Source organism: Corallococcus sp. CA049B, from assembly GCF_003611685.1.
Taxonomy (GTDB): Bacteria; Myxococcota; Myxococcia; order Myxococcales; family Myxococcaceae; genus Corallococcus; species Corallococcus coralloides.
This window is the reverse complement of sequence record NZ_RAWC01000057.1, coordinates 1-43,105: the sequence shown is the minus strand read 5'-3', so window position 1 is coordinate 43,105 and position 43,105 is coordinate 1. Positions and strand designations below refer to the sequence as shown.

The window sequence follows — 43,105 nt, the reverse complement described above, 5'->3', positions numbered from 1 at the left end:
AGATGTGTATAAGAGACAGGGGCGGGTGGGCATCTCGCGGCTCAAGATGCTGGGCGACGGGCCAGCCCAGATGGTCCCGCTCAGCAGCCATCAAGGGGATGCGTACTTCGGCTACGCGCCGTCGGGAACGCATCCCGATGCGGGACTGCTCGCGGTTCGTGACAAGGAGCTCATCTGGAGGTTGTTCCTCGACCCGGTCACGGCCCTCGTGCTCATGCCTGATGGCTACCGTGTGTTGGGCGTAGTTCAGCCTCCCGCTCCGTCTCCGCCGGGGTTGGTCGCGTTGGATTCGGATCAGCGAAGCTTCCTCTTCTTCTCGCAACACTCCCCCCAGCCCCCCCCGCCCCGGAAGCTCGCGGTGGCCAGTGGCCCCGTGGTGCAGGCCGCGGCGAGCCACGCGCAGCCGGTCTTGGGATGGCTGACGCGGGCGGGGGAGTTCGTGTTGTGGGACCTGATGGAGCAGGCGGTGTTGTACCGCTCCGTCCCGGAGGCCACGCCGTGAGCACCGCGTCCGGAGCCGTGCGTCCTCGCGCCCAGGTGCACCGGGGCACCGTGGTGGCGGCGGCCTGGTGGTTCCATCCAGGACTGCTGGGGGAGGCCGAGGCGCGCCGCCGCGTGCTGGCGGCCTGGAGGCCCGGCGCCACGGTCTGGGCGCTGGCGGGAGGCCCTCTGCTGAAGCTGGCGGCACCGTGCAAGAGCGCGGTGGAGGCCGCGCCCGGACTGCCGCTGGTGCTCGAGTCCGGAGTGCTCACCAGCGCGCCGCTGAGCCCGAAGGAGCGCGAGCGATTGGCGCCTCCGCCGGGAGCCGTCGTGCTGGTGCACGAGGGCATCGCACGAATGTACGGGCCCGGAGCGCTGCGCCAGGTGGATCCGGGGACGTGGCTGGACGTCTCGGAGTGGCGGCGCGTGCGGGTGAAGGGATTGGGCGCGCCGCCTCCGCCCCTGAAGAGCGCGCTGGAGCCGCTACCTCCACCCACGCGCGCGACGTTCGGACCGAAGGTGCCCGCGCTCGCGCCCGAAGCGGAGCGCATGCTGGCGCGCATGGCGGGGCGGGAGGTCCCGGTGGTGCGCGAGGGCCTCTTCGCGCGGTTGCGCCGTGTCTTCCGCACAGAGCCGCAAGGCACATCGGGCAGCACGTTGAACACACGTCGCGCGGGATGGCTCGACCGTCTGCGGAGCGCCTTCTCCTCGGACACGGCTCACGCCTCCACCACGGGCACTGGGGGACGGCCCGGTTGGTTCTCACGGCTCCTCGCCGGAATGCGCGGAGGTGACGCCGCCAAAGCCTCACAGGGCTCCAGTGCCCCCACGCGTCCCGCCGAACCCGAAGGCCCGGGCGCGCTCGAACAGCTCAAGGAGTGGATGCTCCGGAACACGCTCCTCGGGCAGCTCGTGGGACGGCGCAAGGGCGATTACCTGCGCCACCTCTTCGAACTCTTCGAACAAGGCAACCTCGACGAAGCCCTGCGCCACGCCATCCCCCTGGGCAAGGACCTGGACGCACGCGCGAAGCTCGCGCTCGGAGTTCCCGGCCCGCGCGAGGAGCTGCGCATCCAACCCCAAGGCCGGAGCGGTGCCGCGCAGTCTTTCGGCGGAGGCCCCGCCGTGTTCGAAGCGCTGCGCGAGCGCTACCGCGAGACCTTCCGCCGCCTGGAGCGCGAAGGCCGCATCGACGAGGCCGCCTTCGTCCTCGCGGAGCTGCTGGACGCGGCCGAAGAGGCCGTGTCCTTCCTGGAGCGCCACGGCCGCTTCCAGCTCGCGGCGGAGCTCGCGGAGGGGCGCGACCTCCCCCCGGGCCTCGTGGTGCGCCAGTGGTTCCTCGCGAAGGACGTGGAGCGCGCGGTGTCCATCGCACGGCGCTCGGGCGTGTTCGCGGACGCCGTGCTGCGCCTGGAGAAGACCCACGCCGCCGAAGCGCAGGCCCTGCGCCTCTTGTGGGCGGAGTCGCTCGCGGAGGCCGGAGACTGGTCGCGCGCGGTGGACGTCGTGTGGCCCGTGTCGTCCGCGCGCCACCTCGCGCGCGCCTGGGTGGAGCGGGGCATCCAGGCAGGGGGCACGGGCAGCGCGAAGCTCCTGGCGCGCCTGGCGCTCGCGTTCCCGGACGGCTTCGGCGCCGCGCGCGACGACATCCAGACCCTGCTGTCGGACGAAACCCCGACACGCGCTCCGGAACGTCTGGCCTTCGCCACGGAGCTGCTGCGCGCGGAGGCCTCTGATGCCCGGAGCGCGCTCCTCGTCCCCACCGTGCGCTCGTTGCTGCGCGACGAGGTGATGGAAGAGCTCCCCTCCAACGCCAGGCTCATCCAACAGCTGCACGCCCTGAAGGACCCAGCGTTGGACGCGCTGCGCACGGACCTGCCGACGCCGCGAGCCTCCCAACGGAGCCCCTGGTCCGAAACGCACGACCTGCCGCACGTGCGCGTGTGGATGGACCGGAGCCACGCGGGCGCCCACGCCGTGCATGACGCCGTGGTGCTGCCGGGCCGGCGCGTGCTGCTCGCGCTGGGGGAGGCGGGCGCGCGGCTGGTGGGCCCGGACGGACGCACGCTCGCGGGCTTCGACGTGCCGGCGTTCTCACTGGTCCTGTCCGCGCAGGGGGACCGCGCCCTCGCGCTGGCGCGCCGGGGTGACCTGTGGCGCGTGTCGCGGCTGGACCTGGTGGAGCGCCGGGCCACGCGCTGGTGCGACCTGGAGCTGGACGCGTGGGCCCCCACCTACGATGGGGAGCGGTGGTTCACCGCCATGCGTGGCACCGTGAGCATGGTGGACACGCTCGCCGCGGAGCCGCGCTCGCTGTGGCGCGTGTCGGAGAAGGGCGGCGTCGTGACGAGGCTGGCCGTGGACGCGAAGCACCTGTCCTTCCTCGTCCTGCACCTCACCCCGGAGCAGGACTTCGAATACCTGGATCGCTGGTGCTACGAATTGCCGGGCGGCCCCACCTTGCGCGGGCGCTCGAACCTGCCGGCTCCGTGGGGGACGCCGGACGTCCTGGCGCTCACGCCCGACGGCGAGGCGATGGCCGGGCGCATCGCGGTGCCCGCGGGCGAGGAGCCCGGAGCGTGGACCTACGTGGCCCCCATCCTCTCGCGGCGCTTCCACCGCCCTGCCCAGCGGGCCGAGGAGCGCGCGGGCGAGGTGCTCGCGCACTCCTGGCGCGTGACGCGCTTCCAGAAGGGCGAGCTGCACACGGCCGTCCTGCGCACCGTCGCCGACCACGCCCGCGCGACGGTGGAGTTCTCCGGCACTCCGCCCCAGGTCGTGCGCCTCACGGAGGACTGGTGCGCCGTGCACGACCTGCTCGGCCGCGTGGTGTGGCTGGACCTGCACACCGGCGAGGTCCACCGCGTGCCGGTGGTGTGAACCTCGGCGTCAGGCGCAGCGCAGGTGGCTGGGCACGAGGACCATGCTCGCCGTCAGCGCGCAGCCGGCGTCGTCCACCTCCAGCACCACGCGCACGCCCTCCACCGTCACCAGCAGCGAGGGCAGCTCGCTGTGCAGCGCCATCAGCCACGACGACGCCAGGGGCAGCTCCGAGGCCGCCAGCTCCGCGGCCCGCAGCAGGTGCACGCGCACCGCGTGACGGACCGGGGCCGGCAGGGCGTGCAGTGTGTAGAGCGACTCGTCCGTCAGCCGCAGCGCGTACGGCACGCGCGGGGGCTCCTTCGGACGCCCGGGCAGCTCGCGCAGCCGCTCGGCCAGGGCCCGCACCAGCGCCTCCGGCTGGGACGACTTGTGCAGGAAGCCCAGCACCCCGTTCAGCGGCACGTCCGGCGTACCGCTCGCCGAGGACATCAGCATCACCGTCAGGTGCCGCAGCCGCACGTCCGTGCGCAGCTGGCCGTACACCTCCCATCCATCCAACCGGGGCAACACCAGGTCCAGCAGGATGAGGTCCGGGTGCTGCGCGCGCGGACGATGACGCAGCCAGTCCAATGCCTCCGCGCCGTCCGCCACGCACGACACCACGAAGCCCGCTTCACGCGCCGCGCGGCCCACACCCTCTCGCCAGGTCAGATCGTCCTCGACGAGCAGCAGGTGGTGGACGCCCAGGGCCATCCCCCGATTCGACCTGCTTTTCCTCGGGTTCTTGAAGCGCACCCGGGTCCGACGGGAGCCCCAGCGTCACCTGCCCGACAGTGTGCCCCGGCCACTGTTCCCCCCAGACGCCCGGCGTCCGACAGCGCGTATCACCGTGTCACTGTCATCTTGCAGTTGGGCTGTAGATGCACACCCTTGGCGGCGCTCATGGCCTACCGCTGCCAGCTGGAACCCCCGGTGGTGCGCACGCTCACGGCGTGTACGCCCGCGGTGCGCGAGCGGCTCCAGGCGGAGCTGGGGGCGCTCGCCAGCCGGATGCCGGGGCTGCCGGTGCCGTCGGCGGGGCGGGAGGGGGCGACGGTGCTCGCCTGCGGCTTCCAGGTCCGCTACCGCGTGGAGCCGGGCGCGGGGCTCCTGCGGTTGACCGCCCTGTGGCCGCTGGGCCTGGTCCGTTCGCCTTCCTCCTGACACGTCGTCAGACGGTCCTTGTCGCATGGAAAGCGGGGGCCTAAGTCGGAGGGGACATCCTCTTCTCCCGGATGCACCCCAGGCCCCCTCCGCCCCGCGAGCCTCGCACCGTGTCCCTGCCCCTGGCCGACTTCCTCTTCCTGTCCCGTGACGTCCTGCAGGACGCGTGGCTCCACGAAGCCCCGGGCTCTGGCGACACCTTCACGCACGGCCTCTCCGCGGTGGCGGCCCGGATGTCCAACCCGGACGCGCGCGTCTCCGACCCACTGGCGCGCGAGCTGTCGCTGCTGGTGCAGGGCTCCAACGGGCACCCCACGACGACGAACTTCCGGCGCCTGCGCGACACGGTGCTGCGGCTGTGGCGCGAGCGGGGCGGCGGAGGCCCGGGCGACGAAGAACAGGTGGAGCGCTTCCACGACGCCGTGGACGCGGTGGAGGCCTCGGCGCTGGAGGCCCACGTCCAGGCGCGGATGCTCGCGTCGCGTGAGGCCGCGGAGGCAGCGCGCGAGCAGGGCGCTCCGGACGCGTCCGGACCCCGGCGCTGGGAGGACATCTTCACGCACCTGGGCGTGGGCGTGGCGGTGATGGCCGCGGAGGACAGCGCGTTCGTGGCGGCGAACCCCGCGCTCGCGCGCATGCACGGGCAGCCCGTGGAGGCGCTCAAGGGCCTGCGGCTGGAGGACCTGGTCGCGCCCGAGTCGCGCGGCGCGCTGCCCCGGCACATGGCCGCCGCCAGCTCCAAGCCGTTCCACGAATACGAAGCGCTGCACCTGCGCCGCGACGGCAGCCGCTTCCCCGCGTTCGTGCACGTGACGTCCTTGAGGGACGCCACGGGCCGCCGCGTGGGCCGCGCCGCCACGGTGCTGGACATCACCCAGCGCCGTCACGCGGAAGCGGAGCGGCAGCGCCTCCTGGCCACCATCGAGGCGGAGCGCGCGCGCCTGGCGGCGGTGTTGGATCAGCTCCCCGCGGGCGTGCTCATCGCGGAGGCGCCCAGCGGGCGGCTGCTCTTGGGCAACCGCGCGCTGGAGTCGCTGCTGGGGCAGCCGTTCCGGCCCTCGGCTAGCCTGGCGGACTACGAGTCGTCCCACCAGATGTTCACCGCGGACAACCAGCCGCTGGCGGACGACGCGTGGCCCATGGCCCGCGCGCTGCGCACCGGTGAGACGCGCCAGGCGGAGCCGCTCCAGGTGCGCCGGCCGGACGGCACCACCGCGCACCTGCTGGGCTCCAGCGCGCCCGTGCGCGACCGGGACGACCACATCGTCGCGGGCGTCGTCACGCTGGTGGACGTCACCGAGCGCCGCCGCGCGGAAGAGGCGGCGCGGGAAGCGGCGCAGTTCGGCGAGCGGCTCATCGCCATCGTCAGCCACGACCTGCGAAATCCCCTCAACGCCATCCAGCTGTCCGTCACCAAGCTGCTGCACGGCGACGCGCTCCAGGAGCGCGACCGCAAGGCGGTGTCCCGCATCGCGCGCTCCAGCGAGCGCATGGCGCGGATGATTTCGGAGCTGCTCGACTTCACCCGCAGCCGGCTGGGCGGCGGCATCCCGATTGAGCGGGTGCCCGGCGACGTGCGCGCGGTGGTGCGCCAGGCGGTGGAGGAGCTGGAGGCCGCGTGGCCGGAGCGCTCGCTGACGTTGAACGTGGGCCCGGGCCGCTACGACGGCTCCTGGGACTCGGACCGGCTGCTCCAGGTGGTGAGCAACCTGGGCGGCAACGCGCTCCAGTACAGCCCGCCGGACTCACCCGTGCGCCTCACGCTGTCGGACGCGGACGCGCACGTGGTGCTGGAGGTGCAGAACGGCGGAGACCCCATCCCGCCGGACATGCTGCCGCGTCTGTTCGACCCCTTCCGGCGCGGCGCGGGCGGCAACACGCACGGCGGCCTGGGGCTGGGGCTCTACATCGTCGAACAGGTGGTGAAGGGCCACGGGGGCCGCATCGAGGTGCGCTCGCGCGCGTCGGAGGGCACCGTCTTCCGCGTGCTCCTGCCGCGTGAGCCGGCGCAGCTCGCTCCGGCTCAGTAGGCGGCGGCTAACTGCGACTGCGTGGAGGAGCGGAACGGCTCCAGCGCGCGCATCAGGTCGTCCAGGTCCAGCGGCTTGGGGATGGACGCCCGGATGCCCTGGGGCACGGGGCGGGTGGCGCCCGCTCCCGACACGACGATGACGGGCAGGTTCGCCAGGCGCGGCTCCTTCTGCACGCGCTCCATCAGCTCCCAGCCGCTCATCACCGGCATCATCAAATCCAGCAGCATCACGTCCGGCGTGGGGCCGCGCCTCAGGCGCTCCCAGGCGTGCAGGCCGTTGCCGGCGACCTCCACGGCGAACCCTTCCAGCGTGAGGAACTCCTCCAGCATCTCACGGCTGTCGACATGGTCTTCCACGAGGAGGATGAGGCTTCGCATGGCTCCGGGAGCCTCCCCCCGTCCGGCTCCGTCCGATAGACCCCGTGTCCAGGGAACGTCCAGCCCTGGACGATAGGCCATGGGCAATGTGCGGCCCGCGCCACTCCGGGTGCCTTGGAGGGCAGGCGCCTGGCTCCATGCCCGCGAAAAGCGGATGGGGCCTCCCCCTTCCAGGCGCCAGGAGCGCGGAAGGCGAAGGCCCCACCGGGGACTTCAGGCTACAGGCCTGTTCAGCCCTGGTACTGGTGCACGGACATGATGGGGTAGTTCATGGACGTGAGGCTGATGCGCTGCGAGCCGTCCGAGTTGATGTTGTTGGAGCCGATGAACTGGGCCTTGCCGTCCTTCCAGCCCGCGAACATCACCACGTGCTGGCCGCTGCCCACCTTCATGGAGACGACGTCGCCGGGCTTCGCGTCCTTCAGGTCCACGCGCTTGAAGTTCGGGTCGCGGTCCAGGTTCGCCTGGAGCGTCATCACGGACGCGCTGTGCTGGCTGTCCTTGATCTGCCCGGCCTGCTCCAGGCACGCGGAGACGAAGTTGGCGCAGTTGACGTTGTTGGGGACCCAGTCCTCCATGTCCGCGCCCACGCCGCTGCCCTCGAGCTTCAGCGAGCCGGCGTTCTTGCCCATGTGCGACATCGCGATGTCGAACGGGCTGCCGCCGGGGCCGCGCGTGCCAGGGCCCGCGCCGCCCGGAGGCGCCGTCACGTTGCCCGCGCCGCTGGAGCCGCCCGAGCCGCCACCGCGCACACCCTGCGTGCCGGGCTCGAAGCTGTCACGCGAGCCGGGGATGTTCAGCGTCTTGCCCGCGTAGATGAGGTCCTTGTTCTGGATGTCCGGGTTGGCCTTCATCAGCGAGTCCACGGAGGTGCCGTAGCGCTTCGCCAGACCAGACAGGGTGTCGCCAGATTGGATGCGGTAGCTCATGGGGGGCTCCTGAGGAGCAGTGACCCGGAGGTGGTCACCGGCTGCGATTGTTTCCATTCTCGCCGTTCAAGAACCGGTGTTGCGTCCCCCACCTGCTTTTCACTCCAGGCGCGCACATCCAGGCAAATGGGCGTACCCGGAGCGGAATCCTGGGCCTGGGAGGGGCGCGCAGCCGCGACAGGGCACCCGGGGGGCCGCCCGGGGAGGCCTTGTCGCGGTGCGCAATTTCCGGGGATTCAGCGGCTCTGGGCGTCGTGCTTCTGGCGGGCGATGCGGCGGCTGAGGGCGTCCTGCTTCGCGTCGATGCGGGCGCGCTCGGCGGCGTCCAGGTGGCCGTCGTCCCGGCGGTCGCGGCGGATCTCGCGCTGGAGCGAGCGGTGCTGGCGCTCCAGGCGCACGGCCTCGCGGCCCGTGAGCTCGCCGCTCTTCACGCCTTCGTTGATGCGCTGCTGCTGGTTCACCTGGCGCCGGTCGGCCTCCGCGGCCACGGCCGGCAGCGCCACCGTCAGACCCAGCACCGCCGCGAGCATCCCCAGTCCGTTGCGCTTCATGGTGACTCCTCCTCGATGGGCGCGGGCCTCGGTGCCAGCGCGTCGTCCTTGAAGGCTTGAACCCGGGATTCGCGCGGCGGTTGCGGGGCGCCGTTCTTGACGGGGTGCGTCCAGGTGGGTGGCCCTTATGAAAGGGGAAACAATCCGAGGGGATGGCGACGTGCGGCACCCTTGAATGGGTGGGAGCGCCCGCGCATGGTGGCGGGGTGACGACCATTGCTCATCCCGACTTCACGGCGGCGCGGTTCAGCGGTTTCCCGGACGCGCGCTTCACCCCGGCTCCGGCGGACGGCGTGCTGCCGGAGGGCTTCTTCACCACGACGAACCTGCCCACGTACGTGCGGGTGGACGGGCGGTGGCGGATGCCGCGCGAGCCGCGCATGGACGGCGCGCTGGTGCTGGACGCGCAGGGCGAGCTCTGGGTGCGCGAGGGCCGCCGGGTGCGCGCGGGCGAGCAGGTGGTGGTGGGGAAGGCGGAGGACGGCAGCGAGGGCGTCTACGTGAACATGGCCTACCTGGCGGAGGGCGGGGAGGGCGAGTTCAAGTTCATGACGAGCGAGGTGTCGCGCGAGAAGCCCATCGACTACGGGCACATGGCGCGGCTCCTGGTGGAGGAGCGCGAGCGGGGCGGCTATCCCATCTGGGTGACGGGGCCGGCGCTGGTGCACTCGCGGGCGCGCGCGGACATGACGTGGTTCGTGGAGAACGGCTTCGTGGGGGCGCTGCTCGCGGGCAACGCGGTGGCGGTGCACGACATCGAGGCGTCCATCTACGGCACGACGCTGGGGATGAGCGGCGCGGGCGAGGCGACGTCGGGCGGGCACGGGCTGCACATGCGCGCCATCAACCGGGTGCGGCAGGCGGGCTCCATCGCGAAGGCGGTGGAGGCGGGCGTCATCACCAACGGCATCATGCACGCGTGCGTGAAGCACGGGGTGCCGTTCGTGCTGACGGGCTCCATCCGGGATGACGGGCCGCTGCCGGACGTGGTGACGGACAACCTGGCGGCGCAGGACGCGATGCGACGGCACGCGGTGAAGGCGACGATGGCGGTGCTCGTGGCCACGGCGCTGCACGCCATCGCGACGGGGAACATGCTGCCCGCGTTCGTGACGGAGAAGGACGGCTCCTTGCGGGAGCTGCCCACCATCTGCGTGGACTCGTCCGAGTTCGTGGTGAGCAAGCTGAAGGACCGGGGCACGCACCAGGCCTTCGGCGTGGTGACGAACGCGCAGGACTTCATGCACATCCTGCGGCTGTACGTGGAGCGCGAGCTGGCCGCGCGAGGCACGGCGCAGAAGCCTCAGCGCTGACTGAGGGCTGGAGCCGAGACGGCCTTCCAGGCCGCGCTCGACAGTCCGCCCTCGGTGCCGAAGAGGGCGGAGTCTCCGTCGGGGAGCACGGCATAGACGCGCGGATCCGCCAGCTTCGGCAGGGCCCGCGTCTGTCCCGTGGCCGCGTCGAAGTGCGACGCGCCGAGCAGCGTGCCCACCAGCGCACCGCCGGGCACGAGCGCGGCGGAGACGATGGCGGAGGAGGGCAGGCCAGGCGCGGCGCGCACGCGCGTCCACTTCGCGCCGTCGAAGTAGCTGAAGCCATCCTGGCAGGTGCCCGCGACGGCACGTCCCTGCGCGTCGGTGGACAGCGCGGTGATCCAGTTGTCGGTGAGGTCGCGGCCGTCATGGAAGCGCTGCCACTTCGCGCCGTCCCAGCGCAGCAGGCCCCGGTCCTCGCTGCCCATCCACAGGAAGCGGCCCGAGGCTTCACCCACGGAAGGGTGCTTGCTCCACTCCTTCGGCAGCGGCAGCCGCTTCACGAGCGACAGGGGCGCGGTGCCGGGAGTGACCAGGGACACGCCGCGGCCGTCCACCAGCGCGACGCCGTCATCCATCTGGGACACGTTGAGCACGGACAGCTTCCCCAGCTTCACGGGGTTGCGAGCCCCGTACGCGACTTGCGTCCACGTCTTCCCGTCATGGAAGCCCAGTCCATACGTGGTGGCGACGTAGAGGTTCGGTCCGTCGCTGCTGATGCCCAGCACCTGGTCGCTGGGAAGTGAGGGCGCGCGGACGGTCTGCCACTTGCCGTCCTCGCGCTGGATGCATGCGCCCCGGTCGAACGTGCCCACCACCAGCCGCCCCTGATGCCGGGCGAGCGCGGTGATGTGATTGCCGCAGAGCTGCCCGGTGGGCGTGACGCGGCGCCACCCCTTCGGTCCGAGCTTGAACACGCCGGAGGTCCGCGTGCCCGCCCATTCCGTGTTCAACACGGTGGCGCCCTTGGGAACGCTCACGGCCTGAAGCGGCACGGACTCCGTCTCCCACGCGTGCACCTCACCGTGACTGCCCACGATGCGCACGCCCTGCTCCGTCACGGTGAAGGACAGCGGACCGGTGGGCACGTCGCGCAGCGCGGAGAGCCGGCCGCTGGCGCTGATGGAGAACGCGCCCTCGGTGGTGCCCACGTCCACGCCGTCGCGCGTGTCGGAGATGAAGCGCACCGGCCCCGGCAGGGACCACGCGCGCTGGGTGCCCAGCTCGAACAGCCGCCCCTCCGCCGTGCCCGCGAAGCGCGGTGAGAACGCCGTGTACGTGGCATTTGGCGTCAGCACCGAGGCCAGTGACTCCAGCCGGCTCACGTAGTCCGGCGTGCTCGCGTCCTCGGCGGGAGGCAGGGCCTGCCAGCGCACGTCCAGCACGGGCGTCACCTGGAAGCGGGCGTCCAGCGACACCAGTCCTTCATCCGTGGCGACGAAGAGCCTGTCACCCGTGGACTCCAGCGCGCGGCAGGAGTGGCTGGGAAGCCCGTCCTCCACCGTGAGCACGCGCACCGGACGGCCCGCGGGCGTGAACAGCTCCAGGCCGCCTTCGGTGCACGCGACGACGTGGCCGCCGAACGGCTCCAGGTCGTGCACGGTCTCGGTGTTGGTGACGGTGGCGGCCAGGGTCAGCGCGGTGAGGGCGGAGAGCATCATGCTCCACCCCTATTGCGAACCCCGGGCCAGCCCGGTGTGTGTCCCCCGGGCCGCACCCGAGGCCCCGGGTCAAGCGGACCCGTTGACCCTGTCGCCCTTCACGAACGATGGTCGCGCGGGGGGGATTGGGGCCGGGCCTCCGTGGGAGTCCACGACATGCTGCGTTCTGTTTCTTCCCTGGCGATGGCGCTCGCGCTCGCCCTTCTCTGCGCCTGTGATTCCGACCCGTGCGAGGACGCCGACTGCGCTCCGGTGCGGAACGTGCGCGAGGGGGATGACCACGGGGACTCCCTCGAGGCCGCGACTCCCTTGGAGCCCATGGAGCCCTTCCACTGGGTGGATGCGAACCTGGACAACCCCGAGGACGTGGACCTGTTCTCGTTCCATGTCACGGCCGGACGCATCTACCGATTCGGCTGCCATGGCTTTGGTTCTGGCTACAGGCCGAGCTGCCGTGTCGAGCTCCTCGGCGCGGACGGGCTCACGTTGCCGGGCTCGATGGCGACGGTGGGGGTCACAAACCATCAGTCGTCCGTACTCGCCACGCAGGAGGGCACCGTTTACGCCCGCGTGAAGAGCTTCTCCCCCGAATCCGGTTTCGTTCGCTACTATGAATACTCGCTGCTCGACCGGGGGCCGGACGAACTCGCGAACACTCTCACGGAAGCCACTCCGGTGTCCGTTGGCACCACCGTCTCGGGGACCATTGAGCCCGCCGGCGAAGCCGACATCGCCGCGCTGGACGCCGTCGCGGGCCGAACCTATCGGTTGAGTTGCAGCGGTTTCGCCAACTCCCACAACTGCGGCATGCGCGTGCGCAGCCCTGAGGGCGAGCTGCTGTACGAGTCGAAGTTCAACAGCAGAGATACGATCGAAACGTTCGACCTCCAGGTGCCGCAGGATGGCCGTTATACGGTCGAGCTGTTCATCAGCGGGGTGAGCTCCCTCTACAGCGGCGTGGGTAACTACGTCCTCTCGGTCGCCGACCTGGAACCCTGAGCGCGCGGCTAGCGGGCAGTGCCCACGGGGACCCCGAGGCGCTGCTCATAGGCCTCCAGCGTCCGCTTCCAGGCGGGCCGCGCCTCACAGCGCTCGCGATAGGCGCAGACGCGGGGGAAGCCTTCGAGCACGCTCGCGTTGCGCACCTCGCGCAGCACCGTGGTCATCAGGATGTCCGCCACGGTGAACGCCTCGCCGGCGACATACGGACGCTCCCGGAGCCAGTCCTCGAGCGCGGCCAGATGGTGCTCGGCGTACTTCACCAGGCCGGGACGCCGCTGCGCTCCGGTGGGGTCGGCGTCGCCGAGCAGGTCGATCATGATGATCTGCGACAGCGGCAGCTCCACCGTGGTGAGCGCGGCGAAGCACCAGCGCGTCACCTGGGCGCGGCCCTGGAGGTCCGTGGGCATCAACTGGCCCGTCTTCTCCGCCAGGTACAGCAGGATGGCGCCCGTCTCGGTGAGCACGAAGCCGTCGTCATCGAGCACCGGCACCTGACGGAACGGGTTCAGTCGCTGGTACGCCTCTCCCCGGGTTTCCCCCGCGGGATGATCCACACCGTGCACCCGGTAGGGCAGTTCCAGTTCTTCAAGGGCCCACAGGACGCGCAAGTCGCGCGTGAGCCCCACGACCTTCGAATTGACGCGGCCAAAGCCATACAGGGTGATCATCCCGGCATTGTCGATGCGGTGCCGAGCACTGTCGAGGCCGGCGGGGGGCGACGCACTCCGTGACGACACGACTGTCAGGGCGGACCCGTTGACCCTGTCACCCCTGCTCAAACTATGGTCGCGCGGGGGATTGGGGCCGGGCCTCCGTGGGAGTCCACGACATGCTGCGTTCTGTTTCTTCTTTGGCGATGGCGCTCGCGCTCGCCATCCTCTGCGCTTGTGATTCCGACCCGTGCGAGGACACCGACTGCGGTCCGGGCCAGTGCGTGACGTCCTCCGGAGAGGCCGCGTGCGACTGCCCCCAGGGCTACGTCCCGGCGGACCTGTCCTGCAGGCGGGACGTGCGCGAGGGGGATGACCATGGGGACTACCTCGAGGCCGCGACCCCCGTGGAGTTCATGGACCCCTCCTCTGAATGGGTGGACGCGAACCTGGACAACCTTGAGGACGTGGACCTGTTCTCGTTCCACGTCACGGCCGGTCGCATCTACCGATTCAGCTGCACTGGATTTTCGTCTGGCTACGACCCGAGCTGCAGTGTCGAACTCCTCGGCGCGGACGGGCTCACGTTGCCGGGCTCGAAGGGCACGGGGGGGATCTCGACCTACCAGTCGGCCGTGCTCGCTACGCAGGATGGTCCCGTGTACGCCCGCGTGGAGCGCAACCGCAAATTCACCTCCACTTTCAATCTTTCCTACAAATACTCGCTGCTGGACCGGGGGCCGGACGACTTCGCGAACACCCTCACGGAAGCCACCCCGGTGCCCATCGGCACCCCCGTCTCGGGGTACGTCGAGCCCGCTGGCGATGTCGACGTCGTCGCGCTGGACGCCGTCGCGGGCCGCGCCTACCGGTTGACGTGCCGGGGTGAATACTCCTCCCACAACTGCGGCATGCGAGTGCGTGGCCCCGGGGGCGAGGTGCTGTTCGAGTCGAATACGTTCGATTACAGGCCGAGGAGCGAAACGTTCGACCTCCAGGTGATGCAGCAAGGCCGTCATACGGTCGAGCTGTTCATCTTCTTGGGGGGCATCTCCTTCAACGCCGTGGGTGACTACGCCTTCTCTGCCGTTGACCTGGAGCCCTGATCGCACGACTGGCACTCACCGGTCCGAAGGCCCGAAGGACATGTCGCTACCGTCCTTCGGGCCCCATCCGGCGGATGGCTAGAACGACTCTTCCGGCAGGGCCATCAGGTCCAGGTTGCCGTTCTCCACCATGCGCGCGGCGTGCGCGATGCCGGGCAGCACCTCATGGCAGTACCAGCGGGCGCTGGCCACCTTGCCGGCGTAGAACGCCTTGTCGCCCGGGTTGGTCTTCGTGCGCTCCAGCGCCACGGCCGCGTGCCGCACCAGCAGCCAGCCGATGATGACCTCCGCCACGGCGAACAGCACGCGGTTGCCCTGGAAACCCACGTGGTAGACGGACTCGCCCAGCTTGCCCATCAGCGTCCCGAGCAGCGTCTGCAGCTGGCCCACCGCCTCGCCCAGCGCGGCGCGCTCGGTCTTCAGCTCGGGGCCGCCCTCGTCGCCATCCGCCGTCGCGCGGACGCGCTCCAGCAGCCCCATCAGCGTCGCGCCGCCGTCGCGCGCCACCTTGCGCATCAGCAGGTCCAGCGCCTGGATGTGCGTGGTGCCCTCGTAGAGCGAGTCGATCTTCTGGTCGCGGATGTACTGCTCGACGGGGTAATCCGTGAGGAAGCCCGAACCGCCGTGCACCTGGAGCGACAGGGACAAGAGCTCGTAGGCCTTCTCCGAGCTGTACCCCTTCACCAGCGGCAGCAGCATGTCGTTGAGCACGTCCGCCTCGCCCGCGGCGGTGGAGCGGTGGCCGCCCTGGAGCTCCACCTGGTCCTGCACGGACGCGGTGAACAGGGCCAGCGCGCGCAGGCCTTCCGCGTGCGCCTTCTGCGCCATCAGCATGCGGCGCACGTCCGGGTGCTGGAGGATGTTCACGCGCGGCGCCGTCTTGTCGCGCGCCTTGCCCAGGTCGCTGCCCTGCACGCGGTCCTTCGCGAACGACAGCGCGCGGAAGTAGCCCGCGGACAGCGCGGCCATGGACTTGAGGCCCACCGCCATGCGCGCGTTCTCGATGATGTGGAACATCTGCCGGATGCCGTCGTGCACGTCACCCAGCAACAGGCCGCGCGTGGGCTTGCCGTCGCCGAACGTCAGCTCGCACGTGACGGACCCCTTCAGGCCCATCTTCTTCTCCAGCTTGGTGCACACGACGTTGTTGTGCTCGCCCAGGCTGCCGTCCTCGTTCACCCAGAACTTGGGCACCACGAACAGCGACAGGCCCTTGGTGCCCGGCGCCGCGCCTTCCGGACGCGCGAGCACCATGTGGATGATGTTCTCCGCGATGTCCGACTCGCCGTTGGTGATGAAGCGCTTGACGCCTTCAATCTCCCAGACGTCGCCGTCCACCTGACGGGCCTTGGTGCGCGCGGCGCCCACGTCGCTGCCCGCGTCCGGCTCCGTCAGCACCATGGAGCCGCTCCATCTCTTGTCCAGGATGTGCGGCAGGAAGCGCTGCTTCTGCGACTCCGTGCCCAGCTTGTCGATGACGCGCGCGAGCAGGTTGCCCAGCGTGAAGAACGCCAGCGCGGGGTTGGAGCCCAGCAGCAGCTCGAACGCGGCCCAGCCCAGCGACGGCGGCGCGCCCAGGCCGCCCAGGTGCGGGGGCGTCTCCAGCAGGTGCATGCCCGCGTCGTAGTAGGCGCCCATCGCGGCCTTGAGGCCGGGGGGCAGCTTCACCTCGCCGTTCTCCAGCTTCGGAGGGTTGTGCTCGGACTCGTCGAAGCTCTTCGCCAGCTCCTGCGTGCACAGCTGCGCGAACGTCTGCAGCGTCTGCCGGGCCGCCGTCTCGTCCAGGTCCCCGAAGGGCGCCTTGCCCAGCGACGTGTGGCCGATGTCCAGGAACTCGAAGAGGTTGAACTCAATATCGCGGAGGTTGGGCGTGTAGTGCAGGGACGACGACATCGAAGGACTCCTCGCGGCCGGGTGCGAAAGCAACCAGCCCCGCGCCAGTGAAGGCGCGGGGCCGAAACGGACCGCCAGGGTAGCCGAGATTGATTCGTGGGTCAGTCGCGCCGAGCGTGGATGACGCGCAGCGTCTCGCGGCGCTCGAAGCGGTTGCCGGCGGCGTCGCGGGCGACGAACACCAGCTCGTAGGAACCAGCGGGCGTGCCCTCGGGGATGACCAGCGACTGGGTGAAGCGCAGGCCGTCCGTTGAGTCGAGCAGCTGCTGGTCCTCGCCGAAGAGCTCGCCGTACACGCTGACCTCCTGCGTGGCCTCCACCGCGTCCACGTCCAGCGTCAGCGTGTCACCGGGAGAGAGCTCCTTGTGGGAGAGGACGACGTCGAAGTCGTTGCCCTGGGAGTCCAGGCGGTAGCGCACCTCGCTGCGCTCCACGCGGCCGTCCGCCAGCTCCGCGATGATGAACACGGTGTAGTAGCCATCCGAGACACCCAGCGGCACGAGGAACCGGCCGCGCCACGAACGGGTGAGGTTGTCGAACGTGAGCGGCTTCACCAGGCCGAAGGGGAAGTAGGCGGTGACGCGGCGGGCGTTGCGCGGGGCGCGCACGGAGATGATGGGGTCACCGGGGGGAATCTCCTCGCGGCTGAGCGCGCCGGAGACCATGCCGTCGGGGAGCTGCACGGGGACCATCTCGCGGACCGACTCGCCGTTGGGGGCCGTGCGGGCCACCTGCTCCACCGCGACGAAGGACGTGTAGCGGCTCATCAGGTGGTACTGGAGCGCGGTGTCGGTGATGCCCTGGACGACTTCGGGCGTCTCGCCGCGGTAGCCCTCCACGGTGAGCTCCTCGATGCGCTGACGGGCCCAGAGGCTCTTGAGGGAGTCGTGCTCCGGGGCGACTTCGGGGAAGTGCACGGGCACGTCGAAGTGACGGACCTGGCCACGCACGCGGCCGGAGATGCGGAGGACGCCGTCACCGGTGCCGGTGAACTTGCCCACGAGGAACAGCGGCTGGCCGGCGAAGAGGTCCGGCACGGACTTCGGGTACACGTCGCTGACGGGCAGGCCGTCCGTGTCCACCACGACCGAGGTGAGGACGGGGCCGCGCATGCGCTGCTCGAACTCGCGGGCGACGTCCTCCTCCGGGCGGTTGAGGTTGACGAGGGTGGAGGCGCCGCGGCCGAGCTCGCCCATCTTGGTGATGAGGTAGCGGTTGGTGCTGGAGCCCACGCCGGCGGAGAAGATGCGCGTCTCTTCACGCAGGTTCTCCTGAAGCGTCTTGAGCACCCACTCGTCACCGCCGATGAGGCCGTCCGTCATGAAGAGCACCATGCGCAGGCGGGCGGGGTCGTTCGGGGGGACCATGGCCTCCTGGGCGGCGATGCGCACGTCGGTGCCGCCACCGCCCCAGAAGTTGGCGACGTAGGGCAGGGCGCTCTGGATGTTCTCCGGCGTGGCGGGGACGGCGGTGGGCGCGAACTTGGTCACGCTCGTGTCGAAGTTGAGGACCTGGAAGGTGTCCTCGGGCATCAGGTGGTTGAGCACCTCCTTCGTGATGGCCTTGGACTTCTCGATGGCCAGGCCGGACTGCGAGCAGGACGTGTCGAGCACCATGTAGAGCTCGCGCGGGACGATCTCCCGCTGGGTGGGAGACAGCTGCGGGTTGAGCATCACCAGGAAGTAGCCGTGGTCCGCGCCGGGCTCGCGGTGCATGAGGACGGCGGGGCGGATGAGCGCGTCGGCGACGACGTACTCCAGGATGAAGTCCTTGTTGGGGATGCGGTCATCGCGGCCCAGGCTCACGGTGGCGCGGGACTGGCTGTCGCGCTTCACGTCCACGCGGTGGGTGGTGGAGCGCAGCGACTGGACCGGGAGGCCCGCGTCCAGGCGCACGGTGAGCTGGATGTCATGTCCGCTGCGCGTGTCGGCGAGCACCGGAGGCGTGATGCGGCTCGCGTCGGGGACGGAGGTGGTGTCGGGCTCCACGCCTTCGCCCTGGCGCGTGGGCAGCGGCTCGCCGCCGATGAAGCGGGGGGCGACGACCATGGGGAAGCTGAAGCGGTAGGTGCCGGCGTCGTAGGTGAGGCGCTCCACGTAGTGGATGCGCACGCGGATGGTCTCGCCGGGGAGGATGTTGGCGACGGACTGGGTGAAGATGTTGGGGCGTTCCTGGTCGAGCAGCGCGGCCGTCTTGCCCTCGGCCTTGGCGCGCTCGTAGGTGTCGCGAGCCTGCTCACGGGTCTGGATGACGCCCGTGATGACGCGCTCGCCGATGTGCATCTCCATGCCATCCACGGCGGCCAGCTCCGGCAGCGGGAAGACGTAGAGCGCTTCCAGGGGAGCGGAGTAGGGGTTCTCGAACACCTGCGTGACGGTGACGGAAGCGAGGAATCCACTGACCTCCGCGTCCACCTCCGTGTGCTTGAGGCTGAAGGTGCGCGGCTCGGTGTCGGGGCACTCGGTGGCCTCTGCCTGCTGAGGCTGCGCACGGAAGCGAGCCACCAGGGTGCCCTGGGCGACGCCCGCGGTGGGCGAAGCGGCCGGAGAGCAGGGTTGCTGAGCGGAGGCCGGGGCGGCCAGAAGGCAGACGAAGAGCGCGGCGAGCAGGACTCGCATGGTCGGGAACCTTGGTTTCAGGGTGTGCCCGGGGACATTGCAGCCCCCGGGCCAACCCCGGTTCCCCTCTGAGAGGGCAGGCCGTGTGGCTGTGAAGCCACACAGCCGTGTGTCAGCCGCCCTTGAGCTGGAGCGTGGGCACCGCGCCCTCGCCCAGCACCAGGTGCACCTGGCCCACCTTCGCGGCCAGGTCCTTGTACGCCTCCAGCTCCTTGAGCCGCACGAGCAGCGGGTTCTCCGCGAGCACCTTCGCCGTCTGCGCCATGGAGCGCGTGGCCGCCGTCTCCTCGCGCCGCAGGATGACGTTGGCCTCCGCTTCCTTCTGCGCCTGGATGACCCGGTTGAGCAGGTCCTTCATCTCCTTCGGCAGCACCACGTCCTTGATGCCGAAGCGCAACAGCTCCAGGCCCACGCCCTCCGCCCCCGACTTCACCTGCGCGTACAGCTCCGAGGACACCGCCTCGCGCGCGGCCAGCAGCTCATCCAGCGTGCGCGTGGACACGGCCTCGCGCGCCGCGAGCTGCATGGCCAGGTAGAGGATTTCATCCGGCGCCCGCGCCACCACCGCCAGCCGCCGCGCGTCCACCACCCGGTACGCCGCGGACAGGTTGAGCCGCAGCGTCACGCGGTCCTTCGTCATCACCTCCTGGCCGGTGACGTGGAGCAACTTCTCGCGCAGGTCGATGACAGCGAACTGCACCTTGTGTGCGACCGTCCACGCCGCGTGACGGCCCGGCGGCAGCACCGCGTCCAGCACGCCGTTCACGTAGCGCAGCGCCACCGTGCCCTCCGTGGCCGTGGTCTCCACGTAGTCGCTGGCCGGAATCAGCGCGCGCACCTCGTCCCGCGGGGGCTCCGTCGCCACCCCGGACACGTCCACGCGCTCCACTCGCACGGTGGGCGTCTCGGGCCGACCGGTTCGACCGGGCAGCCGCTGCGCCGTCCACACCTGGTGCTGACCCCGACCCAGCCACCGCACCGGCTGGCCGTGATGGAAGACCACCGCGCGCTCGTCCGCGCCCAGCTCCAGCACCTGGAGGTCCTTCTCCGGCACCAACGCGAGCTTCGCTTCATCCAGCCGGGTGACCGGTGGCTCCAGCGGCACGCGCTCGACGCGGACGTTCTGGAACGGACGCACCACCCAGTGCCGGCCCGGCCCCAGGTACTGCTCCGCCTTCCCGTTCACCACGACGAACAGCCGCTCGTTCTGCGCCACTTCCACCCGACCGATACCCATGACACGTCACCTCGACGACAAGAAAAGAGTGCAGCCCGGCTGCTGGAGAAAAAGACCCCGCCGCCCCACGGGCGCGTCGCGCGAACAGACCGTCCGGATCCGCGTTCACCCTCCCGAGTAGCCGCACCGGATGCTGGTCACGGACGGCGACCGGAGCGTTCCGCGTGAAGCACGGAAGCCTCCGGAGGCCCTGGCGACCGGCCAGTGTGCGGCGTGGGGAGGAGGACGCGGTGGACTCGCGTTGACACCAGCGGAAACGACGGGGTCCCGATGAACGAAGGAATCGAACCTTCAAATGCGAGAGTGTCCGTCTCGTGCTCTACCGTTGAGCTAGTTCAAGTGAATGCCCAGCCAAGGGCCTCGATGCGCGCCTCACGGTGGCGCGCGACCGGTACGGCCTTCGATAGCGGCAGGAACACCCGGGTGTGATGGCCGTGAGGAACGTCCGAGTCTCATGCACCGGCGCAAAGCGCCCCCGCATGGAACCGGACGCCTCGGGACAACCCCGTGCGCCCCCTGAAGTTCGCCGACGGGGCCACCGGACGCGAGCGTGCGGAAATCCTGACGGCGCATGTCCCAGGCCCTGGGGCTCACGTGTCCAAGAGCCGCGCGTTCGATGCGCCACCTTGGAGGATCCATGAAGCGAGCCGTGTGGGTCGTGATGCTGGGAATGAGCTGTGCGCTGCTCGGGGCCTGTGGGGGGGGAAGCGCCGGAGGCAGGGCCGCCGGAGGCGAAGAGGCCGGGGGTAAGGACGCGGGAGGCGAAGACGTCGGCTGGAGCAGGGGCTCCCTGGAGGTGCATCTCTCCATGGAAGAGGGCTCCTGCGCCGTGGCGGCGGCGACGGTGACCCTGAGGTCGGGTGATCCGAGCCGTCCCGCGTACCCGGAAGTTGGGCCCCTGCCACTCAACGTGAGGGATGGCGTCATCGAGGGGAGGACCCTCAGCGACGGCATCTACGAGGGGCTGGCCTGGTTGGTGGAGGTGGAGGGGTACGACAGCAATGGTGTCCCCGTGTACTCGGGGAACGACACCGTGGCTGTGTATGGCGGCGGAGTCGTGTCAAGCGCGTACATCAAGGTGCGGCCGCTCGCGAACTGTCTTTAGGGGGATGCGCCTCAGCCGCGCGTCACGTCCCACCAGCCGAACCACATCACGCGCTCCTCGGCCATCAGCTCCCAGCCCGGCCCGTGCGCGTAGTCGCGGACCCGCAGCCCCGCCGCCTCCACGGCGCGCGCCGTCTCCTCCGCGCTCCACAGGTGCAGCGTCACGTCCGTGTCCGCCGTGCGCACCCGTCGCGTGGACGCTTCGTGCGCCTCCACCCCGGGCCTGCGCTCCAGCACCGTGAACAACATCCGCGCGCCCGGCTTCATCACGCGGCCCAGGTGCCCCAGCACGCGCGGCAGGTCGTCACAGAAGTCCAGGCACCCAATCACCAGCACGACATCGAACGTGCCCAGGTCCTCCGGCACCGGCTCCAGATAGCTGTGCACGCGCCACGTGCCGGACGGCCGCGAACGCTTCGCCAGCTCCAGCATCTCCGGCGCCAGGTCCAGGCCCACCACGTCCACGGACGCATCCAGTCCGCGCGTGTGCAGCGCCGGGCCACAGCCCACGTCCAGCACGCGCATCCCTGGCTTCATCACGTCCGCGAGGAATCGCTCCACCCGGTCGCCGTAGCGGTGCAACGCGGGGTAGAGCACCTCGTAGGCGGAGGCGATCTCCCCGTACACCCGCGCGACGGCGGCCTCTTCACCCCTGCCGCCGTCCCCTTCGTCCGCCATGCCGTGCGCTCCTGATCAACAGCGCGGGCACCGTATCACGGCGTGTTGTTGCTTCCCGGCTTGCGGAACACCGCGAGCGACCGCCCGGCCATCTCGAACTTCCCGGGCTTCATCTCTTCATCGCCGCGCTGGTCGTCCGCCGTGTACAGCTCCAGCCGCCACGCGCCGCCTTCGCCCGGCGGCGGCACCGTGAAGGGCACCGGCTCATGGTGCGCGTTGAGCAGCACCAGCAGCGAATCACCGCTGACGCGCTGGCCCCGCTCGTCCGGCGTGGGGATGGCGTCACCGCCCAGCAGGAACGCCAGCGAGCGCACGAAGGGCTTCTGCCAGTCCTCCGCTCCCATCTCCGTGCCGTCCGGCCGGAACCACGCCAGGTCCTTGTGCTCGGACTCCCACAGGTGCTCGCCCTGGAAGAAGCGGCGGCGCTGGAGCACCGGCTGCCCGTGGCGGAACTGGATGAGCTTGCGCGTGAACTCCACGAGGTCCTGGCGCGTCGTGTCCAGGTTCCAGTCCACCCACGACAGCTCGTTGTCCTGGCAGTAGGCGTTGTTGTTGCCCTGCTGCGTGCGGCCCATCTCGTCGCCCGCGACAATCATCGGCACGCCCGTGGACAGGAACAGCGACGCCAGCAGGTTGCGCTTCTGCCGCTCGCGCAGGGAGATGATGTCGGTGTCGTCCGTCTCTCCCTCCACGCCGCAGTTCCACGCCTGGTTGTCATCCGCGCCGTCGCGGTTGTGCTCGCCGTTGGCCTCGTTGTGCTTGCTGCTGTACGTGACCAGGTCGTGCAGCGTGAAGCCGTCGTGCGCGGTGACGAAGTTGATGGACGCCTGCGGACGCCGGCGCGCCGCCGCGAACAGGTCCGCGCTGCCCGTGAGCCGGTAGCCCACCTCCGCGGCCTGGTTCTCGTCACCCTTCCAGTACTTGCGCAGCGCGTCCCGGTACTTGCCGTTCCACTCGTGCCACGGCGACGGGAAGCCGCCCACCTGGTAGCCGCCCAGGCCCACGTCCCACGGCTCCGCGATGAGCTTCACGCGGCCCAGCACCGGGTCCTGGTTGATGATCTGGAAGATGGGCGCGTTCGGGTCGTAGCCCCCCTTGCCGCCGCGGCCCAGCACCGTGGCCAGGTCGAAGCGGAACCCGTCCACGTGCATCTCCTCCACCCAGTAGCGCAGGCTGTCCACGATGAAGCGCGCCGTCTGCGGGTTGGACGCGTTGAGGCTGTTGCCGCACCCCGTGAAGTCCAGGTAGTGCCGCGCCTCCGGCATGGTCCAGTAGTACGACGCGCTGTCGATGCCCTTGAACGACAGCGTGGGCCCCAGGTGGTTGCCCTCGCACGTGTGGTTGTACACGACGTCGAGGATGACCTCGATGCCCGCCGCGTGCAGCGACTTCACCATCGACTTGAACTCCGCCACCGCGCCGCCCGGCGTCTTGCGGCTGGCGTAGCGCTGCTCCGGGGAGAAGTAGTTCAGCGTGCTGTAGCCCCAGTAGTTCGACAGGCCCTTGTCGTTGAGGAACGAGTCGTCCGCGAACGCCTGCACCGGCAACAGCTCCACCGCGGTGATGCCCAGCTTCTGCAGGTGCTCGATGATGGCCGGCGAGCCCAGGCCCGCGTACGTGCCGCGCTGGTGCTCCGGCACGCCCGGGTGGCGCATGGTGAGGCCGCGCACGTGGGCTTCGTAGATGACCGTCTTGCGCCACGGGATGTCCAGGCGCCGGTCATTGCCCCAGTCGAAGAAGTCGCTCACCACCACGCCCTTGGGCATGCCGGCCGCGCTGTCGCGCTCGTCGCGCATCAGGTCCTTCTTCGGATGCTCCAGGGGGTAGCCGAACACCGGCTGCTTCCAGTCCACCTCGCCGTACAGCGCCTTGGCGTAGGGGTCCACGAGCAGCTTGTGCGGGTTGCAGCGGTGCCCCTTCTCCGGCTCGTAGGGCCCGTGCACGCGCAGGCCGTACAACGTCCCGGGCTCCAGGTCCGGCACGTAGCCGTGCCAGACGAACTCGGTGCTCATCGGCAGGTCGAAGCGTTCAATCTCCTTCGTCGGGTCCGCCCGGTCGAAGAGGCACACCTCCACGCGTGTGGCCACCTGCGAATACACCGCGAAGTTGGTGCCCGAGCCGTCGAAGGTCGCGCCGCGCGGCCAGGGCTTGCCCGGCCAGATCTCCCGCTTGCTGCTCATGCGTCTCGCTCGATTCCGTGGGGAAACTGCCGCCGGAATGTGGGTGCGGCTGCGCGATGCGGCAAGACGTCCGGGTGCGCTGACTGTCCACCGGCCAGCGCTTCGGCAAGTGGTCGGTGCTGAAACGAAGTGCCCCGTCAGGCGGCGACAGCGTGGTCCAGCGAACGCCAGGTGCCCAGGGCCCAGTCCTGCTCGTCCGGATCATCGAAGCTGACCACGCAGAGCGCCCGGCGGTTGCCGGAGCGGCACAGGGCCGTCAGCCGGCACTCGCCGGGGCCCACGTGCAGGGACGCGCGGCCGCTGACGCGGGCGCCGCGGTGCTCCAGCTCCAGGGCCTTTCGCTCCGGGCTGGTGGGCGCCAGCTGCTCCTCCGCGGAGTCCTCCAGGGGCACCACGCGCACGGTGCGGCGGTGGTCTCGGGCCACCCAGCTGCCGTCCTGCAAGCGCGTCTCCGCCAGGGAGCCGGGGATGCGAATCTCCCAGCCCTCGGGGAGCGCCACCTGCACGGAGCCCCGCCGGTAGCCCATGGACGGCCCCACGCCGGGCGACTCCAGGGCGCGGCGGTGCACCTCCTCCGCCACCGTCCCGCCCATGCCCAGATAGCCGAGCACCTCCTGCCACTCGCGCCACGGATAGGGGAGCGTGGGGTCCTCGCGCCAGGCCTGCTCCAGGAGCCGGGCCACGTCGCGCAGGCGCTGGCGCTCCTCGTCCAGGAGCGGCGGGCGCCAGACGACGTCCGTCCACAGCCGGCACAGGGCGCGATTGAAGCGCTCGCGCGCGTCCACGCCGGGGTTCCACCAGGGGAACACGTCCATGCCCAGCCGCGGGTCTTCATGCACGGTGCGCAGCCAGCGCTCGTCGCGAGGCCCCATGGGCGTGAGCAGCGCGCCCGGGTGCTGGAAGGTGTGGCCGAAGCGCATGGACAGCGCGAAGCCGGAGTTGCCCAGCTCGCGCATGCGCAGCACCTGCCCCACCGAGTGCTGGAGCCAGCCCAGGAAGTGCTTCTCCACCAGGTCCACGTCCCCGCCGTGGAAGTAGCCCGTGGCGTCGCCCACGCCCACGTCCTCGTCGGGCGGGGCCCAGGAGATGCCGTGCAGGTCGCCCAGCCCCTTGAGCAGGTCCACCAGGTAGCGGTGGTAGCCGGGCCCCGCGGCGCTGGTCTCCGCGGACACGACGATGCGCTCCTGGGTCGTGGCGAGCAGCGCGACCTCCGCGGCGGCCGGGTGCAGGCGCAGGCGCAGCACGGGCGCGCCCTGGGGGCCCTCCTCGATGCGGGAGCCCTCCAGCACGCCTTCGGCCACCTGCTGGAACCAGGCCTCCACGCGCTGGAGCCAGGACAGGGACGCCTCCGGGGGGGCGAACAGCGGATCGCTTGCTCCTCGTCGGCCTGCCAGCAACAGCTTCATGCGTTGGACGCTTTCGGTGGTGTGGGTGCGCGCTGCCTGGACCTCTTTGGATAAGCCCCCGCCCGCTCCCTGTCATCCAAGAGAGACGCATTCCGGAGGCCGGGGGGCATGCGGGCAGGGGGGCGCCCGGTGGCGCGAAGTCCCCGCCCACCCCAACCTGAGAGGGGAAAGGAGGCGTTCGTCATGAGCAAGAACAAGAAAGACGTGCTGCACATCCCCTTGGAGGACCTGCCTCCAACGCGCGAAGCCGGAACGGAAGAGGAGCGGCGTGAGCGCAGCGTGCCGTCCACCTTCGACCCGGGTGGCGGTCCCGGCAACGGGCCGGGTGACAACGGCAGCCCGCGCATCATCGAACCGGTGGGCCAGCCCTTCTCGCCGGGCGTCAAGGTGACCTGAGCCTCCAGGTCCCGCTGTCTCCATGACCCCGCTGACGCCTCTCGCGCGTCGGCGGGGTCTTGTTGTTCGCGCGCAAAGCCCGGCCGCTGGAAACGGCGAAGCGCCCGCGACCGGTGAAGGTCACGGGCGCCTGGCATGTCCACCCAGGAGGGGGACCTAGCGCGTGGTGCCGTTGTTGGGCGCCATCGTGCCGGTGGAGTCCGGCACCGGCGTGGTCATGTTGCCCTTGGCGCCGGAGTTGTTCGGGTCGAGCGTGGAGTCATTGGGCAGGCTGCTGTCGTCCGGGATGTCGCTGTCGTCCGGCTCCATGCCGGAGCCGCCCGTGCCCGGCTCGGTCATCTCGCCGTCGTGCACGCCGGGCTCGGCCTCACCGGTGCCCGCGCCGCCGGTGCCCGGGTCCAGGGTGCCGTCGTTCGTGGCGGGCGGCAGCGTGGAGTCATCCGTCGTGCCGGAGCCGCCGGTGTCCATGTCCGACGGAGGCGTCGTCGAGTCCTGCGACGTACTGCCTGTGTCGTAGCCGGAGCCGCCGCTGCTGGGAGGCGGCGTGGTGGTGGTGCCGGAGCCGGACGTGTCCGTGCCCATGCCGCTGGAGTCCGTGGGCATGGTGGAGTCGGAGGCCGGCGCCGGCTCGGTGCCGCGCGTCGCGGACTGGTCCGACTTACAGCCCGTGCCGAGCGCGAGCGCGCCCGCGAGAACCGCCGCCACCGTCAGCTGCGTCTTCAGGAAGTTCTTCATGTGGATTCCCCCGATAGGTGTCTGACTGCTTGAAAGGTCCTGGCTGCCTGCAGGACCGAAGGTGAGCAGGCCCCCCGGTGTGTGCAGGGGTGGCTCATCCGCCTGCCTGCTCGGGGGACGGCGTGGGCGGACGGAGGGGGAGGGTTGCGCGGGACGAGGATGTCCTCCGCGCGCCACGCCCGCTGGCCCGGAGTGCGAGCCAGCGAGCGGGACCCGTGCGACTCAAGGGCTCGGGGGCTGGGTCACGTTGCCGCCACCGAGCGGCGTCACGGAGTTGCTGGACGTGTTGCTGTCCGGGGTCAGCGTGTTGCCGCCCGGTGACAGCGTGGTGGGCTGCGAGCCCGTGATGCCCGGCGGCGTCATGCCCGTGGCCGGTGGCAGCACCGCGCCCGTGCTGGACAGGGTGCCCGTCGGAGTCCCCGGCGTGACGGTGCTGGTGGAGGCGCCCGGCGCCATGGTGCCGGGCGTCGTCGTGGCGGGCGGCATCAGCGCGCCCGTGGTGGCGGTGGAGCCCGTGGAGCCCGCAACGGTGGTGCTGGTGCCGGGGGCCAGCACCGCGCCGGTGCCCGTCACGGTGGTGGCCGAACCGGGCGCCACCACGGTGCCCGCGCCCGTCACGGTGGTGGCGTTGCCGGGGCTCGGCGGCAGGGCGCTGTACGGCTGCGGAATCACCGCGCCCATGGACGTGCCGGTGCCGCCGGTGCCCGTGTTCGCGCCGGTGAGGTCGCCAATGGGCTGCGTCGTCGGGCTGGCCGACACGCCATTGATGGGGTTGGGGGTGCCCGGCGCCGCGCCCGGGTTCGGCTGGCTGGTGGTGATGGCGCCCGCGGAGTTCGGATCCACCTGCGCGTGCGCGGAGCCCAGCGCCAGGGTGCCCGCCGCCACGCTCATCCAGATCCATTGCTGAGACATCGCTTTCGCTCCTTGCCGGTGGAGGGCCGGGCGGTCGACGCCTCGGCCTGGTGGGAGGGCGTGGGCCGCGAAAGGACCCTCAGCCATCCCTCATGAGTTGCTCACCCAGGCGCCTCGGGGGAACCGCACGGTGGCGCCGCTTGCGCTCGGAGAGCACCAGCAGCAACGCCGGGAAGGTCACCAGCATGATGAGCAGGTTCATCCCGAACCCCACGTTGGCCAGGGCGCCAATCGAGTTGAGGCCCGGGTGGTCCGCGAGCAGCAGCGCGCCGAAGCCCACCGCGCTCGTGAGCAGGCCGCCGCAGATGGCCTTGCCCGTCTCCGAATACACGCGCACGAAGTCGCTGCGCGGCGACGCGAGCCGGGTGATGAGGTGCACGCCCGCGTCCACCGTCGTCCCGATGAGCACCGGGATGACCAGGATGTTGAGGTAGTTGAACTCCATGTCCAGCAGCGGCATCAGCCCCAGCACCGCGAACAGCGACACCACCGTGGGCATCAGGCACAGCAGCGCGGCGCGCAGGCCGCCCAGCGTCACCCACATGGCCAGCAGCACCGTGAGCGTGGAGCCCAGCAGGATGAACGGCGCCTCGTGCGACACCAGGTTCACGATGTCCGCCTGCACCATCGCCTCACCGGCCACCACCGCAGGCCGGCCATCCGGCAGCACCATCCCGCGGACCTCCTTCGCCATCCGGCGCATGGCCTGACCGTTGGATTGATCCGCGGACGGATACACCAGCACGAAGCCGGTCCCGTGACCGCCGCGTCCCTCGAACTGCTGGCGCACGCTGGAGGGCAGGTCCGCCTCGGTGAAGGGCTTCGCTTGCACCTGCCTGCGCAGCTCCTCCAGCTGCCCGCGCTGCTCCGGGGTGAGCCGCCCTTCGGGCACGTCCTCCACCAGCTTCCCGATGTCCTTCAGGATGGCCTGCTTCTCCGCCTGCCGCTGCGGCACCAGGTTCGCGAGCGCCGCGACGAAGTCCACCGTGGAGTTTCCGCCCTGCTGGCGCTTGCGCGCCTGGAGCTCCCGGACGACCGCGGCCTCCTCCTCGCGGGAGTTCGTCAGCACCACCAGCGGGACCTGCGAATAGCCGATGAGCTGGTTGACGGCGCGGTCCAGCACGAACGAGTCCAGGCGCTGGTCCTGCAGCGAGCCGATGTCGTAGTCGAACCGCAGGCGCGGCAGCTGCGTGAGCAGGCCCGCGACCACGAGCGCGGACACGACGGTGAGCAGCCCGCTCCGGTGGGTGATGACGCGGCCCAGCGGCGCCTCCGTCGTCTCCGTGGCGTTCGCGCGAGGCCTCCAGCCCCAGCGCGCCCCCAGCCCCAGCACCGCCGGCAGCACCAGCACGTACGCGAGGATGAGCACCAGCATGCCCACGCCCGCGATGACGCCGAACTCGCGGAACGCCGTGAGCTTGGAGGTGCCCAGCACGAAGAAGGTGAGCGCCGCCACCAGCGCGGACACCAGGGCCGCGCCGCCCGTGTGCGTGAAGGACTCGCGCGTGGCCTGTTCAGAGGAGCATCCCTCTCCGCGCAGCGTGAGGTAGCGGCCCAGCAGGTGGATGCCGTGCTCCACGCCCAGGCCGCCCAGGATGGCGCCCAGGAAGGCCGTGAGCAGGTTCACGCGGCCGTACGCCACGGCCACCAGACCGTAGGTCCACGCCAGGCCCGCGCCCACCGGCGCCAGCACCATCCCCACCGCGAGCACGCTGCGGAAGTGCAGGAACAGGTACAGCAGCACCAGCACCGTGGCCACCGTGGAGGACACCGCCACGTCGCGGGTGATCTGCGCCTGTTGATCCATCTTCTTCTGGAACGAGCCGGTGATGGCCGTGTGGAAGCCCGGCCCGTACTTCGACAGGTCCTGCTGCCGCAGGACGCCCCGCACCTCCTCGACGATCTTCGTGGAGAAGGTGAGGTCCGCGGACGACACCTCCGGCTTGGCCAGCACCACCACGCGGCGCGCGGCCGGGTCCAGGTAGTAGTCGCTGGGGTGGCTGGACAGGCGCGTCACCGCGCCGCTGGCGTACTTCTCCTCCAGGTCGGAGAAGTCCAGCGGCGGGGGCGGGGCGTCATCCAGCGAGACATAGAGCGGGTTGGCCTGCTCCTTCTCCCAGGTGAGGCGCGCGTCGATGCGGCGCTCCACCTCCTTCAAGTCCTCGGGTGACAGGAAGTAGAGCGCGTGGCTGCGGAAGAAGCTGCTGGGGCGGGTGATCTCCACGTAGCGGATGCCCGGCAGCGCCTCCAGCTTCGGCGCCACGTCCTCCGCGAACTTCTGGAGCTGCGCCGGGTCCCCGTCCTCGCCCACCACCACCACCCACCCCTGGGCGCCGAAGCGCTGCTCCAGGGTGTGGATGGCCTGCACGCTTTCGAAGGACCGGGGCAGCAGGTCCACCAGGTTCGCGTTGAGGGCCAGGTGCCGCGCGGACAGCAGCCCCACGACGGACAGCACGAGCGCGCAGACAAGCGCCGTGAAGGGGCGGCGGTGGTTGTGCGCGGCCAGCGCACCCATCGTGCGCTCCACCCGGTGCCTCCACGTGCGCTCCGCGGCTGAAGACGGATTCGAGGCCATGGACCCTGCCCCCCAAGCGGCGCCTGCTTCCCGGCAGGGCCCGTTTCGAAGCGAAAGCTGGCCATGCCTCGGTCCTCCGCCACGGTGGCGCGAGGGGTCGCTCCGCCCGTCCGCCGACACCGAAGGGGTGGGGCAAAATGCCTCAACGCTCAGAGGAGAAGCCGATCCCCTGGCGTGACGCGCGCAGGGGCGGCATACATGGCGCGGCCGGGCCTTGTTGTCTTTGTTCCCGGGCCAGGCATGCGGCCGGTGGAGGCCCCGGGTCGATGCCTGGACGCACGGTGGCTCGGGGCATATACGCGAGAGCAGCCCGGTTCGTTCGGGCTCAAGGTTGTCCCCGGCCGTCACGGCGCGGGCTTTCAGCAGGAAATCACATCCATGAGTGAGACGCGGTGGTCCGGACGGTTCGAGGCGGCGATGGGCTCCCTGGCGGCCCGCAGCCACCGGAGGCCCTGGGTGGCGCTGTTCGTGATGCTGGTGCTCACGGGTCTGGGCGCCTTCTTCGCGCGTGACCTGCGCCTCAACGCGGACCTGGCCAACCTGCTGCCCAAGTCGTTCCCGTCCGTCCAGGACCTGGAGAAGCTGCGCACGCGCTTCGGCGGTCAGGGCAACGTGGTGGTGGCCGGCATCGGCGCGGAGCCGGAGCAGCTCAAGCAGTTCGTGGATGACATGGCGCCGAAGCTGGCGACGCTGTCGGAGATCCGCTTCGTCAACGCGCAGCGGCCCAGCCAGTTCTTCGACGAGCGCGGCCTCTACTACGTGGACCTGCCGGACCTGAAGACCATCGAGCAGCGCATCGACGCGCGCTTCGCGTGGGAGAAGGAGCAGGCCAACCCGCTCTTCGTGCGCCTGGAGGAGGAGCCGGCCCCGTCGCTGGACTTCAGCGACATCCAGAAGAAGTACACCGGCGGCGCGAACATGCGGCTCGCGGGGCAGGGGAGCACGTACTACCTGGATCCGCAGGAGCGCATGGTGGTGATGCTCCTCAAGGCCAGGGGCTCCTCCGCGGACCTGGGCTACTCCAAGCAGGTCATCACCCAGGTGGAGGACTACCTGGCGAAGCAGGACCTGTCGAAGTACGGCCCCGGTTTCCGCACGGAGATTACCGGCACGTTCAAGAAGAAGATCGACCAGCAGGCGGTCATCACCGGCGACCTGGCGCGCGCGTCCTCGCTGGCGCTGGTGCTGCTGCTGGCCTACCTCATCTTCCACTTCCGCAGCGGGCTGTCCGTGGGCCTCACCATGGTGCCGGTGATCGCGGGCCTGTCGTGGACCTACGGCTTCGTGGGCATCGCTTACGGGCAGGTGAACCTGCTCACGGGCTTCCTCGCGGCGGTGCTGGGCGGCCTGGGCGTGGAGCACGGCATCCACCTGCTGGGGCGGTGGGGCACGCTGCGCTCGGAGGGCATGACATCGGAAGAGGCGGTGCGCGAGACGTTCAAGCACACGGGCTTCTCCGCGCTCATCTCCGCGCTGGTGGCGGCGCTCACGTTCCTCTCCCTGTCGTGGTCGGAGTTCAGGGCGTTCCACGAGTTCGGCGTCATCGCGGCGGTGGGCATGATGGTGAGCGTGGCGTCGTACCTGCTCATCCTGCCGGCGCTCTTGGGGCTGGTGTCGCGCTGGGGCTGGGTGCCGCGCGAGCACCAGTCGCAGTCCGGGCCCATGGCGATGCTGGCGCGCTTCCTGCCGCGCCGCTACCGCGCGGTGGCCATCGTCATTGGCGTGGCGCTGGTGGGGCTCATCAGCCAGGCGTACCGGGTGAGCTTCAACTACGACTCCACGAAGCTGGATGACGTGTCGCTGCCGAGCGTTCGGTTGGACAAGCGCATCGACCACATCCTGGGCTACTCGGCGACGCCGGTGGTGGTGCTGACGGACTCGGAGCCGATGGAGCGCGAGGTGGTGAAGCAGCTCCAGGCGCGCAAGGAGAAGTTCGGCAAGGACTCCACCATCGACTTCGTGGGCGCGCTGGAGGACCTGGTGCCGCGGCAGCAGGAGGAGAAGCACGCGCTGCTCCAGTCCATCCACAAGAAGCTCCAGCGCATCGACCCGGAGCGCGTGGACAAGGCCCAGCGCGACGACCTGCTGCGCGCGGTGAAGATGACGGCCGCGAAGCCCTTCGTGCGCGAGGACTTGCCGGTGAGCCTGCGCCGCCAGTTCGAGCCGGCGGCCGGCCAGAAGGGCGGCGTGGTGCTCGTCTACGCGAACGTGAGCCTGTCGGACGGCGTGGGCACGCGGCGCTTCACCAAGGAGGTCCGCAACCTCCAGATGCCGGACGGCAGCCAGGTGTCCGCGGCGGGCGAGGCGCTCATCCTGGCGGACATCCTGGACATGGTGGCCTCCGAGGGCCCGCGCATCCTGGTGGCCGCGGTGGTCAGCGTCTTCCTGGCCATGTGGCTGACGCTGGGCAGCTTGCGCAACGCGGTCATCTGCATGCTGCCCACGCTCTTGTCCATCGCGGCGCTGGTGGGCCTGATGTCCCTCATGGGCCTGCAGTTCAACTACCTGAACATCGTCGTCATCCCGGTGCTCATCGGGACGACGGTGGACGCGGGCGTGCACCTGATTGAGCGCCTGGGCGAGCCGGGCGCGGACTTCGTCACCGTCTACGCGGAGACGGGCCGGGCCATCACGGGCGGCCTGCTGACGAGCGCCATCGGCTTCCTGGCGCTGGTGTTCGCCAAGCACCCGGGCCTCAACTCCATTGGCGACCTGGCCAACCTGGGCTTCGCGGTGAACATGGTCATCGTGCTGGTGGGCTTCCCGGCGCTGCTCCTGTTGGTGGACCGCTGGCGCAACAAGCACAGCGCCGCGTCCGCCCCGGCCAGCGACGACGGAACCGAGCGCCCCGCGGAGAGCTGAGCCGCGCAGCGCGGCTTCATGCAGGCAAGGAGGCCCCGGCACCGCACGCCGGGGCCTTTTTCATTGCGCCCGGAGGGGCCGGCGCCGTTCCGCAAGGCGACACTGCGGAGGGACGAACGGGCATGGGCACCCAGCTGTCTCCGGTCCCATCTTCACGCGGTATGGGGCGTCCATACTTCAGGCATCAATCCGGCCGGATGTTCGAGAGCGCCTTCATGGAGGCGGCCTCGAAGCTGCACCCGGCGGTGCCGGTCCTCCTCTACGTCCCGCTCACGCTGGGCCTGCTCGGGTGGGGCCTGTCAGGGGGACGGACGACGGTGGGGCGGGCCCTGCTGTTCATCCCGCTGGGCGGGCTGACGTGGGTCTTCATGGAGTACGGCATCCACCGGTTCTTCTTCCACTGGGAGGGCAAAGGCCGGCTCACCCGGAGGGTGCATGAGATTGCCCACGGCTACCACCACAAGTACCCGGACGACTCCCAGCGACTGGTGATGCCGCTCATCGTCACCGTCCCGTTGTCCTCGCTCATCGGGGTGTCGCTGTGGTGGGTGGGCCGTCCGGCGGAGATGCTCCCGTACTTCGTGGGCATCGTCTGGGGCTACGTGACCTACGACACCCTCCACTGGGCCACGCACCACCGCACGCCGCGCACGGCCTGGGGCAGGGCGCTGCGCGCGCACCACATGGCGCACCACTTCGCGACGCCGGACCGCAACTTCGGCATCAGCAACCGGTGGATGGACATGCTGATGGGGAGCGGCGGGCGGCGCTCCAAGCGCGAGGGGAAGAGGGTGTCAGGCGACGACGCCCGCTCCGAGGAGCGCTCCAGTCTGAAGGTGTGAGCCGCCGCCGGGGCACCCGTTCATCCCCACCCGGCCGGTCCTTCACTCCTGGCCCGCGTGGCTGAATCCTCTCAGTCCCGAGACTGGGGGGAACATGACGATTCAGTTCGGCTTCATCGACCAGGGGGATGGCGCCAACCTGCGGACGCTCCCCGCGGAGATGAAGAGCTCCACCTGCCTGACTCCTGCGCCCCTGCCTCCGGGCACGCGGGTGAGCGTCATCCGGGACCATGCCCAGGCGCCTGGCTGGTCCTACGTGTCCACCGTGGTGGGGGGATACCTGCTGCAAGGCCATGTGCAGGCCTTTCGCATCACGACCCAGCTGCCGGAGCCCGCGGCGACGCTCTATCAGGTCCGTGCAGGGGACCGCCTGGAGCCCATCGCCGCGCGCCTCTACCGGCAGGCCATCCAGCCGGGACGGGACCTGCGCTTCTACGAGAAGGTCATTCATCACGTGAACGTGAAGAGTGGCCGCAAGGGGGTCCAGCACCTCGACGGTGACGTGCGGCTGGTCGCGGGCGAGCGCATCTGGCTGGTGAGCATCGCCTTCGCCAACCAGCTCCAGGGAATCGTGTCGAGCGGCTCCATCACCCACGAGGCGATGGCCCAGGCGCGCAAGGCCGCCCGGCACCTGGAGGACGTCCTCACCTCCGTGAAGCAGGCGGACCGGTACTTCGGAGAAGTGACTGGCCAGTACGGCAAGGCCATCCTGGACAACTGGCTGGAGATCTCCGCGATGGTGGTGGGCTTCATCGCCGCGGAGGCGCTGTCCACCTTCCTGGCGGCGACGCCCACGGGGGTGGGACAGCTCGCGGCGGCGCTCATCCAGTTGGGTCTGGCGGCGTTCGGAGCGCATGGACTCATCGAGGCCGGAGGGGAGGCATTGAAGCACGCGCAGCTGTGGCTCACCCAGGCCTGGGAGGCCAATGGCTCACCGGAGAAGCTGAAGGAGGCCAGCAAGTCCTTACTTCGAATGCTGGTGAGCATCGCGATGGCGGCGCTGGCGCTGATGGGTGTGAAGACCAACGCGGGACGTGGGCTCAAGCTGATGACGTCCGTGAGAATCACCCCGCCCCGCATCTACATGATGGCGGCGGCGGGCCCCGGCGGTGCCTACGCGGGTGTCCCCGTGTACCAGCCGGGCTCCATCACCGCGGCTCCGTCTGTTCCGCTGCCGTTCAATCCCTGGGGCTCCGGCACGCCGTTGTTGTCAAAGGCTGTCGAGGAAGGCGGGACGTCCAAGCCGGACTCCGAGCCCACGCTGACCGAGCGCACGCTCAGCGACGCCGAACTGGAGAGGCTGCTGGAGAAGCTCCCCAACTGGGAGAAGCTCAAGGACTTCGTTGGACGCCGCATCCCGGCGGAGGGAACACCGGAGTTCAACGCGTTCAAGCGGGAGCTCCAGGCCGCGGGCTACCGCCTGGAGAAGTTGAGCTCGGAGTCCCAGCCCTTCCGGCTGCGCCGTCCGGACGGGAAGGCCCTGGGCGACGAGTACGGGGCGCTCACGGTGACCAAGGACGGGCTGGTGGTGCTCAAGGTCGGCAAGGGCACACCCCGCCTGAGCGTCTTCACCCGCTACCGGAAGAACTACCTGGACTGGGTGGAGCAAACCCAGGGCCCGGCGGCGCGGGCGGCGGCGGAGGTCCGGCTCTCCGCGGGCCATCCCATGCATCACCTCATCCCCGATGAGATCGCCCAGACCCACCCACTGATCCGCACCGCCATGGAGCGGCTCAAGGGCTACACGATTGACCGGGGGTCGAACATCCTCGACATGCACTCCGGGCTCAACGTGGAAGGCCAGCTCATCCACTCGGGCAGCCATCCCCTCTACAGCAAGTTCGTGCGTGCCCGGCTTGAGGCCGCCTGGGATCGACTGGGCGCGAAGGGCCCCCCTGCCAGTTGGACGCCCAAGGTCATCGAGGAGGCCCTCCTCAAGGTCGAGAACGAGCTGCGTCAGGCCATCCAGTCCGGAAGCCTGAAGGAGCCGGTCATCAAGGTGATCCAGGAGCAGCGCGGCGGTAGGGTGCTCACGGGGAAGAAGCTGGCCTTGCTGGAGCTGTCCGCCCTCGGGGAGTCACACACCACATGATGTATGCATTGGCGACGGATGTCTCCCACCTCAAGGAGGATGCGGAAATCTATGACGCCCATCTCATCGAGTTCGATGGCTTCGAGTGCGTGACGTTTCGCGACCCCGGCATCGACTACCAGCGACAGCGGGGCGCGCCCGAAGTCATGGAGTTCGTCGGCGACCTGGAGAGGATCGCCGGGCTCGACCACCTGTTCACCGCGCCCCTGGGGTGGTTGCTGCTCTCCCGGCGCATGGTGCGCGTGCTCGAAGCAGTGGGCCCGTTCCGCCACCGCCTCATCCCCACGGTCATCTACTCGGAACGCATCAACCACCTCGTGCAGAGCGGGTACCCTCGGAGGCGGACCTGGCATTCAGTGACGGACCCTGCGCTGAAGAACGAGGACTTCGTCATCCTCCAGTTGCTGGAGCGGACCGACTGCCTCGACCGGGAGCGCACCCTCGTGAAGGGTGTGCCCTTCCACCAGTGCGGCGAAGAGCTTTTGGGCGAGGATGACGCCGAGCCGCTCGTGCTCCGTCCGCCACCCGGAGGCTTCCCGCCCGTGTTCTCCGTCCCCGAACTGCTCTATTACTGCTACACCGAGGAGGCGCGGCAGGCGTGTGAGCAGGCGGGACTGAAGGGCCTGTGGTGGCGCCCCCAGCCTTGAGCCCGGAGCCTAAGCGGCCTGCTCCGGCACGCCCGTCCACGCGGCCACGAAGTCCGCGAGTCCCCGCAGCTGCCGGTCATTGAGCGTCGCCTGCCAACGCGCGTGGCGCACCGCCCGGTACGCCTCCGGCGCGTCCCAGCCGCGCGCCACCATCACCGCCAGCCCCATCAGCGGCCCGCGCCCCACGCCGTGCTCGCAGTGCGCGTACAGCACGCCGCCCGCGTCCAGCCGGGGCAGCGCCCAGCGCACCCCTTGAGACAGCTGCTCCACGGACGGCGGGTAGCGGTCCGTCACCGGCAGGCTGAGCAGCTCGATGCCCAGCGCCGCCAGCGCCTCGCGGTCGTCACAGCGCTCCGCGCGCAGGTCGATGACGCAGGTGATGCCCCGGTCCTTCAGCTCGCCGTAGCGCGCACGGGGCACGCTGCCGCCCACGTGCAGCCACGGGTTCACCTGGGACACGTTGAGGGCGCGCTTGCCGGGCAGCTTGGTGGTCCACTCCACCCCGCGCGCCACCACCCGCAACACCTGCTTGCGCACGAACCCCCGGACCCCGGGGACGTGATGCACCGACCGCAGCAACGACTCGCTCACGCTGAAAACCCCTGCCGGTTACTCGCCTTCCAACGTCACTTCCATCAACCCGTCCACCGGCGCCTTGCCCGGACGCTCCATCACGCCCCGCAGCAGGTACGTCACCGGCGAGCCCACCACCGGCCGCACCAGCCCGCTCAGCACGCCCAGGGACTCCACCGGCGCGCTGCGCTGGAGCAGCGACGTGCCCTTGAGCGTCACGGCCGGCTTGCCGTCGCGGTCGGTGAGCTCCGCCCGCCACGTGCTCTTCTCCTTCGCTCCCGTCTGCGTGAGCGTGAAGGACTCCAGGAGCTTCGCGGCCCCCTTGTCCTCCCAGACGTACACGGGCGCGTAGTCGCCCCCATGGCCCTCGCGCCCCAGCACCACCGCGTACGGCGGGCCCTTGATCGCGCGGAAGCGCACCCAGCGCTTCGCCAACTTCGCCGGCGCCACCGTGCTGCGCGAGTGGTCCGCGTACCCGCCGCCCGACAGCGTCACCGCCTCCGCCTTGGGCACCTGGAGCGTCACCTTCACGGGGCTGCCGGCCACCAGCACCTCGTGGCGGTAGCGGTCCTTGCCTTCCTCCACCACGGAGCCGTCCGGCGACCACGGCTCGGGCTTGCGCGCGTACTCCAGCGTCACCCGGCCGTTGTCCAGGGGCGCGTCCACCGTCAGGCCCGTGTCCGAAGCCCGGGCGAGGCACGTGCCCAGCTTCAAAGTGTCCGTGGTGGGCGCGTAGCTCCACTCCTTCGCGCCCACGCGCGTCTGGGGCGACCAGACCGCCTTGCCCGGCCGCAAGACCGTGGCGCGGCAGATGCCCGTGCGCGACCCCGGGCCAATGTTCGTCACCGTCAGGTTCACCGTCACGTAGGTGCCGTCTTCCGTGTCCGCCACGAAGGAGAAGCTCTCTCCGTACCGGTCGCTGGAGTCGTAGGACAACCCCAGCACGCCACCCGCAGCCGCCACCCCTGGAAGCGAAAGCAGGGCCCCCACCCACAGGGCCCTCAAGCCGCGGGCGAGCGTGTCACGCCGCATGGGGCCGCTGCTCCAGGAGCTCGTCCGAGGTGTCGTTGAAGACGTAGTCGCGCTGCAGGGGCAGGTTCCACGCGAAGTACACGACGCCGCGCACCAGCCACCAGCCCAGCGTGTACGCCAGCTGCGGGTGCAGCGTGAGCAGCGCCACGCCGCCCGCGTTGAGCAGCGCGCTGGTCGCGCTCACCAGCGTGTAGCGCGCCAGCTGCGGCGCCACCGCCCCCTGGCTGCGGAAGGTGATGACCCGGTTCAGGGTGTAGTTCACCACGCCGCCCAGCACGCAGCCGGCCACCGTGGCCCACACCGGGGAGAGGCCTCCCCACTCCACCATGCCCAGCACCGCCACGAAGTCCACCGCCGTGGCGATGGCACCCGCCGCCGCGTTGAAGCCGAACAGCGCCACGCCCGAGCGCTGCTTCACCGGCTTCTTGGGCGTCAGGGCTCGTACCAGCGTGCGGAAGCGCGCCAGCGCCGTGACGTTGCTCAGCACGGCCACGAAGACGAGGCCCGCCACCGCCAGCCAGTGCATGGGGTGCTTCTCCGTCGGCCAGAACAGCGCCTCCAGGATGGGCGACAGCGCCGTGCCCACGCCCAGGAACAGCACCCGCTCCAGCCGCTGCATCGCGCCGTCGCGCACGCTCACGCCCAGGCCTTCACCCTTGGCGCGCACGTACGGCACCAGCGAGGAGCCCATCAGCGCGCCCAGCGCGGGCAAGAGCACCCAGGTGTCCCGGTAGTACCAGGCCAGGCCCATCAGGATGGCGGAGTCCACGTACCGGTCCAGCACGGAGTCCAGCGCCGCGCCCGCGGGGTTGGCCTCCTTGCGGGTGCGCGCCACGCGGCCGTCCATCACGTCCAGCACGCCCGCCAGGAGGAACAGCCAGCCACCCAGCGCGAAGCGGCCCGCCGCCACCGCCACGCCGGACGACACGCCCAACAGGCCCGACAGCATGGACAGCGCGTTGGCCGGCAGGCCCGAGCGCAGCAGCACCCGCCACAGCGGCTGGATGACCCAGAAGAAGTAGTGGCGCAGGAAGAAGCCCACCAGCACCGACTTGCCGCGCGTCAGCGTCTCCGCGTCCTGGGGGATGCCCTTGATGGCACACCGGATACAGAAGAGCACCAGGCCCACGAGGAAGTACGCGACCGCGAACAGCGCGGGCGCCAGCGCGGTCCAGATGCGCGCAGAAGGGGACAGGTCTCCACTCAGCAAGGCCAGCATGTTGTCATGCACGGGTGTTCCCTCCAGACGGCAGGGTCACGGGCGCCATCCCTGGCGCTCCCATGGCCCGTCTTGCGAAGACAGCCCTCACGACCACGAAGGCCACGACCGCCGCGATGCTCCCCGCGAGCACGTCGAGGACGTAGTGGTGCGTGAGATACACGGCGGAAAAAGCGACGAGCAGCGCGAACAAGCTGGTGCCCACCCGCCACGCGGGGCCCTTGTGCCAGAGGACGAGCACCATCATCAGCGGGTAGGCCGCGTGCAGCGACGGCATGGCCCCGAAGACGTTGGGGTTCTTGGCGTAGAAGTTCGCGAAGTAGCGGATGCCGAAGAAGGCGTCGAAGCGCGCGGTGCCCGCTGGACTGGGCGGCGCCGACAGGTCCGCGAGTCCCGGCCCGTACTTCAGCACGTACCAGGGGGGCGCCGCGGGGTAGAGCACGTAGGTGACCACGCCGATGGCGTTCACCACGAAGAAGGCCCAGCACAGCTGTTCGAACCTCGCGTCCTTCTTGAAGAAGAACCACAGCGCCACGAGGAAGACCTCGTAGAGGTAGGCCGCGTAGGCCCAGCCGCACAGCAGGTCCAACGGCGTGTTGGGGTGCCGCGACCACCACTCGGGCCAGTGCGTGCCGCCCGGGGCGGGGAACAGCAGCTTCTCCAGGTTCCACAGGTCGCCGGTGTGGATGGTGCCGCGCAGCCACAGCCACAGCGGCTGGCTGTCCAAAATCATGCCGGTGAGCCACAGCGGGAACGCGCCGCGGAGGAACCGCCGCGGGCCGGCGCCGGCCCAGGCCAGCACCACCAGCAGCAGGTCCGCCGCGACGTGCTCCCACCGGACTCTTCCGGTGGAGACCACCAGCGCGAAGTGGCCCGCCGCCATGACGGTGACGAGCCACTTGAACGCGGAGTCGTTCTTAGCGGGAGAGAGGGAGGTCATCCCCGTAGTAGTCCATCCCCAGGTGCGTGATGGGCTCTTCGCCCGCGACGACGCGCAGCGTGTTCTTCAGCTTGGTCAGCTGGATGAACAGGTCGTGCTCCACCGGCAGGCCCGGGTGGGCCATGGGGCTCTTGAAGTAGAAGGACATCCACTCCTGGATGCCCCGCCACTCCATCCGCTTGGCCAGGTCCATGAACAGCGCGATGTCCAGGACCAGCGGCGCCGCCAGGATGGAGTCGCGGCAGAGGAAGTTGACCTTGATCTGCATCGGGTAGCCTAGCCACCCGGTGATGTCGATGTTGTCCCAGCCCTCCTTCGCGTCGCCGCGGGGCGGGTAGTAGTGGATCGACACCTTGTGCGAGTACTTGTTGTACAGCTCCGGGTACAGGTCCGGCTGCAGGATGGTGTCGAGCACGCTCGACTTGGTCACTTCCTTGGCCTTGAAGGCCTGCGGATCATCCAGCACCTCGCCATCCCGGTTGCCCAGGATGTTGGTGGAGAACCACCCCTCCAGGCCCAGCATGCGCGCCTTGAGCGCCGGCGCGATGACCGTCTTCATCATCGTCTGGCCGCTCTTGAGGTCACGGCCCGCCACGGGCACGCCCTCCAGCTTGGCCAGCTCCTGCAGCGCGGGCGTGTCCACGGCCGCGTTCGGCGTCCCGTTGGCGAACGGCACGCCTTCCTTGATGGCCGCGTAGGTGTAGAGCGCCGTGGGGTTGATGTCCGTGCTGTTGCTGTCCAGCGCCTTCTCGAAGTTGGCCAGCGTCTGGAAGGCCTCCGGCAGCGGGCGGAAGGTCTCCACGCTGCTGCACACCACCATCACGGCGCGCTTGGCGTTGAGCTCCTTCTTGAAGTCCCGGATGTCCTGGCGCAGCGCTTCAATGCTCTCGCGGTGCGTCTTGGTGGCCTTGATGTGGTTCGCCGCGATGCGGCGCACGAACTCCGGATCATGCACGCCCGGCTTCGGCTTGATGCCCTGGAGGAAGGGCTTCACCTGCTCCAGGTGCTTGTCCGTCAGCACGCCCGAGCGCACGGCCACCTGGTAGGCGTCCTCGCTGATGATGTCCCACGCGCCGAAGACGACGTCGTCCAGCGTGGCCAGCGGCACCAGCTCGTTGAGCTTCACGGTGCGGCCGTCGGTGCGCTTGCCCAGACGGGCCGTGCCCATCTGCGTGAGCGAGCCAATGGGGGCGCCCTTGCCCTGCCGCGCCAGCTCCACACCCGCCATCAGCGTGGTGGAAACCGCGCCCAGGCCCGGGATGAGCACCGCCAGCTTGCCCTCGGGCTTCGCGACCTTCTTCTTGTTCTCCATCGTCCTGATTCCTTCGAATGGCGGGAAATCGCTCCGCCCAATGAGCGTCTCCGAGTCCGTCCCATCCGGCGCCGGCGGAAATGCCGGACGGAAGGTGGAAAATCTCGAAAGCGGATGGTTGATACTCTAAACCGTCTGTCACTTCAACGTGATGTGCGGACGGTGTCCGGCTCGTACCACGGCGTCGGCCGGCTGCATGACTCGGGCCGAGGGTGGGCTACAAGCCAGGACGAACGGCGCTGTCAGAGAAACAGCAATCAAGGAACAAAAGTCTCACCCACCACGGCGAGCTCCCTCGGGGGGGCCTGCCGGGTGGGTCGGGGTGGGACGGGTCCGAGGCTGTCCTGCTTTCACACACCCCCTGACACACGCGTCAGGATTTGAGAGCGTGGGAACCGCCGGCCTTCCGGCGGCCCCGTTCGGGTTCCCGTCAGTTGTGGCGTGGGGCGCCCCGGTCGAGCTTCTGGTTGTCGCCCGGGTGGTACTTGTCGCCGGTGAGGACGGCTTTCACGAACCCGACCAGCTGGACCATCTTGCTGTTGGGCGTGTCCCAGTACTCGGCCTTCTCGACGGAGACGCGCAGCAGGGCCAGGTTCGGATCATCCAGCCCCTGGGGGAACCAGGCCTTGAGGGCGGGGTTCCACAGCTCCTTGGCCTTGGCCTTGTCGTGGATCACCGCGCAGCGGCCGCTGACGGACACGTACCGGTCCCGCGTGGGGTCGGAGTAGCCGAGGCTGACATGGTGGTCCTTCTGCACCTCGTCCACCTTGTGGGTGTGGTCGTTGGTGAAGAACCACAGCTCCCCGTCGAAGTCCTTGTCGTAGGTCCACATCGGCCGGCTGCGCAGGCTGCCGTCGGTGTCCACGGTCGTCATCATCGCGACCTTGATGCCGTGGATGAGCTTGCCCAGGTGCTCCACCACGTCCTGCGGAGTCTTCGTCGTCGTCGTCATGTGCTCGCCTCCCTTGGCGGTTGAAGGTAGGCAGCGGTCAGGCGGCGAACATCGTCCGAACCGCCGGGTCGGCACCCCGGCAGCCGGGCGTGTGATAGGGGGCGTGCCGGGCCCACTCGCTTGTTTCGTCCTTCGGAACGAGGCGTGACGGCCGGGAGCGACAAGGGATGCTGAAGACCGCGTGGAACGAGTGGAGCCTGAAGGCGCTGCAGCTGGAGACGGCCCTGCTGGCGCTGGAGGAGATTGAGCTGCCGGACGCGATGCACGCGCTCCAGGACGCGGCCCAGCAGAAGCTGCTGGAGCTGGCGCGGGCGTGGCAGAAGACGCAGCCCGCGAAGGAGCCGCGCCAGTGGACGCGCGAGGAGAAGGCGGGCGGGGTGCCTCGCGACGAGGAGCTGGCGGACCTGGTGAAGGGCTTCCGCGAGGACGGCAAGACGTGGACGCTCTACCGCCTCACCAGCGACAAGAAGGAAGTGGTGGAGACGGTGGTGTCCGAAGGCCGCGCGTGCATGGCGGCCGGCGGCGAGTACTACCTGGGCCAGTGGGACGCGGAGGAGGGCGTGCTGGAGGTGGGGCGCGACGACGAGGCCGGCGAGCCCGGCACCGGGCTGGTGCTGGAGCCGGGTGGGGAGCTGCGCTACTCGCCTTCACCGGAGCTGGCGGACCTGTAGTCAGGACTCGAAGAGCTTCACCATCCGCGCGCGCAGCTTTTCGTCAGGCAGCCGTCCGAAGCCCGCCTTCACGTTGTCTTCCAGGTGGGCGGGGTCGGACG

General features: G+C 70.0%; 34 protein-coding genes and 1 tRNA gene. 13 read left to right on the top strand and 22 right to left on the bottom strand.

Annotated elements, in window-relative coordinates:
* The first annotated feature begins 498 nt into the window (after nt 1–498).
* The gene (locus tag D7W82_RS15500; RefSeq protein ID WP_199727762.1) at nt 499–3,360 is read left to right on the top strand and encodes a bpX6 domain-containing protein; all 2,862 of its coding nucleotides are present in this window, start codon (nt 499–501) and stop codon (nt 3,358–3,360) included.
* A gap of 9 nt (nt 3,361–3,369) precedes the next feature.
* Here the strand turns inward: D7W82_RS15500 and D7W82_RS15495 are convergent, their stop codons facing one another.
* Nucleotides 3,370–4,056, bottom strand: a complete 687-nt coding sequence (locus tag D7W82_RS15495; RefSeq protein WP_216619317.1) for a response regulator — start codon at nt 4,054–4,056, stop codon at nt 3,370–3,372.
* 177 nt (nt 4,057–4,233) lie between these two features.
* Here D7W82_RS15495 and D7W82_RS40530 point away from each other — a divergent pair, with 177 nt between their 5' ends.
* A complete protein-coding gene (locus D7W82_RS40530; RefSeq protein WP_158617669.1) occupies nt 4,234–4,506 on the top strand; it encodes a hypothetical protein in 273 nt (90 codons plus the stop codon).
* A gap of 110 nt (nt 4,507–4,616) precedes the next feature.
* The gene (locus D7W82_RS15485) at nt 4,617–6,536 is read left to right on the top strand and encodes a PAS domain-containing sensor histidine kinase (RefSeq protein WP_233587603.1); all 1,920 of its coding nucleotides are present in this window, start codon (nt 4,617–4,619) and stop codon (nt 6,534–6,536) included.
* Here the strand turns inward: D7W82_RS15485 and D7W82_RS15480 are convergent.
* The 3 genes from D7W82_RS15480 to D7W82_RS15470 form a co-directional block, all read right to left on the bottom strand.
* Entirely contained in the window at nt 6,530–6,916 is a 387-nt protein-coding gene (locus D7W82_RS15480) for a response regulator (protein WP_120575712.1), read from the bottom strand. The genes D7W82_RS15485 and D7W82_RS15480 overlap by 7 nt on opposite strands.
* A gap of 230 nt (nt 6,917–7,146) precedes the next feature.
* Nucleotides 7,147–7,845, bottom strand: coding sequence for a LysM domain-containing protein (locus D7W82_RS15475; RefSeq protein ID WP_120619093.1), 699 nt, complete (start codon nt 7,843–7,845; stop codon nt 7,147–7,149).
* Between the two features lie 236 nt (nt 7,846–8,081).
* On the bottom strand, nt 8,082–8,396 hold the full coding sequence (locus D7W82_RS15470; RefSeq protein WP_120575710.1) for a hypothetical protein: 315 nt from the start codon (nt 8,394–8,396) through the stop codon (nt 8,082–8,084).
* Nucleotides 8,397–8,602: 206 nt separating this feature from the next.
* Between D7W82_RS15470 and D7W82_RS15465 the strand changes: the two genes are divergently transcribed.
* Nucleotides 8,603–9,709: a hypothetical protein gene (locus tag D7W82_RS15465; RefSeq protein WP_120619092.1), complete on the top strand. Its 1,107-nt coding sequence runs from the start codon at nt 8,603–8,605 to the stop codon at nt 9,707–9,709.
* On the opposite strand, the gene D7W82_RS15460 is transcribed toward D7W82_RS15465, so the two are convergent.
* Nucleotides 9,700–11,370 (bottom strand): hypothetical protein, encoded by a 1,671-nt coding sequence (locus D7W82_RS15460; RefSeq protein WP_120619091.1) that lies wholly within the window; start codon nt 11,368–11,370, stop codon nt 9,700–9,702. The two genes, D7W82_RS15465 and D7W82_RS15460, sit on opposite strands and share 10 nt — an antisense overlap.
* A 156-nt stretch (nt 11,371–11,526) precedes the next feature.
* On the opposite strand from D7W82_RS15460, the gene D7W82_RS15455 reads away from it, so the two are divergent.
* On the top strand, nt 11,527–12,369 hold the full coding sequence (locus tag D7W82_RS15455; protein WP_147439347.1) for a hypothetical protein: 843 nt from the start codon (nt 11,527–11,529) through the stop codon (nt 12,367–12,369).
* Between the two features lie 8 nt (nt 12,370–12,377).
* On the opposite strand, the gene D7W82_RS15450 is transcribed toward D7W82_RS15455, so the two are convergent.
* Nucleotides 12,378–13,040 (bottom strand): glutathione S-transferase family protein, encoded by a 663-nt coding sequence (locus tag D7W82_RS15450; protein ID WP_120619089.1) that lies wholly within the window; start codon nt 13,038–13,040, stop codon nt 12,378–12,380.
* A 161-nt stretch (nt 13,041–13,201) separates the two neighbouring features.
* On the opposite strand from D7W82_RS15450, the gene D7W82_RS15445 reads away from it, so the two are divergent.
* The gene (locus D7W82_RS15445; RefSeq protein WP_147439346.1) at nt 13,202–14,128 is read left to right on the top strand and encodes a hypothetical protein; all 927 of its coding nucleotides are present in this window, start codon (nt 13,202–13,204) and stop codon (nt 14,126–14,128) included.
* A 78-nt stretch (nt 14,129–14,206) separates the two neighbouring features.
* Here the strand turns inward: D7W82_RS15445 and D7W82_RS15440 are convergent, their stop codons facing one another.
* From D7W82_RS15440 to D7W82_RS15425, 4 genes are all read right to left on the bottom strand, one after another.
* The gene (locus D7W82_RS15440; protein ID WP_120619087.1) at nt 14,207–16,021 is read right to left on the bottom strand and encodes an acyl-CoA dehydrogenase; all 1,815 of its coding nucleotides are present in this window, start codon (nt 16,019–16,021) and stop codon (nt 14,207–14,209) included.
* A gap of 101 nt (nt 16,022–16,122) precedes the next feature.
* Nucleotides 16,123–18,639 (bottom strand): VIT domain-containing protein, encoded by a 2,517-nt coding sequence (locus D7W82_RS15435; protein WP_120619086.1) that lies wholly within the window; start codon nt 18,637–18,639, stop codon nt 16,123–16,125.
* Between the two features lie 112 nt (nt 18,640–18,751).
* Entirely contained in the window at nt 18,752–19,876 is a 1,125-nt protein-coding gene (locus D7W82_RS15430; protein WP_120619085.1) for a slipin family protein, read from the bottom strand.
* A 268-nt stretch (nt 19,877–20,144) separates the two neighbouring features.
* A tRNA-Val gene (locus D7W82_RS15425) sits at nt 20,145–20,214 on the bottom strand.
* A gap of 299 nt (nt 20,215–20,513) precedes the next feature.
* Here D7W82_RS15425 and D7W82_RS15420 point away from each other — a divergent pair.
* Nucleotides 20,514–20,981, top strand: coding sequence for a hypothetical protein (locus D7W82_RS15420; RefSeq protein WP_120619084.1), 468 nt, complete (start codon nt 20,514–20,516; stop codon nt 20,979–20,981).
* 11 nt (nt 20,982–20,992) lie between these two features.
* Here the strand turns inward: D7W82_RS15420 and D7W82_RS15415 are convergent, their stop codons facing one another.
* The 3 genes from D7W82_RS15415 to D7W82_RS15405 all read right to left on the bottom strand — a co-directional run bounded on the left by D7W82_RS15415 (nt 20,993) and on the right by D7W82_RS15405 (nt 25,244).
* Nucleotides 20,993–21,658, bottom strand: a complete 666-nt coding sequence (locus D7W82_RS15415) for a class I SAM-dependent methyltransferase (RefSeq protein WP_120619083.1) — start codon at nt 21,656–21,658, stop codon at nt 20,993–20,995.
* Between the two features lie 35 nt (nt 21,659–21,693).
* Nucleotides 21,694–23,838: a glycogen debranching protein GlgX gene (gene glgX, locus D7W82_RS15410; protein WP_120619082.1), complete on the bottom strand. Its 2,145-nt coding sequence runs from the start codon at nt 23,836–23,838 to the stop codon at nt 21,694–21,696.
* Nucleotides 23,839–23,975: 137 nt separating this feature from the next.
* Nucleotides 23,976–25,244, bottom strand: coding sequence for a hypothetical protein (locus D7W82_RS15405; RefSeq protein ID WP_120619081.1), 1,269 nt, complete (start codon nt 25,242–25,244; stop codon nt 23,976–23,978).
* 183 nt (nt 25,245–25,427) lie between these two features.
* Here D7W82_RS15405 and D7W82_RS15400 point away from each other — a divergent pair, with 183 nt between their 5' ends.
* Nucleotides 25,428–25,640, top strand: a complete 213-nt coding sequence (locus D7W82_RS15400) for a hypothetical protein (protein WP_199727761.1) — start codon at nt 25,428–25,430, stop codon at nt 25,638–25,640.
* Between the two features lie 156 nt (nt 25,641–25,796).
* Here the strand turns inward: D7W82_RS15400 and D7W82_RS15395 are convergent, their stop codons facing one another.
* The 3 genes from D7W82_RS15395 to D7W82_RS15385 all read right to left on the bottom strand — a co-directional run bounded on the left by D7W82_RS15395 (nt 25,797) and on the right by D7W82_RS15385 (nt 29,862).
* Nucleotides 25,797–26,375 carry a hypothetical protein gene (locus D7W82_RS15395; RefSeq protein ID WP_120619079.1) on the bottom strand — a complete coding sequence of 193 codons (579 nt, stop codon included), beginning with the start codon at nt 26,373–26,375 and terminating at the stop codon, nt 25,797–25,799.
* A 222-nt stretch (nt 26,376–26,597) separates the two neighbouring features.
* On the bottom strand, nt 26,598–27,287 hold the full coding sequence (locus D7W82_RS15390; RefSeq protein ID WP_147439345.1) for a hypothetical protein: 690 nt from the start codon (nt 27,285–27,287) through the stop codon (nt 26,598–26,600).
* A gap of 79 nt (nt 27,288–27,366) precedes the next feature.
* A complete protein-coding gene (locus tag D7W82_RS15385) occupies nt 27,367–29,862 on the bottom strand; it encodes an RND family transporter (RefSeq protein ID WP_233587601.1) in 2,496 nt (831 codons plus the stop codon).
* Nucleotides 29,863–30,240: 378 nt separating this feature from the next.
* On the opposite strand from D7W82_RS15385, the gene D7W82_RS15380 reads away from it, so the two are divergent.
* From D7W82_RS15380 to D7W82_RS40960, 4 genes are all read left to right on the top strand, one after another.
* A complete protein-coding gene (locus tag D7W82_RS15380) occupies nt 30,241–32,724 on the top strand; it encodes an RND family transporter (RefSeq protein ID WP_120619077.1) in 2,484 nt (827 codons plus the stop codon).
* A gap of 197 nt (nt 32,725–32,921) precedes the next feature.
* A complete protein-coding gene (locus D7W82_RS15375) occupies nt 32,922–33,566 on the top strand; it encodes a sterol desaturase family protein (RefSeq protein ID WP_233587596.1) in 645 nt (214 codons plus the stop codon).
* 94 nt (nt 33,567–33,660) lie between these two features.
* Complete coding sequence (locus D7W82_RS40965) at nt 33,661–35,658, top strand: AHH domain-containing protein (protein WP_199727760.1); 1,998 nt, start codon at nt 33,661–33,663, stop codon at nt 35,656–35,658.
* On the top strand, nt 35,655–36,305 hold the full coding sequence (locus D7W82_RS40960) for a hypothetical protein (RefSeq protein ID WP_171427236.1): 651 nt from the start codon (nt 35,655–35,657) through the stop codon (nt 36,303–36,305). The genes D7W82_RS40965 and D7W82_RS40960 overlap by 4 nt, the downstream gene beginning before the upstream one ends.
* A 9-nt stretch (nt 36,306–36,314) precedes the next feature.
* Here D7W82_RS40960 and D7W82_RS15350 read toward each other — a convergent pair whose 3' ends face one another.
* The 6 genes from D7W82_RS15350 to D7W82_RS15325 form a co-directional block, all read right to left on the bottom strand.
* Nucleotides 36,315–36,896: a dual specificity protein phosphatase family protein gene (locus D7W82_RS15350; RefSeq protein WP_120619076.1), complete on the bottom strand. Its 582-nt coding sequence runs from the start codon at nt 36,894–36,896 to the stop codon at nt 36,315–36,317.
* 18 nt (nt 36,897–36,914) lie between these two features.
* Nucleotides 36,915–37,910 (bottom strand): hypothetical protein, encoded by a 996-nt coding sequence (locus D7W82_RS15345; RefSeq protein ID WP_120619075.1) that lies wholly within the window; start codon nt 37,908–37,910, stop codon nt 36,915–36,917.
* A complete protein-coding gene (locus D7W82_RS15340) occupies nt 37,900–39,129 on the bottom strand; it encodes a GtrA family protein (RefSeq protein WP_216619216.1) in 1,230 nt (409 codons plus the stop codon). Before D7W82_RS15340 ends, D7W82_RS15345 begins: the two co-directional genes overlap by 11 nt.
* 4 nt (nt 39,130–39,133) lie before the next feature.
* Nucleotides 39,134–40,069: a phosphatase PAP2 family protein gene (locus D7W82_RS15335; RefSeq protein WP_120619073.1), complete on the bottom strand. Its 936-nt coding sequence runs from the start codon at nt 40,067–40,069 to the stop codon at nt 39,134–39,136.
* On the bottom strand, nt 40,047–41,381 hold the full coding sequence (locus D7W82_RS15330) for an inositol-3-phosphate synthase (protein ID WP_120619072.1): 1,335 nt from the start codon (nt 41,379–41,381) through the stop codon (nt 40,047–40,049). Before D7W82_RS15330 ends, D7W82_RS15335 begins: the two co-directional genes overlap by 23 nt.
* A gap of 430 nt (nt 41,382–41,811) precedes the next feature.
* Nucleotides 41,812–42,333: a pyridoxamine 5'-phosphate oxidase family protein gene (locus tag D7W82_RS15325; RefSeq protein WP_120619071.1), complete on the bottom strand. Its 522-nt coding sequence runs from the start codon at nt 42,331–42,333 to the stop codon at nt 41,812–41,814.
* A gap of 167 nt (nt 42,334–42,500) precedes the next feature.
* Between D7W82_RS15325 and D7W82_RS42350 the strand changes: the two genes are divergently transcribed.
* Complete coding sequence (locus tag D7W82_RS42350; protein WP_120619070.1) at nt 42,501–43,004, top strand: hypothetical protein; 504 nt, start codon at nt 42,501–42,503, stop codon at nt 43,002–43,004.
* Nucleotides 43,005–43,105: the final 101 nt, after the last annotated feature.

Excerpts from the sequence above, each read along its gene's own strand:
- D7W82_RS15495 (WP_216619317.1), bottom strand. The coding sequence starts at position 4,056 with ATGGCCCTGGGCGTCCACCACCTGCTGCTCGTCGAGGACGATCTGACC.
- D7W82_RS15480 (WP_120575712.1), bottom strand. The coding sequence starts at position 6,916 with ATGCGAAGCCTCATCCTCCTCGTGGAAGACCATGTCGACAGCCGTGAG.
- D7W82_RS15475 (WP_120619093.1), bottom strand. The coding sequence starts at position 7,845 with ATGAGCTACCGCATCCAATCTGGCGACACCCTGTCTGGTCTGGCGAAG.
- D7W82_RS15470 (WP_120575710.1), bottom strand. The coding sequence starts at position 8,396 with ATGAAGCGCAACGGACTGGGGATGCTCGCGGCGGTGCTGGGTCTGACG.
- D7W82_RS15460 (WP_120619091.1), bottom strand. The coding sequence starts at position 11,370 with ATGATGCTCTCCGCCCTCACCGCGCTGACCCTGGCCGCCACCGTCACC.
- D7W82_RS15455 (WP_147439347.1), top strand. The coding sequence starts at position 11,527 with ATGCTGCGTTCTGTTTCTTCCCTGGCGATGGCGCTCGCGCTCGCCCTT.
- D7W82_RS15450 (WP_120619089.1), bottom strand. The coding sequence starts at position 13,040 with ATGATCACCCTGTATGGCTTTGGCCGCGTCAATTCGAAGGTCGTGGGG.
- D7W82_RS15445 (WP_147439346.1), top strand. The coding sequence starts at position 13,202 with ATGCTGCGTTCTGTTTCTTCTTTGGCGATGGCGCTCGCGCTCGCCATC.
- D7W82_RS15440 (WP_120619087.1), bottom strand. The coding sequence starts at position 16,021 with ATGTCGTCGTCCCTGCACTACACGCCCAACCTCCGCGATATTGAGTTC.
- D7W82_RS15435 (WP_120619086.1), bottom strand. The coding sequence starts at position 18,639 with ATGCGAGTCCTGCTCGCCGCGCTCTTCGTCTGCCTTCTGGCCGCCCCG.
- D7W82_RS15430 (WP_120619085.1), bottom strand. The coding sequence starts at position 19,876 with ATGGGTATCGGTCGGGTGGAAGTGGCGCAGAACGAGCGGCTGTTCGTC.
- D7W82_RS15420 (WP_120619084.1), top strand. The coding sequence starts at position 20,514 with ATGAAGCGAGCCGTGTGGGTCGTGATGCTGGGAATGAGCTGTGCGCTG.
- D7W82_RS15415 (WP_120619083.1), bottom strand. The coding sequence starts at position 21,658 with ATGGCGGACGAAGGGGACGGCGGCAGGGGTGAAGAGGCCGCCGTCGCG.
- glgX (WP_120619082.1), bottom strand. The coding sequence starts at position 23,838 with ATGAGCAGCAAGCGGGAGATCTGGCCGGGCAAGCCCTGGCCGCGCGGC.
- D7W82_RS15405 (WP_120619081.1), bottom strand. The coding sequence starts at position 25,244 with ATGAAGCTGTTGCTGGCAGGCCGACGAGGAGCAAGCGATCCGCTGTTC.
- D7W82_RS15400 (WP_199727761.1), top strand. The coding sequence starts at position 25,428 with ATGAGCAAGAACAAGAAAGACGTGCTGCACATCCCCTTGGAGGACCTG.
- D7W82_RS15395 (WP_120619079.1), bottom strand. The coding sequence starts at position 26,375 with ATGAAGAACTTCCTGAAGACGCAGCTGACGGTGGCGGCGGTTCTCGCG.
- D7W82_RS15390 (WP_147439345.1), bottom strand. The coding sequence starts at position 27,287 with ATGTCTCAGCAATGGATCTGGATGAGCGTGGCGGCGGGCACCCTGGCG.
- D7W82_RS15385 (WP_233587601.1), bottom strand. The coding sequence starts at position 29,862 with ATGGCCTCGAATCCGTCTTCAGCCGCGGAGCGCACGTGGAGGCACCGG.
- D7W82_RS15380 (WP_120619077.1), top strand. The coding sequence starts at position 30,241 with ATGAGTGAGACGCGGTGGTCCGGACGGTTCGAGGCGGCGATGGGCTCC.
- D7W82_RS15375 (WP_233587596.1), top strand. The coding sequence starts at position 32,922 with ATGTTCGAGAGCGCCTTCATGGAGGCGGCCTCGAAGCTGCACCCGGCG.
- D7W82_RS40965 (WP_199727760.1), top strand. The coding sequence starts at position 33,661 with ATGACGATTCAGTTCGGCTTCATCGACCAGGGGGATGGCGCCAACCTG.
- D7W82_RS40960 (WP_171427236.1), top strand. The coding sequence starts at position 35,655 with ATGATGTATGCATTGGCGACGGATGTCTCCCACCTCAAGGAGGATGCG.
- D7W82_RS15345 (WP_120619075.1), bottom strand. The coding sequence starts at position 37,910 with ATGCGGCGTGACACGCTCGCCCGCGGCTTGAGGGCCCTGTGGGTGGGG.
- D7W82_RS15340 (WP_216619216.1), bottom strand. The coding sequence starts at position 39,129 with ATGCTGGCCTTGCTGAGTGGAGACCTGTCCCCTTCTGCGCGCATCTGG.
- D7W82_RS15335 (WP_120619073.1), bottom strand. The coding sequence starts at position 40,069 with ATGACCTCCCTCTCTCCCGCTAAGAACGACTCCGCGTTCAAGTGGCTC.
- D7W82_RS15330 (WP_120619072.1), bottom strand. The coding sequence starts at position 41,381 with ATGGAGAACAAGAAGAAGGTCGCGAAGCCCGAGGGCAAGCTGGCGGTG.
- D7W82_RS15325 (WP_120619071.1), bottom strand. The coding sequence starts at position 42,333 with ATGACGACGACGACGAAGACTCCGCAGGACGTGGTGGAGCACCTGGGC.
- D7W82_RS42350 (WP_120619070.1), top strand. The coding sequence starts at position 42,501 with ATGCTGAAGACCGCGTGGAACGAGTGGAGCCTGAAGGCGCTGCAGCTG.